This window comes from Streptomyces sp. NPDC093984, from assembly GCF_044764595.1.
In the GTDB taxonomy this organism is placed as follows: Bacteria; Actinomycetota; Actinomycetes; order Streptomycetales; family Streptomycetaceae; genus Streptomyces; species Streptomyces cynarae.
Map to the genome: position 1 here is coordinate 1 of NZ_JBIWIM010000001.1, position 57671 is coordinate 57671.

Genomic DNA, 57671 nt, shown 5'->3' on the forward strand with positions numbered 1-57671 from the left:
ATTGGGGGCGGGCTTGGTGGGGGGTGGGTGCGCGTGGTCTGGGGTGGACACGGGTGGAGGCTGGGCGAGGCGGGTGGGGGGTGGGGGAGTGCGGTGCGGGCGCCGCGGGGTGGGTCGCGTGGGGGGGGGGGGGGGTGGGGGTCTGGGGGGGGGGGGTGGTGTTTTCCCGCCCGTCCGCGCCCGCCCTACTGGTGTCCCGCGGCGGCGCCGGCGTGGCACCAGGATGTGACGCTCAGGGCCCTGTCCGGCTCTCCAGCCGCAGCTCGACGTCGACCTCCTGGTCCCCGGCGACGACGCCGAGCTGGTGGACGGCGTACAGCTCGTCCAGGGCGCGGCGCAGTCGCTCCACCGCCCTGGGCTCGCCCTGCAGCTCGGCCTTGACCGGGCCGGACAGCGGCGGTGGCGGCGACGGGCGCTCGGCCGTCCCGCGCGTGGCCGACGTGTCGAACGTCCCGGTCCACATCGTGGGCCGGGAGGTGTGCGCCTCGTGGGGCGCCTCATCGGCGGCGCGGTCCGAGCCGAAGTGCCGGCACAGTTCGGCGAACAGGTTCCCGGCGTCCGTCGCCGAGCAGTCGCTGACCACTACTTCGACCTGTGGTGTGTGCGTTTCGGACGCGTTCACGGCCGCTCCTCTCCTCGCGATGGCAGACCGATGGGCCGACCGGACGGCCGACGCGGGTACCCCGCCCCAAGGGGCCCATGCACGACGGTACGGCGCGTGCCCCCGGCCCGCCTGTCGGGGAGCAGTCCGCGATATGGGCGGTAAGCCCCCTGGTCAGGGCCGTCCGTGAGCTATGTTGAAGGCCTTGGGACACAACGGAGGAGGTCCGGTGCCATCGCCGCAGCAGGCACGCGCGCAGGCATCTGCGATCACTGCGGGCAAGACGGCCCCGGAAGCGGGTGCCAGCCCGACGTCCCAGCTCAGAGAGTTGTTCGACGGTCCCCGGCTGTCCCCGGGGCACCGCCGGATCGCCCAGTACCTGATCGAGCACATCACCGAGGCCGCGTTCCTGTCGATCACGGATCTGGCCGAGCGGGTGGGTGTGAGCCAGCCTTCGGTGACCCGTTTCGCCGCGGCCGTCGGCTTCAGCGGCTACCCCGCGCTGCGGGAGAAGTTGCAGTCCATCGCCCTGGGCACCCTGGGCACCCCGGGCACTCCGGCGGAACAGCGGGCCAACGAGTTGCAGGCGGCCGTGGACGCCGAGATCGAGAACCTGGAGAACCTGCGCCGGGACTTCGGCGACCCGGACCAGGTGATCCGGGTCGGGCGGGCGCTGTCGGAGTCGACTCCCCTGACCGTGATGGGCCTGAGGATCTCCGCCTCCCTCGCCGAGTACTTCGCCTACGGGGCCCGGCGCATCCACCCCGACGTACGGCTGGTGACGCGCGGCGGGACCGTCGCCTACGACGCGATGTTGCAGTCGCGGGAGGCCGGCGGCACCTGGGTCCTGGCCTTCGGGATGCCCCGGCACGCCCAGGAGAGCCTGACGGCGGTGCGGGTTGCGCGCACCGCGGGACTCAAGGTGGCCCTGATCACGGATCTGGGGCTGGGGCCGCTCGCGGACGAGGCCGACGTCGTGTTCGCCACCGGCACGGGCTCCCGCCTGGTGTTCGACTCCTATGCCGCCCCCGGTCTGATGGCCGCGGCGCTGCTGCAGGCGATGACCGACGCCGACCCGGAGCGGACGCAGGCCCGTCTGGAGGAGTACGAGCAGATCGCCGACCAGCACCAGTTCTTCCTCAAGGACTGACCGGCCCGGGCGCCGGAGCAAGGGCGCGGACCAACGATCCCGTCAAAGGGGATCTCTTGGCCCAAACAGAACATGAATTTTTTCATGTCCTTGCGTATCCGCCGGTATATATAAATACTTCTCGCGGATCGCGGACCGGGACAGCCGGGACGCGCCGTACGGACAGCCGGAGTCGTCCGCTCCTACCCACGGGCTCCGGGTGTCCGGCCGGGCCCCCGCTGCGCGGGCATCCCTGGTGGCGGCTCCGGTCCTCCCCTAGACCGGAGCCGCCCCCAAGCCGCCGCAGCACCCTGAGCCGACGTGACCCGGAAGCGAACATCATGGCCTTGACGACGTACTCGCCGATCAGCTCGGACTGGCCGTGCCAGGTCAAAACCCCCGGCAGCTACGACTGGGAGCGGTCGGCGATCAAGTGGCTGCGGGAACTCGTGCCCGCGCGCTACGCCAGCTATCCGGCCCTGATCCGCCACCCGGTCCTGCTCGCCCGGCACGCCCAGATCCAGGTGCAGAACGAGGTGCGGGTGGCCCGCACCGCGCTGCAGACGGCCCGCGCGGAGCTGCCGGCGCTGGGTCTGCCGGAGTCGGTCATCGAGCACACGATCAGGATGTACGCCGCCGAGGTCATGCAGCTGCAGCACATCGCGCGCAGCGTACGTGCCGTCAGCCAGGCCCTGATGGAGAGCAGCCCGGCACGCCACGGGCACTGACGCACCGTCACGACCGCCTTCCTCCGCCGCCGTCCGGGGCGTCCGGCCCGGCACGCGCACAGTCCGCCGCGAAGCGGGCATCCGTAGGAGAGGACGACTCCTACGGATGCCCGGAGCTGCGCATGGACTCCACGACCTGGGCCGCGCTCGCCGTCGCCGCCGTACTGGCGGCGGCCCTGCTCGGCGTGGCCCTCGCCCTGTTGCGACGGCTGGTCCGCACGCGCCGCGACCTGCGCCGTGCCGGGCTGCCCACCGGCCCGCGCTGGCTGTTCTGGGGCGCGGTCCTGTACCTGGTGCTCCCCGCCGACCTGCTGCCGGATCCCGTGTACCTGGACGACATCGGCGTCCTGCTGCTGGCGCTGAGGTCGATGCGGGCCGCTGTACCGGCACGCGAACCCTGGCGCGACGGCGGCACGTTGCCCGACTGACGGGCGACGGGGTGGCCGCCCGCGCCGTGGCGGCGATACGGACAAGCGGGCGGCGAGATGGGCGAATTGACCCCCGCAGGCGATCCGCCCTCGCGTCTCCTCGCAACGTGGCGCCTCATGTCCTGCTGCTCACAGGTCCAGGACCAGGTCCACCGGAGGCTGAGAGCAGCAGATGAGCGCATTGCCCTCGGCGGGGGCGTCGATCGGTTCAGGCGCGTAGTCGACGCGCCCGGACAGCACAGCGGTCTCGCAGGTATGGCAGACCCCGGTGCGGCAGGACCACCGGGTGGGCACATCGCACGCCTCCGCCAACTCGAGGAGGGTGCCGTACCCAGGGTCCCAGGGCACCGTGATGCCGCTGCGCGCGAACGAGACCGTCGGCCCTGTGCCCGTGCCGGGCGGGTGAGCGGGCAGGTGAGGGGCGCGAGCGGCCCCCGCGACCACACCCGGCCGGACGGCGGACAGAGCGCCGAAGACCTCGGTGTGGATGCGGGCCGGCGCGATGCCCAGCCCTCCCAGCGCCTGGGACAGATCGTCCATGAAGGCGGCCGGTCCGCAGAGGTAGGCGTCGGCGTCAGCGGGGAGGCCGAGTCCGCCTATCCGCTCCGCCGAAAGCCGGCCTGCTGCCGTGTAGTCCACACCGAGTCGGTCATCGGCGCGCGGGCGGCTGTACGAGACGTGGAGGTGAGCGTTGGGCAAGCGTTCCAGCAGCGCGCGAACTTCCCGCGCGAAAGGGTGGCCGGCACCGTCCCGCGCTCCGTGCAGCCACCACACCGGGCGCCGGGAGAAGGCTTCGGCAAGGGCGTGCAGCATGGCGAGGACGGGAGTGGCTCCCACGCCGGCGGAGATCAGCAGGACCGGGTTGTCGCCTTCCGCAAGAACGAAGGTGCCTCGTGGCGCGCCGACGTCGAGGACATCGCCTGCCTTGACGTGGTGGCGCAGGTGCCCGCTGGCGGCCCCGTGCGGTTCCTGCTTGACGCTGATCCGGTACGCGGGCGCGCCCGGCCGGCCGGAGAGCGAGTAGGTGCGGATGAGGGGCGGGCCCTCGGGCGTGGGCTGCAGCCGCAGCGTGATGAACTGCCCGGGCTGTGCCGGCGGCAGGGGATCGCCCTCCGGCGAGGCGAGGACCAGGGAGAAGATGCTGCTGCTCTCCGGCTCGATGCGGGCCACCTTCAAGGGACGGAACCCCGGCCAGGCGGGTGGCGGACTCGTCGCGGCACCGGTGAGGCCGCGATTGCCCGTGGCCGGGCTGTCCGCGCTCTCGAGCAGGTCGTGCAGTGAGGTCTTCCATCCCGGGCTCAGCGCGGGGATGCGCAGTCCGCGCTCGAGCTGCGCGCGCGAGTGGCCCGGCAGGTACAGGAGTGCGTCCATCTCCGCGACGGTCATCTTCTCGGGTCCATCGGCGACCTTCACGATCTCGTCGCCGGCCTCGACCTGCCCCTCGGTGAGGACGCGCATGTAGAAGCCCGGACGGTGATGCGACACGAGCAGGGCCGCCATGCGCGGCTCCGCCATGCGCAGCCCCACGCGGTAGCACGTCACCCGGGGCTGCGTGACCTCGAAGACCGCGCCGCCGATGCGGTACCGGTCGCCGATGCAGACTTCCTGGTCCGACATTCCTTCGACGGTGAAGTTCTCACCGAACTGCCCGTAGGTGAAGTCGTCCCTCTTCAGCTGATCCTGCCAGTACCGGTAGGAGTCGAGTTGATAGACCAGTACGGCACGCTGTTCGCCACCGTGCCCGTTCAGGTCGCCCTGTCCGTCACCGTCCACGTTGAGGCGCCGGACCATTCTGGGTCCGGTGACGGATTCCTTCCACACACCGGTGTGAACGGTGGAGCCCTGCCACGGGACGTCCTTGGGCATTCCGACGTTCACGGAGATCAAAGTGGCCACAGCGCATCTCCCTCGGCGGGTTCCGCTCCCTCCCACGCTAGGCCTGCACCAAAGCCGCGCAATTCGGATTGTGTGCTGCCAAGCGGCACGCCGGCCGGTGATTGCAGTCGGCGGGCGGCGCCTTCATGGCCCGCGCCCGCCGCGTCGAGGTCCCAGAAGGCGGGTTCCTGACGGCGGACCTACCCGAGCGCTCATCACCCTAATATGGGACAAATGCCCCACGGGTGATCGAGGCCAAGGTGTCGGCCAACGACGTAGCAGTGAGTTCGTACCCGTTCGGCGCCGCGACTGTCGGCGAAGCGCCCGAGCGCGAGGACGCGCTGGTTCGCGCGGTCGTCAGGGCCGTGGAGGCCAGCGGCGCACATGCCGCGAGTGTGTTCCTGCTGTCCGGCGACGGTCACTCGCTCGTGCTGACCGCGGTGTGCGGGACACCGCCCTCCCTGCTGGGCGGCTGGCGCCGGATTCCGGTGAACAGCCGTATCCCGGTGGCGGAGGCGTACCGCTCCGGGCGCATGGTCCACCTGGCCGACGCGGAGGCGACCATGCAGCGCTTCCCCCAGTTCGCGGTCGCCGTGCCCTACCCGTTCGGCTCCGCCTCGGTGCCCGTGAAAGCGGGCGGGCGGACCTTCGGGGCGATGGCCGTGGTGTGGGGGCCCAGGCGGGAGGGGACGGGACTGTCCAGGGCGCAGTGCCGGCACCTGCGCTCCACGGCCGACGCTCTGGGCGCCGAGCTCGCCGCGCTCGACGACCGCCGGGCACTCGGCGAGTGCGACGACAGAACCGCTCCGGTGGTGGTTCCGACGCCGTCCGCGCCGGTGATACGGGTGGGCCTGTTCGACTGGGACCTCGACACCGGAGCCCTCACCGCCGACGACGAGCTGTGCGCGATCTTCGGGATCCCACCGCGCTCGTTCGACGGCCGGGCGGCCACCCTGGCCGCCCGGATCGAGCCCGCCGATCTGCCCGGCTTCCGGTCCGCCGCCCGTGCCGCGGTACAGGAGGGCCATGTGCTCGCGCACTGCCTCCGCATCCGGGACCTCGGCCAGGGGCAGCGCACCGTCGAGCTGTGGGGCCGGGTGCCCGAAGGCCCGGAAGGCCCGGAAAGCCCGGAAGGCCCGCGAGCGGCGTCCCGTCTGGTCGGCGCGGTGCTCGACTCCGGCAGCGGCATGGCCGCCGTCGCGGCGATCGAGCGACTCGCGGACGGCTTCTTCGCGCTCTCCCCTGACGGACGTGTCACCTACGCCAACCACAGCCTGGAGGGCCTGCTGCACGTCAGCCAGGAGGAGCTGCTCGGCCGACGCCCCTGGGACGTCCTGCCCTGGCTGGCAGATCCCGTCTACGAGGACCGCTACCGGGCCGCCGCGATCTCCCAGCAACCGGTCTCATTCCTGGTTCGCCGCCCGTCCGAGGAGTGGCTGGTCTTCTCCCTCCACCCGGGTGAGCAGGGCATGACCGGGTGGGCGGCACCCGTGAGGCGGCCGCTGCCCGCCGACGCCGAAGCCGGGACGCCCGTGAGCGAGGACTGCTCTCCGGTCTCCCTGACGTCCGCGCCCGCGGCCCCGCGCCTGGGCGCGCTCTACCGCGTGCTCCAACTGGGCAGCGCCCTCACCGAGGCGGTCACCGCACGAGAGGTGTGCGACGCCGTCGCCGAACAGTTGCTGCCCGCCTTCGGCGGCCGACGGCTGGCCATCTCCGTGGTGGAGGAGCAGCGCCTGCACCTGCTCACCCACCGTGGCTACTCGGAGGGGATCCTGGCCTGCTACGAGGGCGCCCCGCTGCACGCCAGGCTGCCCGTGACCGACGTACTGGCCTCGGGCTCCCCGCTGTTCGTCTCACGGCAGGATCTCCTGGAGGCGTACCCCGGGATCCCGGCCAGTGACTCGGGCTCGTGGGTGTTCCTGCCGCTGATCGCCTCGGGTCGCCCCGTCGGCGTCTGCACCCTCGGCTTCGACGACGCCCGCCGGTTCCCCGACGAGGACCGCGCGGTCCTCACCGCGCTGGGCGGCCTGATCGCTCAGGCCCTCGGGCGTGCCCGGCTCTACGACGCCGAGTTCGCCGTGGCCCGCGGCCTGCAGGACGCGCTGCTGCCGCACCGGCTGCCCGAACTGCCGGGCCTGCACGTCACCGGGCGCTATCTTCCGGGCACCAGGGGCATGGACATCGGCGGCGACTGGTACGACGTCATCCCCAGGGGAAGCGAGGTCGCTCTGATCGTCGGGGACGTCGAGGGGCACAATGTCGCCGCGGCGGCCGCCATGGGCCAGTTGCGCAGCGCCGTGCGGGCCTTCGTCACGGCAGGCCATGAGCCGAGCGACGTCGTCGCCAGCACCAACAGCCTCCTGCTCGACCTGGACAGCACGCTTCTGGCCAGCTGCTGCTACGTCCGCTTCCACCCCCGCTCCGGTGTCCTACGCGTGGTCCGCGCGGGCCACTGCCCGCCGCTGCTGCGGCTGCCGGACGGAGAGGTCGAACTCCTGGACCTGCCTTGCGGCCCGCTGCTCGGGGTCGCGGAAACGGCCGACTATCCCGAGTCGGAGCTCCGAGTCGCACCCGCCTCGGTCCTGGTCCTGTACACGGACGGGCTGGTCGAGACACGGCACTCGGACATCGGCTCGGGCATCGACCGACTCCGGGCCTCGCTCGCCCGAATGGGCGGGCACCAGCTGGAGGAGCTGGCCGATGCCGTGCTGCGGGACGCTTGCCGGTCCTCCGACCGGGTGGACGACATCGCCCTCCTGCTCACCGAGTTCGCCCCCGCCCCCACCTGACTGCGGCTCCGGGGGCCGCGCGCCGGCCTCTGCTTCAGCTGGACTCGCGCACCACCAGCCGGCACGGCACGGTGTGCAGGCCCGGTGCCGGTTGCGCGTCGATGGCCTCCAGCAGGCGCAGGGCGGCGATCCTGCCGATCTCGGCGAGGTTCATGTCGATGGTGGTCAGGGGCGGACGGCTGGCCAAGGCCATGGTGTCCCAGTTGTCGTAGCCCACGACCGCGATGTCACCGGGCACGCTCACCCCGCGTTCGCGCAGCGTGTCGGTGATGCCCCGGGCGATCTGGTCGTTGCCGCAGAAGAACGCGTCCGTGTCCGGTGCCGTGCGCAGGACGGCGTCGGCGGCGCGGCGGCCCCACGCCTCGCTCCACTCGCCGAAGTGGACCCGCCCCGTCGCGAGTCGCAGCGAGGAGCGCTCCAGGTGCTCGATGGTGTGGCGGGCCCGGTCGCGGGCCGCCGCGTGGTGCTCCGGGCCGGTGACGTGCGCGATCCGGGTACGCCCGGTGGCCAGCAGATGATCGACGGCGAGGTGTGCCCCGCCCTGGTCGTCGGAGACCACCGAGGTGTCCGCCGGGTCGGTCGAGGGCGAGAGCGCGTAGACGATGGGGACCGACTCGATGCCGGCCAGCGGGGGGCGGGGGTCCGTGCGGCGGCCGGTGACGATGATGCCGTCGACCCGGCGGTCCATCAGGTTGCGCAGATGGTGCTGCTCCCGGATGGCGTCGCCACGCGTGTCGCACAGCAGCACGGAGATCTTTCCGGCCCCGAGGGCGTCCTCCGCGCCGAGCAGCACCGGGGTGCTGAACCGGCCGATGCCGTCCGTCGTCATCAGCCCGACCGTCCAGCTGCGGCCGGTGTGCAGGCTCTGGGCGTGCTGGTTGGGCCGGAACCCGAGTGCTTCCACCGCGTCCAGCACCCGCTGCCGGGTCTCGGGACGCATCCTGCCGCCGCCGTTCAGCGCCTTCGACGCCGTGCCGACGCTGACACCCGCCAGGGCGGCGACATCGGCGAGCTTGGCCCGGCCGGTGGAGGGGATGCCTGCAGCAGGGGACACGGGCAAACCTTTTCCTCGGGGGTAGCGGTGCGCCCCATCCTGGCAGCAGCGCGGTCCTGCGCGCCAGCCCGTGAGCAAGCGGAAAAAATTCGCGTCATTCCTCTTGACCGCCGCCTGCTTCCGTCCACTACTTTCACCGCAGAAAAACGGTTGCTCAAACATGCACCGCTTCGCTTGTTCGTCTTCTTGTCTCCCTGTCTCTCTGTCTCCCTGTCTCCTCGCAGCCGAAGCGACCGCGTCGGCTGCTCCGGTCCCGCGACGCACCCCGGAGAACCATGCCCCGCACACGCACAACCCCGCCCTCCCCGGGCCCGGTCCGCCCCGGTCCGGGGGCCCACACCGCGCTGCGGCCCGCCGTCGTCGGCATCCGCGAGGGCTTCTGGCACGCCCGGCGCGAGGTCAATGCCCGCACCTCCATCCCGCAGGGCCCCCACCTGCTGGAGTCGGCGGGAAACCTGCACAACCTGCGGGTGGTGGCGGGCACCGCCGAGGGCGAGTTCCAGGGCACGTACCCGTTCCAGGACTCCGACGTCTACAAGTGGCTCGAGGCCGCCTCCTGGCAGCTCGCCCAGCGGACGACGCCCGGGGGCGACGGTGAACTCGCCGACGTGGTGGGCCGGATCGTCGCGCTGGTCGCGGACGCCCAGCAGCCCGACGGCTACCTCAACACCTGGTTCCAGCTCCGCGAGGGCGGTAAGCGCTACGAGGACCTGCGCTGGGGCCACGAGCTGTACTGCGCCGGCCATCTGATCCAGGCCGCGGTCGCCCACCACCGGGCGACGGGAGGGACCGAACTGCTCGATGTGGCCTGCCGTTTCGCCGACCACATCGACTCGGTCTTCGGTCCGCCCGGCAGCGGCAAGCCCATCGACGGCATCGACGGCCACCCCGAGGTCGAGACCGCCCTGGTCGAGCTGTACCGGGAGACCGGCGAACGCCGCTATCTGGACCTGGCCGCCTACTTCGTCGACCGCCACGGTCACGGCCTGCTCGGGGGCGAGGCGTACTGCCAGGACCGCGTACCGCTGCGCGAGGCCACCGACGTCGAGGGGCACGCGGTACGCCAGCTGTACCTGCTGGCCGCCGCTGCCGACCTGGCGACCGAGACCGGGGAGGCCGAACTGCGCGCCGCCGCCGAGCGGTTGTGGCAGGCGATGACCGCCACCAAGACCCATGTGACCGGCGGCCTCGGCGCCCACCACGACAAGGAGGACTTCGGCGACCCGTACGAGCTGCCCAACGAGCGCGCCTACTGCGAGACCTGCGCCGCCGTCGCCTCCGTCCAGTGGAGCTGGCGCATGGCCCTGCTCACCGGCGAGGCCCGCTACTGCGACCTGATCGAGCGCACCCTGTACAACGGCTTCCTCGCCGGCGTCTCCCTGGACGGCGAGCGCTGGCTCTACGTCAACCCGCTGCAGGTGCGCGACGGCCACACCGACACCGGCGGCGACCAGTCGGCCCGCCGCACCCGCTGGTTCCGCTGCGCCTGCTGCCCGCCGAACGTCATGCGGCTGCTGGCCTCCCTGGAGCACTACCTCGCCTCGACGGACGCGGGCGGCCTGCAGATCCACCAGTACGTCACCGGGCGCTACGCGGGCGACCTCGACGGCACCCCGGTCGCCGTGAGCTCCGAGACCGACTACCCCTGGCACGGCACCATCACCCTGACCGTCGAGGAGACCCCCGAGGAGCGGCCCTGGACGCTTTCCCTGCGCGTCCCGCAGTGGTGCCGCGAGTACCGGGTCCGGGTCGGGGACACGGCGTACGACCAGACCGACGCGCCCGTGAGCGACGGCTGGCTGAGGCTGGAGCGCACCTGGGCACCCGGCGACCAGGTCGTCCTCGAACTCGCCCTGGAACCCCGCCTCACCGCGGCCGACCCGCGCGTGGACGCCGTACGCGGCTGTGTGGCGATCGAACGCGGACCGCTCGTGTACTGCCTGGAGCAGGTCGACCACCCCGGCGGCGGTCTGGACGACGTCGTCATCGACACCACCCGCCCGCTCGCCGTGAAGCACCGCCCGGACCTGCTCGGCGGTGTCACCACCGTCGTGGCCGCCGGGCACCGCCGGCACATCCCCGACGCCGGCTGGTGGCCGTACCGGACCGCGGAGGGCGCAGGGGACCCCTCGGCCGGTGAGCCCCTCGAGCTGACCGCGATCCCCTACTACGCCTGGGCCAACCGCCAGGACGGCAGCATGCGCGTCTGGCTGCCGACCTCCTGAGCGCGCTCCCCTCCCCTCCCCCAGCCCCGCAACACCCCAAGACATCGAGGTCACCCGTGAGACACACCCGCCGCGCCCTGCTCGCCGCCGTCGCCGTCATCGGCACCCTCGCTTCCGCCACCGCCTGCGGCGGCGGTTCGGGCTCCTCCTCGTCCTCGTCCGGCAAATCGGGCGCGACCTACACCTTCTGGGACCCGTACCCGCAGTTCGACGCCTCCTCGGCGTGGGGCAGGCTCGTCACCAAGTGCGGTACCGACGCCGGGGTCAAGGTCAAGCGCACCGGCATGGACACCACGGACCTCGGCAACAAGGCGCTGCTGGCCGCGCAGCAGGGCAATGCCCCCGACGTGATGCTGGTGGACAACCCGGTCGTCTCCACGCTGGTGGAGGCGGGCATCCTCAACAAGACCAGTGACCTCGGCCTGGACACGTCCTCGATCCAGAAGAACATCATCGGCGCGGGCACCATCGACGGCTCCGCCTACGGCGTCCCGATCGGCGCCAACACGCTCGCCCTCTACTACAACAAGAAGGTCCTGTCCGCCGCCCAGGTCGACCCCGCCTCCATCAAGGACTGGGCGTCGCTGACGGCGGCCCTGAAGAAGGTCAAGGCGGCCGGCAAGAAGGGCATCACGTTCTCGGCGATCAACACGGAAGAGGGCAGCTTCCAGTTCCTGCCGTGGTTCTGGGGCGCCGGCGGCGACCTCACCAAGCTCGACTCTCCCAAGGGCGTGGCCGCCCTGTCGCTGTGGAAGCAGTGGGTCGACGAGGGCTACGCGCCCAAGGACGTGCTGCAGAACACCCAGACCACCAGCTGGCAGGAGTTCGCCACGGGTGACTACGCGTTCGGCGAGAACGGCACCTGGCAGCTCGGCAACGCGGCGAAGGCCGGGTTCCCGTACGGGGTCATCAGCATCCCGGGGCAGAGCGGCGGTTCGGCACCCGTTCCGACCGGCGGCGAGTTCGTCACCGTCCCGGTGCAGAAGGACAGCTCCCGCTACGACGCCAGCAAGAAGATCGTCACGTGTCTGACCAACTCCGCCAACCTGCTGTCGACCGACAACACCCTGATGTACGTCGCCCCCACCCAGGAGGTCCAGGCCCAGCAGGTGAAGGCGAACCCCCAGCTGAAGCCGTGGGTGGACGCGGTGGCCGCGGCGCGCGGTCGCACCAGCGGCGGTCTGGGCACCAAGTACCCGACGATCTCCCAGCCGATGTGGACCGCCGTGCAGTCCGCCCTGTCCGGCAGCAAGAGCCCGCAGGACGCCCTCGACACCGCGCAGACGGCCGCCGCCAAGGGCAAGAGCTGACATCCGGCACCGCCGCCCCGGACCCGCCACCCGCATCCAGGAGTTCGCATGACCATCGCCCGCGTCGACCGCCGCTCCCAGCGGTCCCCGGCCAGGTCCGGGGCGACCGGCGCCACCCACCGGAAGGACTCGTCGGCACTGCGGCGCCGTCAGCGCCGCAGGAGCCGGCTCACCGCGCTGGCCTTCCTCGCTCCGCTGGTCGTCTACCTCGCCGCCTTCTACCTCTACCCGCTCTACCGCAACCTCGACCTGAGCCTGCGCAACTACACCGTCCGGTCGTTCGTGGCGGGCGACGCGCCGTTCTCCGGCCTTGACAACTTCAGAACCGTTCTCGACGATCCGACGTTCGGCCCGGCGATGCGCCACACCATGATCTTCACCTTCGTGTCGATCGCCTTCCAGTACGCGGCCGGGCTCGCCCTCGCGGTCTTCTTCAACCGGCACTTCCGGCTGGCCGGCACGCTCAGGGCCCTGTTCCTGATTCCGTGGCTGCTGCCGCTGATCGTGTCGGCGTCGACCTGGTCGTGGATGTTCAACAGCGAGTCCGGCGTCATCAACTACGCCCTTCACTTCGCGGGTGTGTCACCGGTCGACTGGCTCAACTCACCCGACTGGGCGCTGACCTCGGTCATCATCGCCAACATCTGGATCGGCATCCCGTTCAACCTGGTCATCCTCTACAGCGGTCTGCAGAACATCCCCGCGGAGCTGTACGAGGCCGCGTCCCTGGACGGGGCGAGCGCCTGGCAGCAGTTCCGGCGCGTCACCTTCCCGCTGCTGCGCCCGGTCTCGGCGATCACGCTGCTGCTCGGCCTGGTCTACACCCTCAAGGTGTTCGACCTGATCTGGATCATGACGAAGGGCGGTCCCGGCGACGCCTCGTCCACCCTGGCGACGTGGTCCTACCAACTCGGCTTCGGCTCGCTGCTGCCGAAGTTCGGCCCCGGGGCCGCGGTCGGCAACATCCTCATCCTCATCGCCCTCGTCTTCGGGCTGCTGTACATCCGCGTCCAGAGGAGGCAGGAAGCATGACCGCCCACCGCGGCTCCGCCCGCCGCTCGCGCCTCTACACCGTCATCGGGGTCCTGCTCACCGCCGTGATGCTGTTCCCGGTGTACTGGATGCTCAACGTGTCCCTCACCCCGCAGCAGGACATGCGCAAGAGCCCACCCGACCTCCTTCCGCTGCACCCCACCTTCGAGGGCTACCGGGCCGTCCTCAACGACCAGATGCCCTACCTCGGCACCAGCCTGCTGATCGGCCTGGGCACCGTCGTCCTCACCCTGGTCCTCGCCGCGCCGGCCGGTTTCGCGCTGGCCAAGCTGCGCCCCTGGGGCGGCGGACTCCTCGGCCTCGCCCTGCTCGTCGCCCAGATGATCCCCGGCATCGTCATGGCGATGGGCTTCTACGGCATCTTCCTCGACCTCGGGCTGCTCAACTCCTGGTGGGGACTGATCATCGCCGACTCCACCATCGCGGTGCCCTTCGGCGTCATGATCTTCACGGCGTTCATGTCGGGCATCCCCGGTGAGCTCATCGCCGCGGCCCGCATCGACGGCGCCGGCACGTGGCGCACCTTCCGGTCCGTCGTGCTCCCGGTGAGCCGCAACGCCGTGGTCACCGTCTCGCTCTTCAGCTTCCTGTGGGCCTGGTCCGACTTCGTCTTCGCCAACACCCTCGACGGCGGCGGCGACATGCGCCCGATCACCCTCGGCATCTACCACTACATCGGCAACAACAACCAGGAGTGGAACGCGATCATGGCCACCGCCGTCGTCGCATCCGTCCCCGCAGCCGTCCTGCTGGTCCTCGCACAGCGCTACGTGGCCGCGGGTGTGACCGCGGGCGCGGTGAAGGACTGAGTCCGTCCTGGACGGGCCAGGACGGACATCCCCCCGATCCCCTCTCCTCAGGAGACAGAATTTCATGAGCCGCACTCGCAGACGCGTCGGTCTGACCGCCGCCGTCGGCACAGCCGTCCTCGCCGCCGGCCTCGCCACCGCCGCCCCCGTCCAGGCGTCCCCGACATCCTCGACCACCCTCGTGGTGAACGCGAACCAGACCCTCCGCCCGGTCACCCACGTCGCCACCGGCAGCCTCTACGGCCTCGCCGACGACACCACCCCCGCCGACAGCCTGGTCACCCCGCTGAAGCCGAACACCTTCGTGCAGATGGCGCCGGGCGGCTCCCAACTCCCCAACGGCGAGCCCAAGCCGGCCGGGGACGCGCTGGTCGTGGCGCCCAAGGCCGCCCGGGCCGGGGCCAAGGTCGTCGTCCGCATGCCGGACTGGTACCCCAACTTCCCGTACAAGTGGGTCAGTTGGAGCGACTGGCTGTCGGCCGTGGACAAGCAGGTCGCGTCCGTGCAGGCGTCGGGTGCCACCGACATCGCCGCGTACGAGTTGTGGAACGAGCCCGACTGGACGTGGGACACCACCAACGCGGGCGCCTTCGACGCCGGCTGGGCGCGCACGTACAAGGAGGTCCGCGGCAAGGACACCAAGACCCCCATCCAGGGCCCGAGTTACTCGGCGTGGAACCAGAGCTGGATGAGTACGTTCCTCACCGACGCCAAGGCCTCCGGCACCGTGCCCGACATCATCGCCTGGCACGAGCTGCAGGGTTCGAAGGACATCGCGGCGCACGTGTCGGCGTACCGCGCCCTGGAGTCGAGCCTCGGCATCAGCCCGCGCCCGATCGCCATCGAGGAGTACGGCACCACCAGCGAGGTCGGCGTGCCCGGTCCTCTGGTCGGCTACATCGCCAAGTTCGAGCGGGCCGGTGTGCACGACGCCGAGCTCGCCTTCTGGAACCACTACGGCACCCTCGGCGACACCCTCACCGACACCGGCGGCTCGCCCAACGGCGCGTACTGGCTCTACAAGTGGTACGGCGACATGTCCGGGAACATGCTCGTCACCACGCCCCCGGCCCAGACCGGCATCGACGGCATCGCCTCCCGCAACAGCTCGGGCAACCAGATCAGCGTCATCGCCGGCGGCTGCACCGGTTCCTGCGCGGTCACCGTGGGCGGCCTCGACTCCCTGTCGTCGTTCGGCAGCACGGTGCACGTGAAGCTGGAGTACACGCCGTCGAAGGGCCGTACGACGGCGGTGTCCGGCCCGCTCACCATCTCCGACACTGACTACACGGTCTCCAACGGCTCGATCACGGTCCCGGTGACGATGAACGCCACCGACGGCTACCACCTGACGATCACCCCCAGCGGCACCTCGACCTCGCTGGCCGGGCGCTACCAGATCACCAACAAGAACAGCGGTCTGGCCCTCGACACCCAGGGCGCGGCCACCGCGCAGGGCACGCCCGTGGTCCAGGCGACATCCACCACCGGCACCGACCAGAACTGGACCCTGGTGTCCGCCGGCTCGGGCCTCTACAAGATCGTCAACCAGAAGAGCGGCCTGCTGCTCGGCATCCAGGCCATGAGCACCTCCGACGGCGGCACGGCCCTGATCTGGGGTGACAACGGCACCGCCGACCACCTCTGGCAGCTGGTCCCGGCCGACGGCGGCTACTACAAGATCGCCAACTACAACAGCGGCCTGCTGCTGGGCGTGGACCAGATGAAGACCACCTCGGGGGCCCAGGTCCTCCAGTGGGACGACAACGGCACCGCCGACCACCTGTGGAAGCTGACCTCGCGCTGAGGTCCGGGCAGTCGCTGCTCACCGCGCCGGACGGCACGGTGAGCAGCGACACATGCGGCCTCAGCTCTCGTTCGCATCCGGGTGGTTCGGGCGCCGGTGCGGTGGCTGGTCCGGTGCGGGGCGGGACTTGAGCGGCGGGATGTCCAGGGTCTGCGGCTTGTCCGCGTCGACCGTGAGCGGCTCGCCGTGGTGGTGGATGGTCAGCGGGTCGCCGTTCTGCAGCGTGTAGGTGGCCGCGCCGCGGCCGATCTCCACCCGCAGTCGGCGGCCCCGCAGCTGCACCGTGAAGGCGAGGCGGCCGAACCTCTCGGGCAGGCGCGGGGCGAACGCGATCCTCTGCCCGTGGTGGCGCATGCCGCCGAAGCCCGCGACGAGCGCCATCCAGGTGCCGGCGAGGGAGGCGATGTGCAGACCGTCTCGCGTGTTGTGCTCCAGGTCGTGCAGGTCCATCAGCGCGGCCTCGTGCAGATAGTCGTAGGCGAGCCGCATATGGCCCGTCTCGGCCGCCATCACCGCCTGGCAGCAGGCGGACAGCGACGAGTCGCGCACGGTGAGGGGTTCGTAGTAGGCGAAGTTGCGCGCCTTGTGCTCGGCGTCGAAGAAGGAGCTGCACGTGTACATCGCCAGCACCAGGTCCGCCTGCTTGATGACCTGCTTGCGGTACAGGTCGAAGTACGGGAAGTGCAGCATCAGCGGATACTGGTCGGCGCCGGTGGAGGCGAAGTCCCAGCGCTGGTAGCGGGTGAACCCGGCGTGCTGCTCGTGGACACCGAGCTCCTGGTTGTACGGGATGTGCATGGCCTCGGCGGCGTCCCGCCAGGCCGCGGCCTCCTCGTCGTCGACGCCCAGCTCCTCGGCGCGGCGCGGATGGCGCTCGACCACGTCGGCGGCGGCCAGCAGGTTCGCGCGGGCCATCAGGTTGGTGTACGTGTTGTCGTCGGCGATGGCACTGTACTCGTCGGGGCCGGTCACCCCGTCGATGTGGAAGGTGCCGTGGTGGTCGTGGTGTCCGAGCGACCGCCACAGCCGGGCCGTCTCCACCAGGAGTTCCACCCCGGTGTCGCGCTCGAAGCGTTCGTCGCCGGTGGCGGCGACGTAGCGGACGACGGCGTCGGCGATGTCCGCGTTGACGTGGAACGCGGCGGTACCGGCCGGCCAGTACGCCGAACCCTCGGAGCCGTCGATGGTCCGCCAGGGGAACGCAGCGCCCCGCAGGCCCAGTTGGACGGCGCGTTCGCGGGCGGCGGGCAGGGTGTTCTGCCGCCAGCGCAGCGCTTCGGCGACGGCTCCGGGTGAGGTGTAGGTGAGCGGGGGCAGCACGAACATCTCGGTGTCCCAGAAGGCGTGCCCGTCATAGCCGGAGCCGGTCAGTCCCTTGGCGGGGATCGCGCGCTGCTCGGCGCGGGCCCCGGCCTGAAGGACGTGGAAGAGTGCGAAGCGGACCGCCTGCTGGATCTGCTCGTCCCCGTCGATCTCGACGTCCGAGCGCGCCCAGAACTCGTCCAGGTATTCCCGCTGTTCGGCGACGAGCCCCGACCAGCCGACGCTGGTGGCGGCGGCGAGCGCCGCGTCCACCTGGTCGCTGATCGCGGGCAGGGACCGGGTGCCGGACCAGCCGTAGGAGACGAACTTCTCCAACCGCAGCGTCTGCCCCGGGGCGAGTGCGGAGGCGACGGTGAGGCGGGCGAGGTCGTCGGTCGCCTCGCTCTCGGTCGTGGTGGGGTCGGGGCCGGTGACGACGTGGTCGGCGGCGGCGCCGACCCTCAGGCCGCTGCGCCGGGTGCGGTGCACCAGCCGCAGCCGGGTGCTCTTCGCGAAGTTCTCCTCGGCCTCCAGCGGCGACTCGAGCACGATCGCGGCGCGCGGATCGCGGTCACGGCCGGGCAGTTGCTCGTTGGCGACCAGCTCGGACTGGACGACGATCCGGGCGGGTTTGCCGACCGGTTCCACCTCGTAGGCGACGGCGGCTATGGCGCGCTGGGTGAAGGAGACCAGGCGGGTGGAGCGGACACGGACCGTGGAGCCCGCCGGTGAGGTCCACTCACAGGTCCGGGTGAGCAGTCCGGTGCGCAGGTCGAGGACGCGTTCGTGGGAGCGCAGGCGGCCGTAGCGCAGGTCGAACGGCTCGTCGTCCACGAGCAGCCGGATGATCTTGCCGTTGGTGACGTTGATGACGGTCTGCCCGGACTCGGGATAGCCGTATCCCGCCTCGGCATAGGGCAGTGGGTGGGTCTCGTGGACACCGTTGAGATAGGTGCCCGGCAGCCCGTGCGGTTCGCCCTCGTCGAGGTTGCCGCGCCAGCCGACATGCCCGTTGGACAGCGCGAACACCGATTCGCTCTGGGGCAGGACGTCCAGGTTCAGGCCGCGTTCACGCAGGGTCCAGGGCTCGACGGTGTACGAGTTGTGCGTGATCACGACCACTCCCCCAGGTTCACCAGGTCCGGTACGACGACGTCGGCGCCGTGGGCGCGCAGCGCGTCCGCCTGGCCGACGCGGTCCAGGCCGACGACATAGCCGAAGTGGCCGGAGCGTCCGGCGTCCATGCCGGCGAGCGCGTCCTCGAAGACGGCGGCGGCCTTGGGCTCCACGCCGAGGTCGTGTGCGGCGGCGAGGAAGGTGTCCGGGTGCGGTTTGCCGGGCAGGTGCCGTTCGGCGGCCACGACCCCGTCGATGCGTACGTCGAAGAGGTGCTCGGCGTTGATCGACCGCAGCACGTCACGGCAGTTGGCGCTGGAGGAGACCACGGCCGTGCGCAGGCCCTCGGCGCGCACGGCGCCGATGTACCGGATGGTGCCGTCGTAGGCCTCGACGCCGCGGGTACGGATCAGCTCCAGCAGCAGCTCGTTCTTGCGGTTGCCGAGGCCGTGCACGGTCTGCCGGTCGGGCGGGTCGTCGGGGGCGCCATCCGGTAGCTGGATACCGCGGGAGGCGAGGAAGGTACGGACGCCGTCGGCGCGGGGGCGTCCGTCGACGTACTCGTCGTAGTCGGTGTCGTCGAAGGGGCGGAAGTCCGCCCCGTCCCGCGCGCGCAGGAAGTCGTCGAACGTCTGTTTCCACGCGGCCGCGTGGACGACGGCGGTCTTGGTGATGACCCCGTCGAGGTCGAAGAGGCAGGCCTGGATACCGTCCGGAAGACCGAGCTTCGTCATAGGAGCCACCTTCCCTCACGAACGTCGGGCAGAGGGTGGCGAGTGCCACATTGCGCCCTGTCGACACTCCGTCGGCGGGCGTGGGGCGGGGCCGCGTCGCCCGACACGGCGTCAGGTCCGGGTGGACCGACCGCCGGTGTGGGCGCGGCCGAGCGCGTGCGGCTAGGGCGTCCACGACCACGGTGCGGTCGTGGCAGGCCGGCCAGTGGCCCGCCTCGGCGCCGACGATGTCGAGTGCCTTGGTCCGCGCGGCCGCCAACGGCACGAGTCTGCGGTCGAGGTGGGCCGAGGCCATGCCGACGCACAGCCCGGAGGGATTCGTCGGCGGTTCGGCGTGGCAGGCACGGCTGCCGGCCGACACCCCGGGCAGGTCGGCCACGGCCAAGGGCTGCGCGATCGTGCGCAGCGCTAGCCCGGGCGTCCGGTACTCCGGTCTCGCGATCCGGCGCGACGTCTGGTGCAATGACGGGACGATGACCTTCGACGACCTCCTGAAGCGGGCCGCGGCCCTGACCCGCCCCGGCCACCGAGCTGTCCTCGGCATCTCCGGCAGCCCGGGGGCCGGCAAGTCGACGCTCGCCGAGCACCTGGTCCGTGAACTGAACGGGGACGGGCCGCCGTGGGTGGCGCACGTCCCCATGGACGGCTTCCACCTGGCCGATGCGGAACTCGACCGGCTGGGCCGCCGCGACCGAAAGGGCGCGCCCGACACGTTCGACGCGGCCGGGTACGCGGCGCTGCTGCGGCGCCTGCACGAGGAGCGGGAGGGCGAGATCGTGTACGCGCCGGGCTTCGAGCGCGTGCTGGAGCAGCCGATCGCGGGGGCGATCCCCGTGCCGCCGTCGGCGCGGCTGGTCGTGACCGAGGGCAATTACCTGCTGCTGGGTACGGGGGCGTGGGCGCGCGTACGGGCGCACCTGGACGAGGTGTGGTTCTGCGAGATCGACGAGCAGGAGCGCATCCGGCGGCTGGTGGCCCGCCACGAGGAGTTCGGCAAGGAGCACGAAGCGGCGGTGGCCTGGGTGCTGGGTACCGACCAGCGCAACGCGGATCTGATCGCGGCGACCCGGGACCGCGCCGACCTGATCGTGCCGGCGACGGCCCTGCCGGCACCGTACGGGCCGCCCCCGGCAGCGCCGGGCCGGGAGCCGTCGACCCGCCCGTGACGCGGCGCGAACGCGCCGGCCCTTGAAGGACCTCTGGAGCCGACCACCAAGTCAACGGCCTTGAGGTCGCACGACATGGTCGGGTCGGCGGGCCCGCAGTGCGACGCTCACCGTCTGCGGGCCGTATCCACCGACGTAGACACGTTCCCCGGTCATCGCATCGGTCCCGCCCAGGAACGTGTAGTCCTGACCCGGGTCGTACCGCAGGATGTCGGTCTGGTCCGGCTCTGCGAGCGGCTCCCCGGCGTGGACGCCGACCTCGACGCGGATCTCACTGTCGCCCGCTCGGTAGGTCATCGGCCCGGCCGTGAGACACCAGTGTCCGTCGCCGATCGGTACGGCACCGTGCAGTTCGCCTCCCGGCCGGAAGGTCAGTTCGAGTGCCCACGGAACCCGGGGGCCGGTCATGTCGATCCGCAGGTCGGCACCGTCTTCTCGAAGGTCCACGTCGATGCCGGTCGTCAGCGCGACCTCGTCCCGCGGCCGGTCCGGGAAGGCCATCGCGGCCGAGAAACGGCCCTCGTCCGCCATCCGGTACGCGCCGTCGGATCGCCGCTCGGCCGGCGGAAGCGGCTGGTAGTAGGCGGCCGTCAGGGTCTCGGTGAGCCGGTACCGGCCGTCGGCGAGGCGTTGCATGCCCGTGGCGCGGAACGGACCCATGTCGAAGAATCCCCGCGAGAGCCGTACCGCGTCGAGGATCGCCTCGCCCGCGAACAGCCGCAGGAAGGTCGGATTGTTGGCGAGGCCCGAGCGAATGCGCCGGTACTCGGGCACGTCGGAGCCGCCGTACACGACGGTGTGCGCGGCAGCGGAGGCGCGTGAGGCAAGGCGCGCCGTGGTGAGGTACCGCTCGCGGGGGAGGGTTTCCGGCGCCGGTGCCGGCAGCGCGCGGCACAGGTCCGGGGTGAGGATGGTCTCGGCGAGCAGGTTGGGGTCGTCGATGCCGCAGGCCGCTGCCAGCCGCGCCGCTCGGGCGAAGTCGCCCCGGCCGGTACGGATCGCGAGCAGCCGGTACTGCGGCAGGTACGGCGCCAGCGAGAACCGCTGGTTCTGGTCCTGTCGCCGCGAGTGGACGGTTTCCACCGTGCCGTCCGGCCTGATGAGGTCCAGGGTCGTGCTGAGATTGCGTTCGACGGCGTCGAGCAGGTCGGTGCGGCCGAGGGTGTCGGCCAGCAGCAGCAGCGACGGATTGGAGACGTGGGCCGCGTAGTTGGCGCTCCGCTCCGAGTACAGGCCCTCCGCATCCATGTCGACGCCCTCGGCGAGCCACGCTTCGATCCGGTCGAGCAGCCGGCCGTCCGGGAACGACCGGTGCAGTCGGGCCAGCGCCGCGCACAGCTCCCATCGGTGGTTCGGGGTGTGCACCCCGCCTGTGCGCAGGCTCTCGGAGGCAGCGTGAGCGATCTCGGCGAGCGCGGCCGTGGCCTCCCGCAGGTCGGGCCCCCCGCCGGCGGCGAGGACCTGCGCGTCGCACACGTCGTTGATGGTGAACGCGGAATCCGGGGGTGACTGCACGTTGTCACCGCCGGCGAAGAGGCCGGAGGGGGTCTGCAGGGCCCGGAGAGCGCGGAGGTGGGTCATCGCGGCGGCGATCGCCTGCCCGCTGCCGTGCAGCGTCGAGTCCGGTGAACGGTACGCCGCGAGCAGTGTCTTCACCCGGTGCGCCAGACCGCGGTGGGCCACACCGGCCGGCTCTTCGTCCGGGTCGGCCGCCAGAGGGACGGCCAGCCGGTCTGCGGCGCGGGCCACCGCGCGGACGAACTCGCGGTCGAGCGTGATCTGCACGGTCAGTCCTTCAGTCCGGCGTTGATGTCGGCGCCCATGACGTAGCGCTGGAAGACCAGGAAGATGACGATCAGAGGGATCATGGAGATGACCGATGCGCCGAGCAGTACCGACCAGTTGATGTTCTGCGCGCCGACGATGCTCTGGATGCCGATCTGCACGGTGAACTTGTTGGGGTCGTTGAGCATCAGCAGCGGCCAGATGTAGTCGTTCCACCGCCACTGGAAGGACAGGATGGCGAGGGTCAGCATGATGGGCCGGGAGAGCGGCACCATGATCCGCGCGAAGATCGCCAGTTCGCGGGCGCCGTCGATGCGTGCGGCTTCCACGAGTTCGTCGGGCACCGTGAGGAAGAACTGGCGGAACATGAAGCATCCGGTCGCGGTGAGCACGGCCGGGAGGATGATGCCGGCGAACGAGTTGAAGAGGCCGAGGTTGCGGACCACCAGGAACTCAGGGGCGAGCATGACCTCGGACGGCAGCATCGTGGTGGCCAGGATGCAGAGGAAGAAGACCTTGAGCCACTTGTTGTCGTACTTGGCCAGCGCGTAGCCCGTGCAGCAGCTGACACCCACCGTGAGGATCGTCGTGATCACGCACACGATGGCCGTGTTGATGAAGTACTGGGAGAAGTTGGCGCTGTCCCACGCCGCCTTGAAACCCGACAGGGTGGGGTGGTGCGGAACCAGCGTCAGCGGATAGGAGAACAGGTCGCTGGCCGGCTTGAGGGAGCTGAGGATGAACCACAGCACCGGCAGCCCGTACAAGCACGCCAGGATCCACAGCAGTGTCGTCGCAGGCACCGCCCTCCGGATCCCACCGCGGACAGCCTTGCGGGGACGCTGCTCGGAAACGGGCTGTTGGGCGTCGGCGTCGAGCGGGCGTGGCATGTCTGTGGTTGTCATCGGTTCTCCACCCGCCGGTTGACGATCAGCTGGATGATCGCGACGGCCATCAGGATGAGCATGAGCACGAACGACGCGGCGCTCGCGTAGCCGATCTGGCCCCGTTTGAAGCCGGTCTCATAGATGTACTGGACGAGCAGGTTGTTCGAGGTTCCGGGTCCGCCGTTGTTGAGGGCGACGAAGACCGGGTATTCCTTCATCGCGTTGATCGTGTTGAGCAGGATGACGATGAACGAGGTGGGCGCGATGCTCGGCAGCGTGATGCTGATGAACTTGCGCCACGGACCGGCGCCGTCGAGCTCGGCCGCCTCGTAGTACGACACCGGGACGTTCTTGAGCGCCGCGATGAACAGCAGCATGGTGAAACCGGTCCACGCCCAAGCTGCCGCCATCACCACCACCAGCAGCGACAGGTCCGCGTTCGACTGCCACGGAACGGCGCCTCCGCCGAGCTTCTCGATGACGTAGTTGACCAGTCCGAAGTTCTCACCGAACAGCCACCGCCACAGGACGCCCACGACGATGGGCGACAGCAGCCACGGGATGAAGAAGATGACGCGGGCGACCGACGAGCCCTTGGCGTGTTTGTTCACCACCAGGTTGGCGGCGAGCAGCGAGAGCGCGAAGTTCAGCGGGACGAAGAGGACGGTGTAGAGCAGGGTCCTTGTCAGCGCGTCATAGAACGTGGAGTCCCCGAAGAGGTTGTGGTAGTTGTCCAGTCCGACCCACTGGAACACCCCCACGCCCGTGTAGTTCGTGAAGGAGTAGAGGAGCCCGATCACCGCGGGCCAGACGAAGAACAGCGCGAAGAGCACGACATTGGCCGCGATGAGGACGAGCGGAGCGACGGTGTAGCTGCTGCGTCTCCTGGGTGGACTCGCGGACACGTCCGAGGCGCGTTTTGTCATCTTCCTGACTCCGTGCTGGTGGGATGGGTTCCTGTGGGCTCACGCCATGAGCCGGCATCGCGTGGGCGCCGTAGGCCGGGCGGCGGTGTCTCGACCCCGCCGCCCGGGCCCGTCGGCCTACGATCAACCGCCGACCTGCTGGTTGTAGCCGGCCACGATGTTGTCCAACGCCTTGTCGACCGGCTGCTGCCCGTTGATCGCCTTGCCGAGTTCCGTCTTGGTCGGGTCCTCGGTGAGGCTCTTGCCCTTCAGCACCCAGTTCGTCTGCGCGGTGTTGAAGTAACCGGAGATCGGGGCGTAGAGCGGGATCTCCTCGTTGTACAGCTTGAACGCCGCCTGCGCCGCCTCGGAGGTGAAGGGGTACTTCGGGTTCAGACCACTCTCGACCGGCAGGAACCCGGAGGCCTCACACAGCTCGCGGTAGTGGTCCGGCTCGTAGATCCAGGACATGAACTTCTGCGCGGCGGTGGCCGCGGCGCCGTTGTTGTTGAACCCCACCATCATGCCGCCGCTGTTGACGTCGCTGGCCTGCACCGGCTGGGCCGGAGTCGGGACGCTCGCCCAGTCGAACTTCTTGATGCTCTCCGCGAAGGCGGGGACCTGCCACACACCGGACCAGTAGGCGACCACGTCACCGCTCTGGAACATGGCCGACGGGTCGGCGCCGCTGGTCCACACCGACTTCGGCATGGTCTTGTCGTCGTTCAGTCCGACGAAGTACTTCACAGCCTTCTTGGTCGCGTCGTCCACCGAGAACTTGCCCGAGGAGTCCGCGTGGACGTACTTCCCGCCCATCTCGTAGACCATGGCGCGGAGCCGGGACGGTGACTGGTCGAACGTCAGTGAGTACTTGGCGCCGGTCTTCTCCCGGACCTTGTTCGCCGCCGCGATGAAGTCGGTCCAGGTCCAGGTCTTCTGGGGTGAGGTCGGGAAGGAGACGCCGGCCTTCTTGAACAGCGTCTCGTTGATGTACAGACCGGACGCGGTGACGTCCGAGGGGATGGACAGCACCTTCCCGGACGAGTCCTTCGCGAGGAAGTTGGGGTTGATGTTGTAGCTCTTGTTGTTGGCGATGGAGCTGAGGTCGATCAGCTTGTTCGACCAGATCGGGTCCAGCGCGGGCACGTCCGCCACGTCGGGCAGAGCGTTCGCCTGAGCGGCGTTGTGCAGCTTCGTCGGGTAGCCGTCGTAGGGGATGTTGACGAGCTTGACGTCGACGCCGGTTTCCTTCTTGTACTGCGCCACCAGCTTCTTCCAGCCCGCATCCTGCCCCGGGACCGTGGAAAGCCAGAACGTCAGCGACTTGGAGTTCCCGCCCGAGCTGGACCCCGACCCCCCGCAGGCGGAGAGCAGAAGGGCACCTGCCGTGGCCACGGCAGCGAGGGGAACCACGCGGCGTATGCCGCCGCGGCCGAGTCGGCGGGAGCGCCGCACACCCACACTGGTCATCTTCGATCCCTTTCCGTCGTAGCGGACGGAGCACGGCGCCGGCCGCTAGTAGCAGGTCCCCGTTTCTTATCACTGTGATTGAATACCCACAAGGGTTGTCGCATCTCTTTGCGTATTTGGGGCCCTTGGCACACGGCGCAGGACTGGTACTCTCCGGTGCAGCCAGGGAAAACCAGCGGACGAGACTTATCCTCAGTCCGATGGCTATTGGGGAGGGTTGTGAAACGACGGGCGCCGCGCACCGCGACAACTCGGCACGTCACCGAGATCAACCGGACCGCGATCCTAGACGTACTCCGCGAGCACGGACCACTGTCTCGCCGCGACATCCAACAGCGCACCGGGCTGGGCTCGGCCACCATCGAGCGGCTGTGCTCGGCGCTCATAGAGGAGGGGGCGGTCGAGCTCGCGGGCCAGGTGCGCCCGTCGGTCGGCCGGCCCTCGACGCTGCTGCGCTTCGCGTCGTCGGCCCGCGCCATCATGGCTGTGGACGTCACCGAGTACACGGCGCGAGGACGCCTGGTCAACCTGGGCGGAACCACACTGTACGAGGAGAGCCACACCTTCGATCTCGACGGCCAGGACGCAGGCGCCGCCCGCATCAACGGGCTGCTCCACCTCGTCGACCGGCTGACCTCCCCGGAGACGGGGGTGACAGCGCCGATCGTCGCCATCGGCATCACGGTTCCCGGCATCGTGCACGCGGGGGTGGTGTCGAAGGCGGTCGAACTCGACTGGCAGGAAGTGCCGCTCGCCGACATCGTCTCGGCACGGTGCGATCTGCCGATCCACATCGAGAACGACGCCAACGCGACGGCCTACGGCGAGTGGACCGGCGGAGCCCTCGCGAACGCACAGAGTGCCGTCGCGCTCGTGCTGGGCGCCAGACTGAGCGCCGGGATAATCAACGAGGGGCACCTCTACCGTGGGCACCGGTCGGCCGCGGGTGAGATCGGCTTCCTGCTGACCTCCAGCGCATCGTTCGCCCGTTACTTCACGGAACAGGGCGACGTCGAGTCGACCCTGGCGGCGCAGGTGCTTCCGTTCGCCGCCCGGGAAGGCCTGCACGGCAAGCGCATCGGTCCCGCGTTCCGCGCGATGATGGCCTGCTGCCGGGAGGGCGACAGCGAGGCCGCGCGGGCCCGCGACGAGTTCTTCGACTCGATCGCCCTCGCCCTCGTCGCCACCTCGGTCGTGCTCTCGCCCCAGGTCATCGTGCTGGCCGGCGCGTTCGCACAGTACAGCGAGGAGTCCGCGGAGCAGCTGACCAAGCGCCTCGTCGGCCGGATCCCCTGGGTGCCGCGGATAGCGGTGAGCGAGCTCGGCTTCGACGCGGCGATCAGCGGCGTGAGCGCGCTGACGATCGAACACGCCCGTTCCGCGACGTACCTCGCATGATGCCGTCGGCCGTGCGACGCCTGGACGTCGCGGGCGGGCGCGCCGCCGGCAGCGTCGCAGTCCTACTTCCTACCACCAGCCGAACCAGGATGGAGCGTGAGTGATGGACGAAATGATACGGATTGCGGTGGTGGGTACCGGCGACGTCGCCATGGACCACGCGGCCGCGCTCACGTCCCCCGGTCCGGTCGCCGCGCAGATCGTGGCCGCGGCGGACACCGACCGGACCCGGCTGGACGCCTTCCTGGCCAAGCACGGGGCGCCGGCCGGCTACGACGACATCGACGAGTTGCTCGCCCGGTCCCGCCCGGACCTGGTGTATCTGTGCACACCGCCCGGACTCCACCGCGACCAGGCACTGGCCTGCCTGCGCTCCGGGGCAAGCGTGCTGGTGGAGAAGCCACCCGCGCTGTCGTTGCGGGAACTCGACGAGATCGCCGCCGCCGTGAGCGACCCGCCGTGGTTCGCGACCGTGTTCCAGCACCGTTTCGGCCGGGGCCAGGCCCGGCTCAAGGCCTTGGTGGACTCGGGACTGCTGGGCCGCCCGCTGCTGGCGGTCTGCCACACGACCTGGTTTCGCGACCAGGCGTACTTCGACGTGCCCTGGCGCGGCCGGTGGGACACCGAGGGCGGCGGGCCGACGATGGGGCTCGGCATCCACCAGATGGACATGATGCTGGACCTGCTCGGCGACTGGACCGAGGTGCGGGCCGTGACCAGGACGCAGGCGCGCCGTACGGAGACCGAGGACGTCTCGATGGCGCATGTGGCGTTCGCCAACGGCGCCGTGGCCTCCGTGGTGAACAGCGCCCTCTCGCCGCGGCAGGAGTCGTACCTGCGTTACGACTTCGAGCACGCCACCGTGGAGGTGACGCACCTGTACGGGTACCGGGACGAGGACTGGCGCGTGACGCCGGCACCCGGGCACGACGACGTGCTCGCGGCGTGGCAGCACGGCCTGACCGCCGCCGGGGACGGGGCGGCCGCGCAGAACTCCCGCAGCGGGCACTGGGCCCAGTTCGCGAAGGTGCTGTCCTCCCTGCGCGACGGCACCCCACCGCCCGTGCCGCTCGAAGAGTCCCGGCGAACTCTCGCGCTGGTGGCCGGTATCTACGCGTCCGCCGCGACCGACCGCCCGGTGAAACCCTCGGACGTCTCTCCCGGTTCGCCCTTCTACGACAGCATGGCCGGCAGCCGTGTCGGCTCGGACTGACGGATCGGCCCCGTTCACGTACAGGACACGTCCCGGTCGACGAACTCTCGCCGACGGGACACGACTCGGCCGTAGATCTTCGCTCGTACGCATCAGTTGACTTGGGTGCCTTCACGAGCCGTCCACGCGTCGCACGCGATCGCACGCCACTTTCCACCCCGGCCGCACGGCCGAAGAAATGAAGAGAGGCTCACGCATGCCGTCACCCGCCGGGCACCACTCGACCGGTCGACTCGCCGTGGACAGGCGAGGCTTCCTCAAGACCTCCTTCGGCGCCTTTGCCGGTGTGCTGGCCGCGCCCACGTTCGCCGGCTGGCTCGCCGCGGCGGACGCCAAGGCCGCCACGAGCCCCGCCGCGTTCGTCGACGACTACCGGACGAACGTGCTCGCCAACCTCACCCCCGAGACGAACGCGGTCGTCCGCGTCCTCGGCGGCATGAGCACGGTGTGGAAGACGGGCGGCGCCTGGAACACCGGCACTGTGCTGATGCCCGAGGTGCTGCGGGCCAACATGCGCTACTGCGCCCGGATCACCGCCGCCCGCACCGACGCGCAGGCGAAGGAGGCCTTCCTCTACGACCGGCAGCACCAGAGCTACGCGATGATCGCGGGCCTCGGCCCGCTGGCCGACCTCTACAAGGCGGGTGCCAAGGCGGTCACGTCGATCACGAGCGCTCCGGACGGCACACCGCCGACCAAGATCGACGACGCTGTGCCGGCCGACGCGCCTGCAGGCTCCGCGCTCGGCGCCGGCTCCCACGACTCCGCGCTCGGCAAGGTGGCCGAGCTGGTCGACACCCTGCGCGGCCCGTACGCCTCCGGCAACCCGGCCAAGTACGCCTACCAGTACCCGCGTCCCTGGCGCATGAACGAGGACAGCGAGGTCGTCGACACCGGGAAGACCGACGCGCTCGGCTACCCGGTCTACGAGTCCGACGTCGTCGTCGCTCCCCAGCTCCTGCGCCAGCGCAGCACGTCCCCGACCGACGACGGCGGGTTCCCCAGCGGCCACACCAACGCCTTCCACCTGGCGGGGCTGGCCTACGCGTACGCGGTCCCGGAGCGCTTCCAGGAACTGGTGACCCGCGCACTGGAGCTGAGCCACACCCGGATCATGGCAGGCATGCACTCCACCGTCGACGTGATCGGCGGGCGCATCATGGCCACCGCCCTGGCCGCCGCCACGCTCGCCGACCCCGCCAACGCCGGCCTCAAGGCAGCCGCACGCGCCCAGGCTCTCGCCTACTTCCAGGAGAAGACCGGCGCGACGGCCGACACGCTCTACGCCCACGCGCATTCGGCGGGCACGGACACCGACCCGTACGCCGACCGGGACGCCAACGCCCGCGCGGTCGGGCCCCGGTTGACCTATGTGCTGACCCGCCAAGGGTGCCACAGCGACCTGACCGTGCCCAAGGGCGCCGAGGTGCTGCTGGAGACGCGGCTGCCGTACCTGGACGCGGCGCAGCGGCGCGAGGTCTTGCGGACGACCGCGCTGCCCTCCGGCTATGTGCTGCTGGACGGCTTCGAGCAGTGGGGGCGGCTCAACCTGTTCGCGGCGGCGGACGGTTACGGCTCCTTCGAGACGGACGTGCGCGTGACGATGAACGCGGCCGACGGCGGGTTCGGCGCGCACGACAGCTGGCGCAACGACATCGACGGCGAGGGCGGCCTGACCAAGCGCGGCACCGGGACCCTGGCCCTGACCGGGAACAACCGGTACACGGGCGGCACCGTGCTCGAGGAAGGCACCCTCGTCGCCGCCTCACGGAGCGCGCTGGGTCACGGTGATGTGCGGGTGGCGGGCGGAACGCTGGTGGTGGCCGGCGCCGTACGGGTGCGCGGCTCCTACACGCAGGCGGCCGGAGCGGCCCTGGACGTCACGCTGCGGGCGGGGCACAAGGCGGCGCTGACGGTCGAGCGGCGCGTGGTGCTCGACCGCGACAGCGTGCTGGCGCTGCACCTGGACGAGGACCGGCCGCCGGCGGTGGGCGCCACCGTCCCGGTGATCGCTGCGAGGTCGTTGCGCGGGCAGTTCGGGCGCGTCACCGTGGCGTCGGACGCCTACCGGGCGGTCCCCGTGTGCACGGCGGACGGGCTGGCCGTACGGCTGCTGAAGCGGTAGCCGGTGGCCGCACGGTGACGGGCGTGTCGCGCCAGGGGAATGCGCGACACGCCAGCACCGCTGGGCGGGCACGGGAGCGTACGGATCGAGGGTGAGCGGCCGCCGTACGCGGACCCGTGCCCGCTGCCGCACCTCGCTAGAGCGTGGTGCGGGACTCGAGGTCGCGGCGGGTGTCGTTGCCGTATACGCCGGTCTCGTCGCCGCGGATGCCGTACCAGAGCTGGAAGCGGGCCACAGCGGCGGCGAGCGTGGCGTCGTAGCGGCCGTCGGTGGACCCGTGCTGATAGACGTCGGGGATGCGCAGCAGGCGTTTTTGCAGTTCGGTCACCTGCGGGCCGCTGTCGCCCTCGCGCAGGGTCCCGGGGCCGTCGGGGTCGGTGCCCGTCCGCTGGGCGGGGGCGCTGGTGGCGGGTGACCGGGGCGGCGGGGCCGCGGCGTGCTGCTCGGTGCCGTCGCCCTGCGGGCCGGGCAGGAGGAGGGCGGCGCCGAAGCCGATGAGGGCGGCAGCGGTCACCCCGACCGTGACCGCCGCGCGGCGCAGGGTGAGTCCGTCGTCGACGGGCCGCTCGCGCCGGCCCCGGGCAGACGGTACGGGGGGCAGTTCCTCCGTCGCGTCCTCGGCGGTCGCCGGCGCCACGTGGACGACGATCGGCTCGTAGCCGGGTTGCGTCGGGCGCCTCTCCCCTTCTTGCAGCTCTCTGACCAGTTCGGCCAGGGCCTCGGTGCGGCGGCGGCGCACGACGTAGGTGGGTTCCAGCACCCGGCGCCGCAGCGGCTGACCCTGCCCGGTCGGTGTCGCCACACTGCTCTCCTTCCGTGCCCGCGGTCTCCCGCCGTCCCCGGGAAGAGATACGTGCGGGGACGCCGACCGGTTCACCGGCACTGCACAGTCACCGCGGCGACGGTGCGTCCGCCCGGCGCCCGGGCATGATGCCCTGAGCGGCCATTGCCCCACAGGAATCGGCAAGCATCGCCTTCACCATTGACGCTCGCTCAGCTCGCCTCTACCTTCTGACCGATTCACCGAACCGCGTTCGAAATCCCGGCCCCCGCACGCCCTTTGGAGAGCGCATGAGCGTCCACCCCCTCCCCGCTTCACGGCCGTCGCGCCGGCTGTTCCTCGGTATGGCCGCGACCGTGCCGCTGGCCCTGTCCGCCGACCTGACCGCCGGCGCCCGGCCCGCGCGCGCCGCGGACTCGGCCTATGTGATGGGCTACTTCACCGAGTCGCCGAACGGCACCGGCACCGACTACGGCCTGCACCTGGCGGTCAGCACGGACTCCCGCCACTGGATGCCGCTCAACCAGAACAACCCCGTGGTCACGCCCACCGAGGGCGCCGGCGGCCTGCGCGACCCGTTCATCCTGCGCAAGCAGGACGGCACCTTCGTCGTCCTCGCCACCGACCTCAAGGGCACCGACTGGAGCTACGTCAGCCAGTACATCCACGTCTGGGACTCCTCCGACCTGCGCACCCTCACCGGCTATCGCCGGCTCAGGCTGCACGACATGAACACCCACAGCTGGGCGCCCGAGGCGTTCTGGGACGCGGGGCGCGGCCGGTACGCGATCATCTACTCCGCCGTCAACGGCAGCGGCCACAACGTGATCATGGTCAACTACACCACCGACTTCCTGACGGTGTCGTCCCCGCAGGTCTTCTTCGACCCCGGCTACGACGTCATCGACGGTGACATGGCGGTGGGCGTCGGCGGCGTCAACTACCTCTACTTCAAGGACAGTTCCAAGCAGGCTCTGGTGGGCGCGCGGTCCGCCTCCCTGGATCCCGGCAGCTTCACCGTCTTCAGCACCCCGGTCGCGCACGGCGGCACCGAGGCACCGATCCTGGTGAAGTCGCAGACGTCCGGCGCCTGGTACCTGTGGGGAGACACCTACACACCCAACGGCGTCTTCTACGCCTGGCAGAGCACCGACCTGGCCACCGGCACCTGGACGGCCCTGGACCAGCGCGACTACACCCAGCCGGTCAACTCCAAGCACGGCACGATCCAGCCGATCACCACGACCGAGTACACGAACCTCGTCGCCAAGTGGGGCGCTCCGGCCTGGCGGCGGCTGAAGTCGTACAACTACCCGGCGCGTTACGTCCGGCATTCGAACTACGTCGGCCGTATCGACGAGTACCCCTTCGACCCGTACACGGACGCGCAGTGGAAGCTCGTGCCCGGTCTCGCCGACAGTTCGGGACTGTCCTTCCAGTCGGTCAACTACCCGACCCGCTATCTGCGCCACTACGACTACCAGCTGCGGCTGGACGTGAACGACGGCACCTCGACGTTCGCAAAGGACGCCACGTTCTACTCCACCGCGGGGCTGGCCGACTCCTCGTGGACGTCCTTCCGCTCGTACAACTACCCGACCCGCTACATCAGGCACTCCGACTACGTGCTGCGCATCGACCCCGTCTCGACGGCCACCGACCGGGCCGACGCCACGTTCTCCGTCGGCTATTAGGCCCTTCCTACACCCGGAAGGGCCCGTCGGCCGTGAAGGCCAGCTTGGCGAAGCGTTCGCCGATGCGGCGGTGCGTGGCGGCGTCCGGGTGGAGTTCGTCGGGCAGCGGCAGCTCGGCGGCATCCGCCTCGCCGTAGAGGTCGCGGCCGTCGAGATGGTGCACGTTCGGGTCGTCGGCCGCCCGCTGCCGTACGATCCGGGCCAGCTCGTCACGGATGACGGCGAGGGTCAGCTTGCCCTGTGCCACCTCCGCCGCATCCCCGGCGGCCCGGAAGCTCAGTCGCCCGGTGGCGAGGGCGGTGAAGTCCGGGGCGCTGGGGCCGGGGGTGTCCTCGTGGATGGGGCACAGCAGGGGCGAGACGACCAGCAGCGGTGCGGTGGGATGGCCTTCGCGGATGGTGTCGAGGAAGCCGTGCACGGCCGGGGTGAAGGCACGCAGACGCATCAGGTCGGTGTTGACCAGATTGATGCCGATCTTGATGCTGATCAGGTCGGCGGGGGTGTCGCGCAGGGCGCGGGCGGTGAACGGGTCGAGCAGGGCGTTGCCGCCCAGACCCAGGTTGATCAGTTCGACGCCGGCGAGGGCGGCGGCGAGCGCGGGCCAGGTGGTGGTGGGGCTCGCGGCGTCGGAGCCGTGGCTGATCGAACTGCCGTGGTGCAGCCACACCTTGCGGCCCCGGTCCGGTACGGGCTCCACGGGCGCGTCGGTGCGCAGGGCGACAAGCTCGGTGGTCTCGTTGTGCGGGAGCCAGATCTCCACGTCCTTGAGACGGTCGGGCAGGTCGGTGAAGCGGAGGGTGCCGGCCTGTCCGGGTCGGTGTTCGGCGGCTCCGGTGGTCATGTCGATCGTGAGGGTGTGGCCGCCCGGCACACTGGCCCGGCCCGCCAGGTGACCGTCGACGAGCAGGTCGTAGACACCGTCCGGGCGGGGCGGGGCGCCCACGTACACCCGCTTGGTCGGCAGCGCGTCCAGTTCCACGGCGGTGGCCCGGGTGCGGAAGGCCAGCCGGACACCTGAGGGCTGGGACTCGGCCAGGGCGAGTTGCGGGTCGGCGCACTGGGCGCGGGCCCGGGCGGGCAGCCGGTGCGGCAGGACGCCGTGCGCCGTGCGCTCCAGGTCGAGGGCGCCGCGCACGAGGTCCGCGGTGACGGGTGTGGTGATCCAGTGGGTGTTCATCGCTTCAACCTGTTGATCGAGATGTCCAACTGTCCGCATTCGCGGGCCAGTTGCGCAGCAGGGCGTCGAGGCGATCCAGGATCCATGTCCAGGACTCCTGTGAGTCGGGAGCGCTGTGACTGAAGCCTCCGGCCGCCTCCAGGCTGACGTAGCCGTGGAAGACGCTGCCCAGCAGCCGGACCGCGTGCGTCTGGTCCGGTTCCGTCAGGTCGTACCCGCGCAGGATCGCGCGGGTCATCTGTGCGTGCCTGCCCCCGGCGCTGACGGCCGCCGTCTCCGGGTCGAGCCGGAACCGCGCCGCCGCGTAGCGGCCGGGGTGCTCGCGGGCGTAGTCGCGGTAGACGTTCGCGAAGGCTGTCAGGGCGTCCCTGCCGGCCCGCCCGGCCAGCGCCTCGGCGGCCCGGTCGGCGAGTTCCTCCAGAGCCAGCAGGGCGATCCGGGTCTTGAGGTCATGGGAGCTCTTCAGGTGCGAGTACAGGCTCGCGACCTTGACATCGAACCGCCTGGCGAGCGCGGAGACGGTGACCTGGTCGAAGCCGACCTCGTCGGCCAGTTCCGCCCCTGCCCGGACCAGCCGTTCGGTTGTCAGCCCTGCGCGCGCCATCGCCTGTCCCTTCGTGAACCTGAAGCGATTATGCACTTGCCTAAACTCATTAGGCAAATGCCATACGCGCACGGGCGGCGCTCGGCGCGTCAGTCGCGCACCATGCAGGGCCGCTTGGCGTCGAACGCCCAGTCCTCGATGAGGTACCGCATGCCGGTGACGTCGTCGCGGTCCGACAGGGCCTTGCTCAGGTAGAGCTCGTGGGCGGCGAGGAGCCGGTCGCGGTCGAGCCGGACGCCGAGGCCGGGGGTGTCCGGTACGGCGACCTCCCCGCCGGTGATCCGCGGCGGCTCGACGGTCAGGCGCTCCAGTCCCTCCTGCCAGATCCAGTGGGTGTCCAGCGCGTTGTACTCGCCGGGGGCGGCGGCTCCGCAGTGGGCCATCATGGCCAGGGAGATGTCGAAGTGGTTGTTGGAGTGGCAGCCCCAGGTCAGCCCCATGGCGTGGCACAACTGGGCGACACGGACCGACCCCTGCATGGTCCAGAAGTGCGGGTCGGCGAGCGGGATGGAGACGGACTGCAGCGCCAGCGCGTGGGTGAGCTGGCGCCAGTCGGTGGCGATCATGTTGGTCGCGGTGGGCAGCCCGGTGGCCCGGCGGAACTCGGCGAGGATCTCCCGCCCGGAGTAGCCGCCCTCGGCTCCGCAGGGGTCCTCGGCGTAAGCGAGGGTGCCGACGAGGGGCCGGCACAGTTCGACGGCTTCGCGCAGCGACCAGCAGCCGTTCGGGTCGAGCGTGATACGGGCGTCCGGGAAGCGCTCCTTCAGTGCGCGCACTGCCGCGACCTCCTCAGGGCCCGGCAGCACACCGCCCTTGAGCTTGAAGTCGCGGAAGCCGTAGAGCGCGTGCGTGGCCTCGGCCTGCCGGACGATCGCCTCGGGGGTGAGGGCCTCCTCGTGGCGGACGCGGTACCAGTCGGAGCTCGCGCCGGGTTCGCGGACGTAGTCCAGGTCGGTCCGGTCGGGATCGCCGACGTAGAAGAGGTAGCCGAGGAAGCGGACGGAGTCGCGCTGTTTGCCGTCGCCCAGCAGGGCGGCGACGGGCACCTCGAGATGCTGCCCGAGCAGGTCGAGGAGCGCGGATTCGACCGCGGTGATCGCGTGCACGGTGGTGCGGAGGTCGAAGGTCTGCTCGCCGCGCCCGCCCGCGTCCCGGTCCGCGAACCGGGTACCCATCGCACGCAGGACGCGCTTGTGGTCACCGACGCGTGCGCCGACCACGAGCGGCTCGGCCTCGCGCAGGGTCCGTGTGATCCGCTCCCCGCCGGGCACCTCACCGAGCCCGGTGCGTCCCTCGGAGTCCTCGATGACGACCACGTTGCGGGTGAAGCAGGGGCCGTGCGCGCCGGAGAGGTTGAGCGCCATGGAGTCCCGGCCGGCGACCGGGTACACGGAGTAGGAGGTGACGGTGGGCTGGCCCATGACAGGACTCCTCGGTCAGGTGCGGAGGTGGTGGGGCGAGAGGGGGACGCGGGTCACACGCCGATGGCGTCCAGGATCGACTCCATGGCCAGGACGCCGCCGAGGCCGAGCATCGCGAGGACCGTCGTGTAGGTGGTGCGTGCCTTGATCGCGTCGAGGACGGAGAGGTTGAAGTACTCCTTGAACATCCAGAAGCCCGGGTCGTTCACGTGGGAGAACGCGATCGACCCGCAGGAGACGGCGAGGACCATGATCTCAGGGTGCACCCCGCTGCCCGCCAGCAGCGGGAGGGCGACGCCCGACGCGGTGACGACGGCGACGGTCGCCGAGCCGAGGGCCACGCGGAGGATGGCCGCGATGAGCCAGGCGAGGATGATCGGCGACAGGGACCAGCCGTCGGTGGCGTTCTTGATGTAGTCGGAGATCCCGCCGTCGACGAGGACCTGCTTGAACGCCCCGCCCGCGCCGATCACCAGCAGGATCATCGCCATCGCCTGGGCTGCCGACCGGCACGAGGCGCTGACCTCCTCCAGGCTGCGGCCGATCCGCGGTCCGAACGCCCAGATCGCGACGCACAGGGTGAGCAGCAGGGCGATGGGCGCGGAGCCGATGAAGGCGACGAAGTGCAGGACGGGGCCGGAGGCGGAGGTGGCCAGGTCGGTCACCGCCGCGCCGGCGATCAGCACCACGGGCAGGAGGGCGACCGACAGCGACCAGCCCATGCCGGGCATCTCCTCCTCGGTGAAGACGCGGTCGCTGACCAGGCCGGTGGGTATGGACGGGTTCATCCTCCGGACGAACGGAAGGCGGGGCCACACCAGGGCGATCAGGGCACCGGCCGGGACGGCGACGAACAGGCCGTAGAACAGGGTCAGTCCGACCGAGGCGTGGAAGGTCGCGGCGACGGCGGTGGGGCCGGGGTGCGGCGGCAGGAAGCTGTGCATGGTGGACAGGGCGATCGACATCGGCAGGCCGACCCACAGCAGGTTGGCCCTCGTGACCCGTACCAGCGTGAACGCGATGGGCACGATGATGACGAACGCGACCTCGTAGAACATGGTGACGCCGATCAGCATGGCGGTCAGCACCATGGCGACCTGGACCCAGCGCGGGCCGCAGACGTCGAGCAGCTTTCCGGCGATCCGCTGGGCGGCGCCGGAGTCCCCCATCACCCGGCCCACCATGGCACCGAGCCCGATGGTGAGCATGGTGTCGCCGATCTGCCCTCCGATGCCGTCGGAGAGGACGTCGGGGATCTTCTCCAGCGGGATGCCCCGGACGAGGGCGACGCCCACGGCCACCAGCAACAGGGCGGCGAAGCCGTTGACTCTGAGCTTCGTCATCAGGAAGAGCAGGACCAGCACGCTGATCGCTACGACAACAAGTGGCATGGGTCAGTTCCCCTTTGAACCGCGCGGTCGCCTACTTGAACGACGTCCGCATATAAGGACGCCGTCTACACATGAGGATGGAGGCTAGGGTTGTGGACGCCGCAGGTCAATGGGTAGGCGGGGATGGAATCTGATGAGGCGACGGAATCCGACTCAGCGTCCGCTCGCCTGACGCCAGAGGGAGAAGGCCAGGCCGAGGCCCGCCAGGGCGATGGCGATCCGCAGCGGGGTCTCGGGCAGGCGCCGTACGATCACCGGGCCCATCCGGCTGCCGACGAGGCAGCCGAGGCCGAGCGCGGTCGCGGCCGTCCAGTCGACCGGGGCCAGGAAGGCGTAGGCGACGGCCGCGGTGACGTTGGCGGCGCCCGTGGCGATGTTCTTCACGGCATTGGTCACGGGCAGGGGCTCGCTCGCGGACAGCGACAGCACGGCCAGCATCAGCACACCCGCCGCGGCGCCGAAGTAGCCGCCGTAGAGCCCCACCACCAGGACCGCGCAGGCCGGCGGCAGCTTGGCGCGGACGCCGTCGCCCCTCGACGGATGTCTCGCCACCAGCCGGCGCAACGGCTCACGGGCCAGGATGAGTACGGACCCCAGGGCGATCAGCCACGGCACGACACGCTCGAACGCCGAGGACGGGGTGCCCAGAAGCAGGGCCGCGCCGGCCGAGCCTCCCGCGGCCGCGAGCAGGGCGAGCCGCACAAGACGTCGGCGCTGTCCGCGCAGTTCCTCCCGGGAGCCGACGGCGGTGCCCACCGTGTTGGAGAACAGCGCCACGGTGTTGGTCACATTGGCGGCCACCGGCGGGAGCCCGGCGGCCAGCAGCGCGGGGTAGCTGAACAGAGAGGCCAGACCGGCGATCGAACCGGCGAGCCCGGAGGCGACCCCCGCCCCGGCGAGCAGCACGACGGCGCCGACGTCCACACGGCCTCCCTCTCGAGATCGACGCGGCCCATACTCCCCTCACCCGGTCTCGTATCCAAGACGGTGTCTACATAGGGAGACAGATGGGCGTAACGGCAGCCCTGGGAAGCGTGCTTCGGATACGGGCGCGCCTGGCCCGTAGCCCTGCTCACGGGGGCGTCACTCGTGCCTGCCGGGCGGGGAGCGGCCCACGCCACGGCCACCACGGAGATTCCCGCGTGAACTTCCCGGCGCTCCACGTGAACTGCCCCGACGGCACGACCCCGGCGCGGCACGGCCTCGAGGTCACCAACGTCACCGTCAGGATCCACGACACGAACGTCTTCGGCGACACGACTGGAGCACGCCGGGCCGTTCTACGCCTGGGCGAGCGTCACCCGGATGCCGACCGTGCCCTTCTCGCCGCGTCGCAGCCGGCTGCCGAGAAGGGTGAGACGGCCGACGAGGCCGTACTTGCGCGCGATCAGTTGCCGGTAGCGGGCGGTGGTGGCCGCGTCGCAGATCTCGGCGGTGGCGGGGATCTGCTCGCCGGTCGGGTTGCCGCGCAGGTCGCAGGGGCCGACGAGGACGTCGGAGCGGGCCCGGATCCGCTTCACCTTCCAGGAGTCCGCGGCGGTCCACACACCGAGCGCGTCACCGTCCCGCACCACCCAGACCGGGGTGGCCACCGGGGTGCCGTTCCGGCGGTAGCTGGTGACCAACAGGTACTTGCCCGTTCCGAGCTGATCCAGGAGCGCGTGCATGAGCGCAGTGTAGGTGCCTCACGCGGGAGGGCGCCGGTACGGCCCTACCGGGGCCCTCTCACGCGGACGAAAGGACCGTCAGGACAACGTGCCGTCGTAGTCGGGCAGCTTGAACGTGCGCTCGGCGTGGCCGCCGACCAGGTCGGAGTCGTTGTTGCCGACGTTGGCGATGATCGTGTAGCCCTGCGCCTCGATCTCGGCGCGCTTGCTCGTCTTGTACGCGCTCACCTCGTCGAACAGGTCCGGCAGATCCCGCACGGAGAGGCCGTCGACCGGGTAGCCCACCGTCTTGAGGTTCCACTTGGTCTCGGCCTCGATGATGCCGGGGCGCGCGGTGACGAAGAAGACAGAGACTCCCCGGGACTTGGCGTACTTCGCGAGCTCCAGGGACGGCTGGACCGCCGGGGTGGGCAGCTGGTACCAGGGGTGGAAGTACGTCTCGAGGGTGGTGTTGTCGATGTCGAAGACGATCGCGAGCTTCCGCCCGGTCGCGGTCGCCGTGCGCTGCCGGACGTACGGCAGCGCCTGGTCGGCGACCGCCTTCACATCCGCCTGCCAGGTGGCGTAGTCGACACCGGCGGCCTGTGCCGCCGCCACGCTCACGGTGGTTGCCGCGGGAGCCGCGGAGGCGGTTCCCGCGGCGGTCACCGTGCCGCCGACGCCCAGCGCCACGACCGCCGACACCGCGCCGATGCGGCGCACCGCACCACGTCTTGTCATGCCCGTCCCTTCCCTCACGTCCACATTCGCGTCCGTGCGGCGACGGCGTCCCCGCCACGGCCGCGCCCGACATGTTCACGTCCCATGATGGACACCAGACCACGCGAGAGTTACTGACGCGTAGACAGTTACTTCCGAGTAGCCGGGGATTGGCGGGAGTTCACCGGCGGCGTGGGACGGTTCGCCGCGCGCCGTGTGCGGGATGATCCTCATGCGGTACGAGGTCAGGGGGCGAGAGGGTGAGCCGGCATCGTGAGAGTACGGTCCGCGCGCGGACGGCGGGACGACTGCTGGAGGTGGCCTGCGACGAGTCGGGATCGGACGGCGAGAACCTCACCGGCGGGAACACCGACGTGTTCGCGCACGCCAGCGTACATCTGCCTCTCCCGTCGGCGACCGCGCACGTCCAGGAGATCCGGGACCGCATCCGCTCGCCCGCGGAGGAGTACAAGGCCACCCACCTGCTGCGCGAGAAGCACCGCGCGGTGCTGGAATGGTTTCTCGGCGCCTCGGGGCCGCTGCACGGCCACGCCCATGTCCTGCTCGTGGAGAAGTCGTTCTTCGTGGTCGACCGTGTGGTGGACCTCCTGCTCGGCGATCCGGCACCCGCCCTCGCCCTCTTCCGCACCGGGCGTGAGCGCTTCGGCGACGAGCGGTGGCGGCGCTTCCTGGAGGCGTCCAACGATCTGATGCGGGCCAGGAGCAACGGGCAGCCGGAGGCTCCCGTCGACTCCTTCTTCCGCGTCGTCGAGGACCTGCTCCGGGCCCGTCCGCGGGGCGACGCGGGCGTCGAGACCCTGGCGCTGCTGGCCGGGGCGCGGGAGAGGGCTCGGGCGTACCGGGCGCGGATCGCCGACGGGCCGGCGGTCGTTCCGGCCCTGAACCCCCTGCTGCCGGCCCTTGTGCGCACCGCGGCGTACTGGGGAGCGGGCGGGCACCAGGTCGCCCTCGTGCACGACGAGCAGAACGTGCTCACCGCGCAGCGCATCGCCTGGCTGAAGGAGACCACCGGGCTCTTCGGGTTCCGGCTCGTCGACTCCCGGCGCGATCCGCGGGTACAGCTCGCCGACTTCCTCGCCGGGATCGCCCGCAAGATCGCCTCCGACGAGCTGAACGGGCGCGGCGACCCGGCGCTGACCGCGCTTCTGCGCCCGTACGTGGACGGGGACTCCTTGTGGGGGGACGAGCGCAGCAGCGTCTCACTGCGACGCTCCTAGGTCCTTTCATCCACTCGCGCCCGACCGGCGGCGCCCGGCCGACGGCGTGACTTCCGCGGCGCTTCGGTGAACACCCGAGCACGAGCGCACGTATGGAGTGAGGGCGCGCGACGACCGGAGTGCCCCGCGGTGGTGACGCCGTGCTGTTCGGGTTCGGGAGCCATGGATGAGGCATGCACGACGACGGATCGTCCGGCGGGGGGCTCGCATCGCGGCCGTCGGCGGACTGCTCCTGGGCGGTCTGATGGTCACCCAGGCCCTGGCGAGCGAACCGTCCGGCGCGCAGACGCCCTTCAGCACGGGCACGTCCGCCATGACCGCCTCACAGACGGGTTCCCAGCTGGTGTCCCGGCTCGGCACCTCCAGGACGGCGGGCAGCTGGCTCGCCTCCGACGGAAAGCCCGTGGTCGCCGTGACGGACGGGGCCGCGGCGGACGCGGTCACGGCGGCCGGGGCCCGGGCCAAGATGGTGCGGCACAGCATGGACCAGCTGAAGTCGGCCACGAAGACGCTGAGCTCCGCCCCCAGGGTGGCGGGAACCGCCTGGTCCGTGGACTACCGGACCAACCAGGTCGTGGTGCGGGCCGACCGCACGGTCTCCGCGTCCGACTGGTCCCGTATGACGAAACTCGCCCACGGCATCGGGGACTTCGTCCGGATGGAGCGCACCCAGGGACGGTTCACGACCCGCGTGGCCGGTGCCCAGCCGATCTTCTCGACCAGCGGCCGCTGTTCCGCGGGCTTCAACGTGACCAACGGGCAGGGCCAGTTCATCCTCACCGCCGGGCACTGCGGCCCGGGCGGCACGCTGTGGTTCTCCGACAACACGGGCCGGACGCAACTGGGCCGGACCGTCACCTCGGAGTTCCCCGGGGACGGCGACTTCTCCCTCATCCGGTACGAGAACGGGCAGGCGACGCCCGGGGAGAACGTCGTGGCCATCGGGGGCGGGCGCGGGGTGCGCATCACGGCGGCCGGGGACCCGGTGGTGGGTGAGAAGGTGTTCCGCAGCGGCAGCACCAGCGGTCTGCACGACGGCGAGGTCACCGCGCTGAACGCGACGGTGAACTACCCGGAGGGCTCGGTCACCGGCCTCATCCAGACCACGGTGTGCGCCGAACCGGGCGACAGCGGCGGACCGTTGTTCTCCGAGGGCATCGCGCTGGGGGTGACCTCGGGCGGCAGCGGGGACTGCCAGGCGGGCGGTACGACGTTCTTCCAGCCGGTGACGAGGGCGATGGCCGCGCTCGGGGTCCAGCTGACGGGGCAGGGGCAGGCGCCGGGCGCTGCGAGCGCCGGGGCCTCCGCCGCTCCCGCGCCGTCCGTCTCGGCGTCTCAGGGTGCGGCGATCGCGCCCGGGTCGGCGGCACCGGGCGCGGTCCAGGCAGTCGGTGCCACCGGGCCGGCGGGCGGATTCCTGTCGCGGCTCACCGACCCCAGGAACGTCGGGCCCGGTCTGCTGGTGATCGCCGGCAGCCTGGTCGCGCTGGTGGCCACGCGCTACATCCGGTCGGAGCAGGAACGGAACGCCTATCGCCGGGCGTACTCGGGGACCTGGGGCTGAGCGGGCGGCTCGCGGTTCTCTCGGGCGTGCTGCGGGTGCCGGAGGAAACCGGTCCTGTCGCGGGTATGCCGAGCCGGCCGCCGTCGGCGGTGGTCACAACGCGGGAGGTGGCCGGGCGGGCGGTCAGGCCGCCTTCGTCGGGCGCGGCGAGGAGGCCGCCGCCCATTCCAGGACGAGCCGCTGGTACTCCCGCCGCTCCTCGAGGCTCAGGATTCCGCCGCTGCGGAACCACAGTGCCCGGATCTCCTCGTTGACCTCGTCGGCGGAACGCTCCGCTACGGGTTCAGGAGTGGTGGACATGCCGTGAAGCATACGGGCCCCTGCGTGAAGGTGATGTGAGCAATCAGGCACCTCCCGGCATTCCGGACCGTGAAGCTGATCACGTCCGGCCGGACGCGTCACCCGTCCACGACACCCAGCACGAGCACCTGGATCGCCAGCACCGCCGCTCCGCGCGCCCAGTCATGGAAGTCGGAGACCTTGGTCTCCAGACCGACCGGAGCAGCCAGCGGGTGACGCTGGGCGCGGATGGTCTCCTCCACCGTCTTCCCGGCCACGTCCATCAGCCCCACCCCCTCCCCGGCCAGCAGGATCTTCTGCGGCATCGCGAAGTTGGAGATCTGGGCGACCAGCGTGCCGAGGGCCCGCGCGGCCTCGTCGACGACGCGGGAGCACATCGGCTCGCCGGCGGCGGCGAGCCCGAGGATCTCCTCGTACGTCTTGTCGCTGCCGGTGGCGGCCCGGATCTGGTAGCGGATGCTGGGGATGGTCAGCAGCGAGACCGCGCTGCCGCGCTCGCCGGACGGGGTGAGCGGCCCGTTGGGGTTGATGATCCAGTGCCGCCCGAAGCCGCGGTCCTCCTCGGCGTAGGGCACCCGCTTGCCGCCCAGGACGAGGCCGTAGCCGATGCCGGCGCCGATGGTGAGGACGGCGAAGCGTTCCAGACCGCGGCCGGCCCCGAACCAGGTCTCGGCCTCGACGAGCGCGGCGACGTCGTTCTCGACGACCACCGGAAGCCCGGTGCGCTCCTCCACCAGCCGGGCCAGCGGTACCTCGCGCCAGTGCAGGAAGGCGGACTCGCCGACCACCGCGCGGTCCTCGACGAGTCCGCCGACGCCGATGCCGATGCCCGCCACCCTCGGGAACTCGGCCGTGAGCGCGCCCGCCATCTCCGCCAGCAGCGCGGCCACATGGACGGGGTCGTGGCTGGTGAGCGGGCGGTCCAGGCGGGCGACGATGTCGCTTCTGAGCGTGGTGACCACGCCGTAGACCATCTCTTCGGTGATCTTGAATCCGAGGAACGTCCTGGACTCGGCGACGACGTCGAGGGGCTGTGAGGGGCGACCCTGGCGGCCCTCGGCCGGACCGCCCCCGTCGGCGACCTCGATCAGCAGACCCGACTCGATGAGCGGCTTGGTGAGCCGGGTGAGGCTGCCGGCCGAGAGGTCGAGGCGTCGCGCGAGGTCGGCGCGCGAGAGCGGCCCGTGGACGAGCACCTCGATCGCCACGGCACGCTCGCCGGGACTCAGCGGCAGCCAGCTGGCGGCGCGTGCGGTCATGCGACCAGACTCCCACAAGATTTCTTTTGCGGTGGAATTAATTACAGGCACTCTACGTCGCCATGTGCCACACCAAAAGAGCTGTGCACGACCCTTGACGCGAGGATTGTTCCGCGCCAAAAGTAAGTGGCCACTGAGGACGAGCCGCCGACGAGGAGGGTCACCGATGACCGTCGCCTCCAGCAGCCCTCCCTCGCGACTGCCGCTGCGCGGCGTCGCGGGGAGGGGGACCGCCACAGGGGTCCGTACCGCCCGAACACGCGAGGGCAGCGGCGACGGGCCGCTCGCCGCCCTCTTCCTGGCCCCGGCCATGCTGGGGTTCCTGGTCTTCCTGCTGTGGCCCACGCTGCGGGGCGTCTATCTGAGCTTCACCCGCTTCAACCTGCTCACCCCGGCCGAGTGGGCCGGCCTGGACAACTACGTCCGCATGGTGCACGACCCGATCTTCTGGGGCTCGCTGAAGGTCACCGTCGAGTACGTGGTGATCAACATCGGGGTGCAGACCGTCTCCGCGCTCGCCATCGCCGTGCTGCTGCAACGGCTGTCGCAGTCGGCGCTGCTGCGTGGGATCGTGCTGACGCCGTATCTGATGTCCAACGTCGTCGCGGGCGTCGTCTGGCTGTGGGTCCTCGACACCCAGCTGGGCATCGGCAACCAGATCATCGGGGCGCTCGGCTTCGACCACATCCCGTTCCTCGCCGACAAGTCGTGGGCCGTCCCCACCATCGCGCTGATCAACGTGTGGCGGCACGTCGGCTACACGGCGCTGCTGCTGTTCGCGGGCCTCCAGGCGATCCCGGGCGACATGTACGAGGCCGCCAGGGTGGACGGCGCCGGCGAGTGGCGGATGTTCTGGCGGATCACGCTGCCGCTGCTGCGACCGGTACTGGCGGTCGTCCTGATCATGACGGTGATCGGCTCGTTCCAGGTCTTCGACACGGTCGCCGTGACCACACAGGGAGGCCCGGCGAACGCCACCAACGTGCTCCAGTACTACATCTACGGCGCCGCCTTCGGCCGCTTCCAGTTCGGCTACGCGTCAGCGATGTCGGTGGCCCTGCTCGTCGTGCTGACCGCGATCACGTTCGTCCAGTACCGGCTCACCCGGGCCGGCCAGACCGACCTCGGCTGACTTCAAGGGAGTGACCGACATGGCTGCCGTGGCCACCACGACGACCGCGATACCCGCGAGGCGCCGGCTCTCCCTCGGCCGGATCGCCGCCTGGGCGGTCATGGGCGCGATCGTGCTCGTGACGCTGCTGCCGTTCTACTGGATCCTCAGGACGGCCCTGTCCACCAACACCGCACTCGCCGCGCACCCCGGCGACCCCCTGCCCACCGGCCTGACGACCGGCGGCTTCGAGCGGGCCCTGGGTCTGCAGTCGGCCAAGGAGGCCATCGCCCAGGGCGGCGCGGGCGGCGGGCTGAAGTTCTGGCGCTATCTGCTCAACTCGGTGATCGTGTCCACCCTGATCACCGTCTGCCAGGTGTTCTTCTCCGCCATGGCCGCCTACGCCTTCGCACGGCTGAGGTGGCGCGGCCGGGACAAGGTGTTCGGGCTGTTCCTGGCGGGGCTGATGGTGCCGGCCATCTTCACCCTGCTGCCGAACTTCGTGCTCATCAAGCAACTCCACCTGGTCGACACCCTGTTGGGCATCGCGCTGCCGACGATGTTCATGACGCCGTTCGCGGTGTTCTTCCTGCGGCAGTTCTTCATGAACGTCCCCCGGGAGGTGGAGGAGGCCGCCCTGCTGGACGGCGCGAGCAAGGTCAGGATCTTCTTCCGGGTGATGCTGCCGATGGCGGCCACCCCGATCCTCACCCTCGGCGTGCTGACGTACATCACCTCGTGGAACGACTACTTCTGGCCGCTGATGGTGTCCTACAGCGACAGCTCCCGTGTGCTCACCGTGGCACTGGCGATCTTCCGGGCGCAGACCCCGCAGACGGGCTACGACTGGTCCGGGCTGATGGCGGCGACCCTCATCGCGGCGCTCCCGATGCTCGTGCTCTTCGGCTGCTTCGCACGCCGCATCGTCGGCTCCATCGGCTTCACCGGGATCAAGTGAGGGGACCGATATGCGAATTCGTACGGTCGTGGCGTTGGCCGGTGCGCTGGCCCTGTCCCTGGTGAGCGGATGCGCCGAGGGCGACGGCACCGGGTCGTCCGGGAACACGGTGACGTACTGGCTGTGGGACGCCAACCAGCTGCCCGCCTACCAGGCCTGCGCCAAGGACTTCGAGAAGGAGAACCCGGGCCTGAAGGTCAGCATCACGCAGATGGGCTGGGGCGACTACTGGACCAAGCTGACCGCGAGCTTCATCGCGGGCACCCAGCCGGATGTGTTCACCGACCACATCCAGAAGTTCGGCCAGTTCGCCGATCTGAAGGTGCTGGAGCCGCTCGACGGCCTCGGCATCGATCCCTCCGACTACCAGAAGGGGCTCGCCGACAACTGGATCGCCCAGGACGGCCACCGCTACGGCGCTCCGAAGGACTGGGACACCGTCGCCCTCTTCTACAACCAGAAGATGGCCACGGCTGCCGGACTCACCCCCGAGCAGATCAACAACCTGAACTGGAACCCGAAGGACGGCGGCACCTTCGAGAAGACCGTCGCCCACCTCACCGTCGACCGGAACGGCAAGCGCGGCGACGAGCCGGGCTTCGACAAGCACCACGTCAAGGTGTACGGGCTCGCCAGTGGCGGCGCCGGCGACGGCGACGGCCAGACGACATGGAGCCCCTTCACCGGCTCCGCCGGCTGGCACTACACCGACAAGCAGCGGTGGAGCACCAAGTACCAGTACGACAGCAGGACCTTCCAGTCGGTCGTCAAGTGGTACTTCGGCCTGGCGAAGAAGGGCTACCTCGCGCCGCAGACGGACTACAGCGAGGGCGCCAACCCGGCCAACGCGCAACTGGCGTCCGGCAAGGCGGCGATGGCCTTCGACGGCGCCTGGATGATCTCGACGTACTACGGCTACAAGAACCTGAGGATCGGCACCGCCTTCACCCCCGCCGGCCCCACCGGCAAGCGGGCGACGATGATGAACGGCCTCGCCGACTCCGTCACCAAGAACGCCCACAACAAGCAGGGCGCCCTGAAGTGGGTGAAGTACCTGTCCTCCGACGCCTGCCAGAAGACGGTGGGCAGCTACGGCATCGTCTTCCCCGCCACACCCGACGGGACCCGGGCCGCCGTCGCGGCCTACAGGAAGAAGGGCATCGACGTCACGGCGTTCACCAAGCCGGTCGCCGACAAGAAGGACTTCACCACCTTCACCTACCCGATCACCGACAACGCGGCGGACGTGTACGCGCTCATGCACCCCGCCATGCAGGACGTCTACAACGGCGCCGCGGTGAGCGGCCTCGACAAGACCAACAGCCAGATCAACCTGATCCTCTCCCAGTGAAGGGCACGCATTTCATGACGTTCTCGCTCGGCATCGTCGGCGCCGGCCAGTTCTCCGGCCAGTTCGCCACGCTGTTCCAGGCCCACCCCGGCGTCAGCGACGTCTACGTCACCGACCTGCGGCCCGAACGGGCCGAGCAGCTCGCCGCCGCCCAGGGCCTCGCCGGCACCTTCCCCTCGTACGAGGCCATGCTGGAGTCCAAGGAGGTCGACGCGGTCGCCGTCTTCACCCAGCGCTGGACGCACGGCCCCCTGGTGGTCCAGGGGCTGAACGCCGGCAAGCACGTGTACTCCGCCGTCCCCATGGCGATCACCACGGAGGAGATCGCGGCGATCATCGACGCGGTCAAGGCGACCGGCCTGACCTACATGATGGGTGAGACCAGTCAGTACAACCCGGCGACCGTGCACGCCCGCAACCAGATCGCCGAGGGCGCCTTCGGGCGGCTGTTCTACGCCGAGGGCGACTACGTGCACGACATGGACCTCGGCTTCTACGAGGCCTACCAGTACAGCGGTGGCGAGAACTGGAAGGCGACCGCCAGCTATCCCCCGCTGCTCTACCCGACCCACTCGGTGGGCGGTGTGCTCGGCGCCTGGCAGACGCACGCGGTGAGCGTGTCCGCGATCGGGGTGCGCGACGAGCGCGGGGACGGGGTCTTCGACAAGGAGATCAGCCAGTTCGACAACGACTTCTCCAACGCCACCGCGCTGTTCGAGGTGGCGGGCGGCGGCTCGTTCCGTACGAACGAGTTCCGTCGGGTCGGCTACCCCTCGCACATCCGGGAGTCGCGTTTCAGGTTCTTCGGCACCGAGGCGAGCATGGAGCAGCTCGCCACGGTGGCCCTGTGGCAGGACAAGAAGGGGGTCAACGACATCACGGAGCTCCTCGAGCCCAAGCCGACCATGTCCCCCGACGACCCCTCGCTCCAGCACATCGCGCCGGAGCTGCGGGCCGCCTTCACCTCCGGGTCGGCACCGGTGCACGACCGCTCGCGGCTGCCGCGGGAGTTCGACAACCTGCACAACGGCCACGAGGGCAGCCACCACTTCCTGGTGGACGACTTCGTGACGGCCGTCAACTCCCGCACCCTGCCGTCCGTGAACGCCTGGGTCGCGGCCCGCTACACCCTGCCCGGGATCATCGCGCACCAGTCGGCGCTGAAGGGCGGTGTCCGCCTGGAGATCCCGGACTTCGGCGACGCTCCGGCGGTGTGACCCTTCGCTGCGGCCGAGCCGGGTGCCTGTCTCAGGTGCCCGGCTTGCGGCCGTAGACGAACACGTCGTCGCCGACCTTCAGCAGCGACCAGTACTTCTTGGCGTCGGCCGTGGTCATGTTGACGCAGCCGTGGGACCCCGGCGGGTTCCACATGCTCAGGTTGACCGAGTGGAAGGCCTGCCCGCCGTCGAAGAACTGGCTGTAGGGCATGGGGACGTTGTAGATGGTCGAGACGTGGTGCAGGTCCCGCCAGTAGATCTTCTTCAGGCCGGTGCGGGTCACATAGCCCTTGCGCCCCGTGCGCACCGGCACCGGTCCGTAGACGAGGCGGCTGCCGTCCTGGATCCAGCTGAGCTGGAGCGTCAGGTTGACGCAGGCGATGCGGCCCTTGTTGACCGGGCACTTGCCGTCCTTGTTGGGGTTCTTGCCGACGGCCCTCTGCTTGTTCATCAGGTCCATCACGCCCCAGGTGACGGGCCCGGCGTAGCCGATGGCGGGTGTGATGCCGTGCTTGTTCTGGAAGGCCTGGACGGCCTTGCAGTCGGCGGACGACTGCCTGCCGTCGACCGGGCGGCCGAGGAACTTCTCCACCTGCTTCTGGTACGGACCGGTCTGCGTCGTGCAGCTCGCCGCCTCGGCGGGAGCGCTGGTGAGCGCGAGGGTGAGCGGCGCCACCAGCCCCGTGATCCCGAGTGCGACGGCCCCCCGTCTGCGTATGTCCCCCATGCCGGCCTTCCTTTCCAGGTTTCTGCGGTCTTTTGCACGCTAGACCGGCGTGGGGGCCAGTCGGTTGTGGCGACGCTCACACTGTGACGAAACGGTGAAGTATCAGGAGCGCGGCGGCGGTACGGCGGGCACCTCGATGGCGTTCGGCGATGTCCGCCTCGGTCATCCGGAACCGCTCGGGGTAGGCGTCACGGCCGGCGTCGCCTGCGGGTTCGGTGGTGCGCCAGGTGTACAGGCAGTTCTTCCGGCTGCGCACGGGCACCACGCCGGGTGTGTTCCGGGCGCGGGCCCTGGGCCGGGACACGGGCCTGAGGCCGGGGGCCGGCCGACCGGTCAGTGGTCGGTCGCCGGGATGCGGACCACGATGCGGGCTCCGGGGGCGTTGTCCTCGATGCCGATGTGGCCGTGGTGGGCGACGACGAGGTCGCGGACGATCGCGAGGCCGAGGCCGCTTCCTCCGGTGTCCCGGGCGCGGGCCCCGTCCAGGCGGGTGAAGCGGTCGAAGACACGGCGGCGGTCGGCCACCGGGATGCCCGGACCGTCGTCGGCGACCACCAGGAGCGCGGCGCGGTCGCGGACGCCCAGGCTGACCTCGATCCGTCGGGCGGCGTACCGGATGGCGTTGTCGAGCAGATTGCGCACGACCCGGGCCAGGGCGTCCCCGTCGCCGTGCACCCGGGCCGCGCTGACGGCGCGCTGGTCGATGACCACCGAAGTGTGCCGGCGGGCGTGGCGGACCTCGTGGAAGACGATCTCGTCCAGGTCCACGGGGCGCATGCGCAGCCGGGGCCGGGCGTCCAGGCGGGCCAGCCGTACCAGGTCGTCGACGAGCCGGGACAGCCGCTCGCTCTCCTCTACGAGGGCGGGTCCGCGGGCGGCCCAGTCGGCCGAGCCGGGGTGCCGGACGGCCACCTCCAGTTGGGTGTGCAGACTGCTCAGCGGGGAGCGCAGCTCGTGCGCGGCGTCCGCGATGAACTGCCGTTGCCGCCGGGTGGCGACGTCCAGCCGGGCCAGCAGGTCGTTGAGGGTCCGCGCGAGCCGGCCCAGGGCGTCCTCGGCCGGGGGCGGGTCGAGGCGGCGGCCCAGGTCGCAGGCGGTGATCTCGGCGGTCTGGGCGCGCAGGGCCTCCACGGGGCGCAGTGCCCGGCCGGTGAGCAGCCAGCAGACGCCGGTGAGCAGGCCGACGGCCGGCGGCACGGCGATGGCGAGGCCCACGGTGAGCTGGGCGAGGTTGTGGTCGACGGCCGCGGTGGGCACCGCGACGTACACGGTGAGCGGGTCGTCGTCCCCGGCCTGGAGGGCGACCGCGCGCCAGGTTCCGTCTTCGCTCAGGGGCAGTCCACGCACCGTGTGGGCCGTGCCCGAGGAGGACGGTCGGAAGGTGAACAGCGCGGGCCGGCCCTCCAGGTTGGCGGAGCTGGACCGGACCACGTGACGGGCGTCGACGACCTGGACGGCGGTGTCGCCGCTGCCGGAGGCCGGCAGGACGCGCGCGAGGCTGTCGGTGTCCACGCTGGCGGCGATGACCTGGGCCCGCTGGAGCGCGGTCTGGTCGAGGCCGGTGAGGAGGCTCATGCGCAGCCAGACGACGAGCAGACAGGCCGCGCCGACCAGGGCCGCAGAGATCATCAGGGCGGCTGCGGCGGTCAGCCTCAGGCGCAGGGAGCGCCGGGCCCACCACGCGGGAACGGGGAGGCGCACGGTCACCTCCCGGTGGCGTGCAGCCGGTAGCCGGCCCCGCGGACCGTCTCGATGGTCCGGCGGCCGAAGGGGGCGTCGATCTTGCGCCGCAGATAGCCGATGTAGACCTCCACGATGTTGGTGTCGCCGTCGAAGTTCTCGTCCCAGACGTGGTCGAGGATGTCCGTCTTGCTGATCACTTCGTCGGGGTGCCGGAGCAGGAATTCCAGCAGCGTGAACTCGCGTGCGGTCAGGGTGATCTCCCGGTCCGCGCGGCGGCAGTGGCGGCGCGCGGGGTCCAGGGCGAGGTCGCCGGCCGCGAGCACGGCGGGCCGGGCGGGCGCCCCGCGCCGCAGCAGGGCCCGCAGCCGGGCGACCAGCACGACGTACGAGAACGGCTTGCTCAGGTAGTCGTCGGCGCCGAGGTCGAGGGCGTCCGCCTCGTCGTACTCGCCGTCCTTCGCGGTGAGGACGAGGACGGGCGTCCACACACGGGCGGCCCGCAGCCGCTTCAGCACTTCGTATCCGGAGATGCCGGGCAGCATGAGGTCGAGCAGGATCGCGTCGTACGGCTCGTGGACGGCCCGCCACAGGCCGTCGATGCCGTCGTGGACGACACGGGTGACGAAGCCCTCCTCGGCGAGCCCGTGAGCGATCGCCGCGGCGAGTCCCCGTACGTCCTCGATCACCAGCACTCGCATGGCCGACCTCCCCTCCACCCTACGGAGGCGTGGTCGTGCTCGCGCGTCGAGCTGCTCTCAGCCTCTTCTCAGGAGGCCCGCCGCAGGCTGGAACAAACCAGGACAAATGAGGGCCTCCGTGCCTGTGAGCAAGGAGAGACACGATGACGAACGTCCGACGCAGGGTCGCACTGGTCGCCGGGACGATGCTGCTGGCCGGCGCGGCAAGCAGTGGGGTCGCGATGGCGAGCACGCCGCCGGTGGTACACCCCTCCGTCCAGACGCACTATTGCGACGACGATGACGACTGGGGCAACTGGGGCGACGACTGCGACCACGGCGGCTACTACGGTGGCCTCGGTGACCACGCCGCCTACGTCGGCCACGGCCACGGCCACGGTGACGACGACGACGATTACGGGGACTACGGAGGGTACTGACAACACCTGACCGACCCGTATGGTGCCGGTTCGCGCCCCTAGGCGCGGACCGGCACCGGCGTCCCGGCCCGGACTCAGCGCTCCAGGAAGTCGAAGAGCTCCTCCCACCGGCGGGTGATCACGTCCGGGGCGAAACGCCGGACGTTCTTCCGCGCCCGCTTCCCCGCGGTTCGGCGGTGTCCGCGAAAGCGTCCCGCGGACGGGGGTGCCCCGGGGCCCAGCCCCGCCGCAGTAGCCCTACCGTCTGTAGGGCCACTGCTGCCGGGGTGGCACCCTGCCGCTCCTCCCCGCCTCTTACGGGGATCCATCCGAACACCTGCTCAATCCGGCCACGGGACGGCCCGGCAGGGCTCTGGTCCGTGATCTGCTCCGCATCAGCGGGCCGGGTAGTCCGGTGTCCACTGGGTCTTCTCGACCGCCTGGCGCACCTCCGCCTCGGTCGCCTTGGGGGCCACCCCGTCCTCGACGGCGGCGAGCGCGGCGGCCACCGCGATCTCCCGGGCGGCCTCCCGCATGCCGCCGAGCGGCGGCAGCAGCGGGGCGGGACCCGGAACTCCGGCGGCCGCCTCGGCGGCCCGGCGGGCGACGGCGCGTGCGGCGGCGACCAGCATCCGGTCGGTGACCCGGGTGGCCCCGCCGGCCGCCACCGCGAGCCCCATGGCGGGGAAGATGTACACGTTGTTGGCCTGCGCCACGGGAATCCGGTGACCGTCCACCTCCAGCGGCGGGAACGGCGACCCGGCGGCGATCAGCGCCCTGCCGTCCGTCCAGCGGGCGAGGTCCGCGGGATCGGCCTCGGCGTGCGAGGTCGGATTGGACAGCGGGAAGATCACCGGCCGTTCGCAGGTGGACGCCATCTGCCGCACGATCTCCTCGGTGAACGCGCCGTGCGCCGTCGACAGCCCGATCAGCGCCGTGGGTTCGGTCCGGCGCACCACCTCGGCGAGCCCGGTGTCACCCCAGCCGGCCGCCTCGTCGTCCGCGCGCGCGTACACCCGCTGCTCGGCGGTGAGATCGTCGCGCGAGTCCACCAGTAGTCCGTCGACGTCGACGAACCAGAAGCGGCCCGCCGCGTCCTTCTCGGAGAGTCCCTCCTCCACGAGGGCGGCGCGGATCATGTCGGCGACACCGACGGCGGCGGAGCCCGCTCCCAGGACGACCAGCCGCTGCTCGGTCAGCGGAGTGCCGGCCACCTGGCAGGCCGTGGACAGGGCGCCGAGCACCACCGCCGCGGTGCCCTGGATGTCGTCGTTGAAGGTGAGCAGCCGGTCGCGGTAGCGGGTGAGGATCGGCCGGGCGTGGACGGTGGCGAAGTCCTCCCACTGCAACAGCGTGCCGGGCAGCTCCGCCTCCACCGCCGAGACGAACGCCTCGATCATCTCGTCGTACTGCGCCCCGGTGAGCCGGTGCTCCCGCCGGCCCAGATAGCGCGGATCGGACAGCAGCTGCTCGTTGTCGGTGCCGACGTCGAGCAGGATCGGCAGGGTGCGCGCCGGGTGGATGCCGCCGATCGCGGTGTAGAGGCTCAGCTTGCCGATCGGGATGCCCATGCCCCCGACGCCCTGGTCGCCGAGGCCGAGAATGCGCTGGCCGTCGGTGACGACGATGACGTCGACGGCGCCCTTGTGCGGTCGGTTGCGCAGGATCTCCCGGAACCGGTCGCGGTCCTCCCAGGACAGGAACAGGCCGCGGGGCCTGCGGTAGATCTCGCTGAAGCGGCGGCACGCCTCCCCGACGGTCGGGGTGTAGACGATCGGCAGCAGTTCCTCGAGGTGTTCCGTGATCAGGCGGTAGAACACCACCTCGTTGGTGTCCTGCAGTTGCCGCAGGTAGATGTGCCGGTTGAGCGGCTTGTCGTAGCCGAGGAACGCCTGGTGGGCGCGGGCGACCTGCTCGTCGAGTGTCTCCACGGCGGGCGGCAGCAGTCCGTCCAGGCCGAATTCTGCACGTTCCTCGCGGGTGAAGGCAGTGCCCTTATTGAGCAACGGGTCGGCGAGCAGGGCGGTGCCACGGGCGGTCGTCTGTCCGGTGAGGTGTGTCATCGTGCGGTCCAACCTGAAGGGATCGAACATTCTCTTCCCGATGCCCCGCTTCCGTACCGTCCACCCGGCCGACAGGACTTGTTCCTTCACTCCTTCACCGCAGCATCGGCTGAGGGGGTCGGATAGGTTCGCGGGTATGGCGATCATCCACAACACCACGATGACCCCCACCAAGCTGGAACTCCTCGCCACCTGGCTCCCCACCCGGCCCTGGTACGTCGGCACGGGCCGCGCGCCGGAGCTGTCCAGGACCGGCGGGTTCCGGCTGGACGACCCGGAGGGCGAGGTCGGGATCGAGTTCCTGGTGGCCACCGACGAGTCCGGACCGGCGCCGGTCTCGTACCACGTACCGCTGAGTTACCGCGGCGCGCCCCTCGAAGGAGCCGAACAGGCGCTCGTCGGCACCTCCGAGCACGGTGTGCTGGGACGGCGATGGATCTACGACGGCACGCACGACCCGGTGCTCGTCGCCCAGTTGCTGGCGCTGCTCCAGGGCCGCGCCGAACCCCAGGCGCAGAGCCGGTCCGACACCCCCGACCCGTCCGTCACCGTCCGGTTCACGGGTACGCCGGTGGCGACCGGGGGCGTCAGGACGACCGTGACCGACGGATCCCACGACACCCTCGTCACTGTGCACGCGACCGGCACCGCGGCCCCCTCGTCGCTGAACCTCCGCGTGAGGCGCGTCCTGGAACCCGGGGCAACCGCACCGGCCGACGCCACGGGCCACGTCACCACGGGCTGGCGCTCGCCGGACGGCGGTGAGCACCGCGGGGTGTTCGCCGCCCTTCACCGCACCGGGTCCTGACCCGTACGGCCGACTTCGTCCGGCCCACGACGTCCGGCCCGTCCGCAGCCGTCGGACGGGCCGGAGGGCCCGTTACCCCTTCCGCCATGCTCCGGTCACCGGCACGCCATCTCCGCGCCGGGCACCGGTCCGAAAGGAGCGGGCTCTTACCAACGTCCTGTACGTCTCATGCAACACGGCCACGGAATGCCTACTTCTTCATAGTCGGATCATCCGGTCGCACGTGCCGCGCAACGGGCCGACGCGACGGTGAGAAGACAGCGGCAGTCCGGGAAGGCCACCTATGCTCAGCGCTCATTCGGAGCAGACCGCAGCGCGCGACGCGGCACCGGCGAGGGGTACGGCGACCGCGACAGCCGCGGCCGGCCCGCACGGCGGAGGGCCGCCTCCCCGGAACCCACGGCCGCCACGGCCGCGCTACGAACCCCCGGTGCTGGCGGCCATAGCGGCGCTCGCGGCGGTTCTCTGCACATGGGGCATCGACCACAGCGTCTACCACACGTTCTACGCCGCCGCCGTGCGCAGCATGACCGACAACCCGGTGGCGTTCTTCTTCGGTTCGTTCGACCCGGGCAACTCCATCACCCTCGACAAGGAGCCCGGCTTCCTGTGGCCGCAGGCGCTGTCGGCCATGGTCTTCGGCTTCCACCCCTGGGCACTGGTGCTGCCCCAGGCGATCGAGGGCGTGGCCTGCGTCCTCCTCCTGCATCTGCTGGTGCGTCGCTGGGCCGGGGTCCCGGCGGGGCTGCTGGCCGCGGCGTTCCTGACGCTCACCCCGGTGGCCGTGGGGCTGGGCCGGTCGATCGTGGAGGACGCGCCGTTCGTCCTGGTGCTGCTCCTGGCCGCCGAGGCCACTTGGCGGGCCGTCGCGCGGGCCCGGCTGCGCCCCCTGCTGGCGGCCGGCGTCTGGGTCGGGGTGGCGTTCCAGTGCAAGATGCTGGAGGCCTGGGCGGTGCTGCCGGCCCTGGCCGTCACCTATCTGGTGGCCGCCCCCACCACCCTGCGGCGCAGGATCGGCCATGTCGCGGTGACCGGCGCGGTCGCCGTGGCGGTGTCGGCCTCCTGGGTGGCCGTGGCGACCGCCGTCCCCGCTCAGTCGCGTCCCTACATAGACGGCACCACGAACAACTCGGCCGTGGGCATGGTCGTGGGCTACAACTTCCTGACCCGGTTCACCTCGCTGGGTGTGGACGCGGCGGACACGGGCAGCGTCGTCGCCGGCGAGACGGGCCCCACCCACGCGGCCACCGACAGCGGCTCGGGCGACGGCAGTTCAACGGGCGAGGCCGGTGGCACCGTTCACACCGCAGGGCGTGCCCACCACAGGGGTCCGGGCATGGGCAACAGCGTCCTGAAGATGTTCAGCCCGGGTCTCGCCACCCAGACGGGCTGGCTGTACCCGCTGGCCGGGTGCGGCCTTGTGTGGGGTCTCGCCGCCGCGCGGCGCCGCCGTGTCCCCCGCACCGATCCGGCGCTCGCCGGGTATCTGCTGTGGGGGGTGTGGCTGGCCACCTTCTTCGCCGCGTTCAGCTTCGGCAGCGTCACCGGCCACACGTACTACATGGGCGTCGTCGCCGTGGCCCTCGCGGCGCTGAGCGGTGCGGGGGTGGTGCGGGCCTGGGGGGCGTACCGGGCCGGCGGCCGCCGTGCCCGGGTCCTTCCGGCGGTGACCGCCGCGAACGTCCTGTGGGCCGCGGCCCTGACGCTGCACTACCGCCACTTCTTCGGATGGCTGGCTCCCTCCGCCGTCGGCCTGTGCGTCCTGTCCCTGGTGCTCACCGGCGCAGGCCGCGCTCTGGTGGCCCACCGGACACGGACAGCCGTGGCTGGCCTGGCTGCCGGACTCGCCGCGGTGCTGCTGATACCGGCCGCATGGTCGGCCTCGGCGCTGTCCCCGCGCTACAACCAGCCCGGCGGCATGGGCAGGGTCGGGCCCGCCAGCCTCTCGGGGGGCGGCGGACCGAACCGGCTCACGCCACCGCGCGCACGGCTCCTGGCCTACCTGACGGCGCACCGCGGCGGGGCGAAGTACCTCGCGGCCATGCCGGACTGGGCGGACGCCGCGCCCTACATCATCGCAGCCAACGCGTCCGTGCTGCCCATGGGCGGCTTCACCGGACAGGTCCCCTACCCCTCCCCCGCCGGACTCGGCCGGCTCGTCGAGTCCGGCGACCTGCACTACGTCGCCCTCCGGGGCACATACGCGGCAGGGCGGCAGCGGAAGGCCGATGAGCACGGAGGAAGCGACCGGTACGAAGCGACGGCGCAGCACACCGGCACCGCCGCGTCGCCCACCACGACCGCGATCACGCGCTGGGTCACCACGCACTGCACGTCGGTGCCGCCGACGGCGTACGGCGGCACGGGCTCCCTCCGGCTCCGGCTCTACCGGTGCGGACAACGCCGGTGAGGGACCGCTCAGTTCGCGGTCGCCACGGCTGACGCGGGCGTGCCGAGGAACTCCGCCCAGCCGCCGAGCGGCGACTGTCCGGGGCGAGGGTGCGCAGCTTCCTGAGGACGGCCGGGTCCTGGGCCTCCAGCCATGCTTCGGCTGGGTGCCGGTGTCGTCGCCCCGCCCGCCGCGGGACGCGCCGCCGCGCCCGCCGCGGAGCGGACAGCGGGGTGGGGGGCGGCAGGGCGGTCAGGCGCCGGTGCCGGGCTGGAAGGGCGTCAGGAAGACCGAGGAGGAGTTGCCCGACACGGGCACCGCGCCGCCCGACCACGTCACCTTCAGGGAGGCCTTCTCGTCGGGTGGGGTGATCAGGAGCGCCGCGGGGGTGGCCGTGCGGGCGCCGCTGATCTCCGGGTTGGAGAAGGTCAGTCCGGCCCAGGCGCTCCTGCCCGGCGCCAGCGCGACCTTCGTGGGGCTGCCCGAGCTGCGCTTGGGGTCCCGGCCCAGTTGCTTGCCGGAGGCGTCCACGAAGGCGGCGCCCGGGTAGCCGTCGATGGTGCA

The 57671-nt window shown here is 70.8% G+C and carries 48 protein-coding genes (1 of these 48 running past the window's edge); 23 read left to right on the forward strand and 25 right to left on the reverse strand.

Annotated features, from left to right (window positions below; genetic code table 11):
- Positions 1-232: 232 nt before the first annotated feature.
- On the reverse strand, positions 233-622 hold the full coding sequence (locus ACIRC0_RS00005; protein WP_403609105.1) for a hypothetical protein: 390 nt from the start codon (positions 620-622) through the stop codon (positions 233-235).
- A 208-nt stretch (positions 623-830) separates the two neighbouring features.
- Here ACIRC0_RS00005 and ACIRC0_RS00010 point away from each other — a divergent pair, with 208 nt between their 5' ends.
- The 3 genes from ACIRC0_RS00010 to ACIRC0_RS00020 all read left to right on the forward strand — a co-directional run bounded on the left by ACIRC0_RS00010 (position 831) and on the right by ACIRC0_RS00020 (position 2886).
- Positions 831-1751 carry a MurR/RpiR family transcriptional regulator gene (locus tag ACIRC0_RS00010; RefSeq protein ID WP_403609108.1) on the forward strand — a complete coding sequence of 307 codons (921 nt, stop codon included), beginning with the start codon at positions 831-833 and terminating at the stop codon, positions 1749-1751.
- A gap of 320 nt (positions 1752-2071) precedes the next feature.
- The gene (locus ACIRC0_RS00015; protein ID WP_403609111.1) at positions 2072-2458 is read left to right on the forward strand and encodes a hypothetical protein; all 387 of its coding nucleotides are present in this window, start codon (positions 2072-2074) and stop codon (positions 2456-2458) included.
- Between the two features lie 122 nt (positions 2459-2580).
- Positions 2581-2886 (forward strand): DUF1232 domain-containing protein, encoded by a 306-nt coding sequence (locus tag ACIRC0_RS00020; RefSeq protein ID WP_103843474.1) that lies wholly within the window; start codon positions 2581-2583, stop codon positions 2884-2886.
- A gap of 129 nt (positions 2887-3015) precedes the next feature.
- Here the strand turns inward: ACIRC0_RS00020 and ACIRC0_RS00025 are convergent, their stop codons facing one another.
- Complete coding sequence (locus ACIRC0_RS00025; protein ID WP_403609115.1) at positions 3016-4782, reverse strand: MOSC domain-containing protein; 1767 nt, start codon at positions 4780-4782, stop codon at positions 3016-3018.
- A gap of 224 nt (positions 4783-5006) precedes the next feature.
- Here ACIRC0_RS00025 and ACIRC0_RS00030 point away from each other — a divergent pair, with 224 nt between their 5' ends.
- The gene (locus tag ACIRC0_RS00030; protein WP_403609118.1) at positions 5007-7550 is read left to right on the forward strand and encodes a SpoIIE family protein phosphatase; all 2544 of its coding nucleotides are present in this window, start codon (positions 5007-5009) and stop codon (positions 7548-7550) included.
- 34 nt (positions 7551-7584) lie between these two features.
- Here ACIRC0_RS00030 and ACIRC0_RS00035 read toward each other — a convergent pair whose 3' ends face one another.
- A complete protein-coding gene (locus ACIRC0_RS00035) occupies positions 7585-8604 on the reverse strand; it encodes a LacI family DNA-binding transcriptional regulator (protein ID WP_403609120.1) in 1020 nt (339 codons plus the stop codon).
- A 275-nt stretch (positions 8605-8879) separates the two neighbouring features.
- Between ACIRC0_RS00035 and ACIRC0_RS00040 the strand changes: the two genes are divergently transcribed.
- From ACIRC0_RS00040 to ACIRC0_RS00060, 5 genes are all read left to right on the forward strand, one after another.
- Complete coding sequence (locus ACIRC0_RS00040) at positions 8880-10829, forward strand: glycoside hydrolase family 127 protein (RefSeq protein ID WP_403609123.1); 1950 nt, start codon at positions 8880-8882, stop codon at positions 10827-10829.
- 56 nt (positions 10830-10885) lie between these two features.
- Complete coding sequence (locus ACIRC0_RS00045) at positions 10886-12139, forward strand: extracellular solute-binding protein (RefSeq protein ID WP_403609126.1); 1254 nt, start codon at positions 10886-10888, stop codon at positions 12137-12139.
- Between the two features lie 48 nt (positions 12140-12187).
- Complete coding sequence (locus tag ACIRC0_RS00050) at positions 12188-13171, forward strand: carbohydrate ABC transporter permease (protein ID WP_403609129.1); 984 nt, start codon at positions 12188-12190, stop codon at positions 13169-13171.
- Positions 13168-14001, forward strand: a complete 834-nt coding sequence (locus ACIRC0_RS00055) for a carbohydrate ABC transporter permease (RefSeq protein WP_403609131.1) — start codon at positions 13168-13170, stop codon at positions 13999-14001. Before ACIRC0_RS00050 ends, ACIRC0_RS00055 begins: the two co-directional genes overlap by 4 nt.
- A gap of 64 nt (positions 14002-14065) precedes the next feature.
- Entirely contained in the window at positions 14066-15808 is a 1743-nt protein-coding gene (locus ACIRC0_RS00060) for an RICIN domain-containing protein (RefSeq protein WP_403609136.1), read from the forward strand.
- A gap of 60 nt (positions 15809-15868) precedes the next feature.
- Here ACIRC0_RS00060 and ACIRC0_RS00065 read toward each other — a convergent pair whose 3' ends face one another.
- Entirely contained in the window at positions 15869-18226 is a 2358-nt protein-coding gene (locus ACIRC0_RS00065) for a glycoside hydrolase family 65 protein (RefSeq protein ID WP_403609140.1), read from the reverse strand.
- Positions 18223-18960: a beta-phosphoglucomutase family hydrolase gene (locus tag ACIRC0_RS00070; protein WP_403609142.1), complete on the reverse strand. Its 738-nt coding sequence runs from the start codon at positions 18958-18960 to the stop codon at positions 18223-18225. Before ACIRC0_RS00070 ends, ACIRC0_RS00065 begins: the two co-directional genes overlap by 4 nt.
- A 473-nt stretch (positions 18961-19433) precedes the next feature.
- Here ACIRC0_RS00070 and ACIRC0_RS00075 point away from each other — a divergent pair, with 473 nt between their 5' ends.
- Complete coding sequence (locus ACIRC0_RS00075; RefSeq protein ID WP_403612599.1) at positions 19434-20126, forward strand: nucleoside/nucleotide kinase family protein; 693 nt, start codon at positions 19434-19436, stop codon at positions 20124-20126.
- 51 nt (positions 20127-20177) lie between these two features.
- Here ACIRC0_RS00075 and ACIRC0_RS00080 read toward each other — a convergent pair whose 3' ends face one another.
- The 4 genes from ACIRC0_RS00080 to ACIRC0_RS00095 form a co-directional block, all read right to left on the reverse strand.
- Complete coding sequence (locus tag ACIRC0_RS00080) at positions 20178-21911, reverse strand: hypothetical protein (protein ID WP_403609145.1); 1734 nt, start codon at positions 21909-21911, stop codon at positions 20178-20180.
- 2 nt (positions 21912-21913) lie between these two features.
- Positions 21914-22816 (reverse strand): carbohydrate ABC transporter permease, encoded by a 903-nt coding sequence (locus ACIRC0_RS00085; protein WP_403609147.1) that lies wholly within the window; start codon positions 22814-22816, stop codon positions 21914-21916.
- Positions 22813-23724 carry a carbohydrate ABC transporter permease gene (locus tag ACIRC0_RS00090; RefSeq protein WP_403609149.1) on the reverse strand — a complete coding sequence of 304 codons (912 nt, stop codon included), beginning with the start codon at positions 23722-23724 and terminating at the stop codon, positions 22813-22815. The genes ACIRC0_RS00085 and ACIRC0_RS00090 overlap by 4 nt, the downstream gene beginning before the upstream one ends.
- Before the next feature lie 123 nt (positions 23725-23847).
- Entirely contained in the window at positions 23848-25173 is a 1326-nt protein-coding gene (locus tag ACIRC0_RS00095; protein ID WP_403609152.1) for an extracellular solute-binding protein, read from the reverse strand.
- Between the two features lie 219 nt (positions 25174-25392).
- On the opposite strand from ACIRC0_RS00095, the gene ACIRC0_RS00100 reads away from it, so the two are divergent.
- The 3 genes from ACIRC0_RS00100 to ACIRC0_RS00110 all read left to right on the forward strand — a co-directional run bounded on the left by ACIRC0_RS00100 (position 25393) and on the right by ACIRC0_RS00110 (position 29909).
- Positions 25393-26571, forward strand: a complete 1179-nt coding sequence (locus ACIRC0_RS00100) for an ROK family protein (protein WP_403609155.1) — start codon at positions 25393-25395, stop codon at positions 26569-26571.
- A 103-nt stretch (positions 26572-26674) separates the two neighbouring features.
- Positions 26675-27784, forward strand: coding sequence for a Gfo/Idh/MocA family protein (locus tag ACIRC0_RS00105; RefSeq protein ID WP_403609157.1), 1110 nt, complete (start codon positions 26675-26677; stop codon positions 27782-27784).
- Positions 27785-27980: 196 nt separating this feature from the next.
- A complete protein-coding gene (locus ACIRC0_RS00110) occupies positions 27981-29909 on the forward strand; it encodes a phosphatase PAP2 family protein (RefSeq protein ID WP_403609159.1) in 1929 nt (642 codons plus the stop codon).
- Positions 29910-30045: 136 nt separating this feature from the next.
- On the opposite strand, the gene ACIRC0_RS00115 is transcribed toward ACIRC0_RS00110, so the two are convergent.
- Positions 30046-30711, reverse strand: a complete 666-nt coding sequence (locus ACIRC0_RS00115; RefSeq protein WP_403609162.1) for a peptidoglycan-binding protein — start codon at positions 30709-30711, stop codon at positions 30046-30048.
- 269 nt (positions 30712-30980) lie between these two features.
- Here ACIRC0_RS00115 and ACIRC0_RS00120 point away from each other — a divergent pair, with 269 nt between their 5' ends.
- Entirely contained in the window at positions 30981-32384 is a 1404-nt protein-coding gene (locus ACIRC0_RS00120) for a glycoside hydrolase family 43 protein (protein WP_403609164.1), read from the forward strand.
- A gap of 7 nt (positions 32385-32391) precedes the next feature.
- On the opposite strand, the gene ACIRC0_RS00125 is transcribed toward ACIRC0_RS00120, so the two are convergent.
- The 7 genes from ACIRC0_RS00125 to ACIRC0_RS00155 form a co-directional block, all read right to left on the reverse strand.
- Complete coding sequence (locus tag ACIRC0_RS00125) at positions 32392-33561, reverse strand: GDSL-type esterase/lipase family protein (RefSeq protein ID WP_403609166.1); 1170 nt, start codon at positions 33559-33561, stop codon at positions 32392-32394.
- Between the two features lie 4 nt (positions 33562-33565).
- A complete protein-coding gene (locus tag ACIRC0_RS00130; protein WP_403609168.1) occupies positions 33566-34165 on the reverse strand; it encodes a TetR/AcrR family transcriptional regulator in 600 nt (199 codons plus the stop codon).
- Positions 34166-34254: 89 nt separating this feature from the next.
- Positions 34255-35586 carry an enolase C-terminal domain-like protein gene (locus ACIRC0_RS00135; protein WP_403609171.1) on the reverse strand — a complete coding sequence of 444 codons (1332 nt, stop codon included), beginning with the start codon at positions 35584-35586 and terminating at the stop codon, positions 34255-34257.
- Between the two features lie 53 nt (positions 35587-35639).
- Entirely contained in the window at positions 35640-36977 is a 1338-nt protein-coding gene (locus tag ACIRC0_RS00140) for a gluconate:H+ symporter (protein WP_403609173.1), read from the reverse strand.
- A gap of 153 nt (positions 36978-37130) precedes the next feature.
- Entirely contained in the window at positions 37131-37901 is a 771-nt protein-coding gene (locus tag ACIRC0_RS00145) for a sulfite exporter TauE/SafE family protein (RefSeq protein WP_403609175.1), read from the reverse strand.
- A 356-nt stretch (positions 37902-38257) separates the two neighbouring features.
- Positions 38258-38644 (reverse strand): PPOX class F420-dependent oxidoreductase, encoded by a 387-nt coding sequence (locus tag ACIRC0_RS00150; RefSeq protein WP_403609177.1) that lies wholly within the window; start codon positions 38642-38644, stop codon positions 38258-38260.
- A 78-nt stretch (positions 38645-38722) separates the two neighbouring features.
- Entirely contained in the window at positions 38723-39364 is a 642-nt protein-coding gene (locus tag ACIRC0_RS00155; protein WP_403609179.1) for an HAD family acid phosphatase, read from the reverse strand.
- Positions 39365-39603: 239 nt separating this feature from the next.
- Between ACIRC0_RS00155 and ACIRC0_RS00160 the strand changes: the two genes are divergently transcribed.
- The gene (locus ACIRC0_RS00160; RefSeq protein ID WP_403609182.1) at positions 39604-40581 is read left to right on the forward strand and encodes a DUF3800 domain-containing protein; all 978 of its coding nucleotides are present in this window, start codon (positions 39604-39606) and stop codon (positions 40579-40581) included.
- 166 nt (positions 40582-40747) lie between these two features.
- A complete protein-coding gene (locus ACIRC0_RS00165; RefSeq protein ID WP_403609185.1) occupies positions 40748-42145 on the forward strand; it encodes a S1 family peptidase in 1398 nt (465 codons plus the stop codon).
- A 123-nt stretch (positions 42146-42268) separates the two neighbouring features.
- Here ACIRC0_RS00165 and ACIRC0_RS00170 read toward each other — a convergent pair whose 3' ends face one another.
- A complete protein-coding gene (locus ACIRC0_RS00170) occupies positions 42269-42457 on the reverse strand; it encodes a hypothetical protein (RefSeq protein ID WP_200419677.1) in 189 nt (62 codons plus the stop codon).
- Between the two features lie 86 nt (positions 42458-42543).
- On the reverse strand, positions 42544-43704 hold the full coding sequence (locus tag ACIRC0_RS00175; RefSeq protein WP_403609188.1) for an ROK family protein: 1161 nt from the start codon (positions 43702-43704) through the stop codon (positions 42544-42546).
- Between the two features lie 166 nt (positions 43705-43870).
- Here ACIRC0_RS00175 and ACIRC0_RS00180 point away from each other — a divergent pair, with 166 nt between their 5' ends.
- The 4 genes from ACIRC0_RS00180 to ACIRC0_RS00195 are packed head-to-tail and all read left to right on the forward strand — an operon-like array spanning position 43871 to position 48341.
- Positions 43871-44836 (forward strand): carbohydrate ABC transporter permease, encoded by a 966-nt coding sequence (locus ACIRC0_RS00180; protein ID WP_403609190.1) that lies wholly within the window; start codon positions 43871-43873, stop codon positions 44834-44836.
- 19 nt (positions 44837-44855) lie between these two features.
- Entirely contained in the window at positions 44856-45773 is a 918-nt protein-coding gene (locus tag ACIRC0_RS00185; protein ID WP_403609192.1) for a carbohydrate ABC transporter permease, read from the forward strand.
- A gap of 10 nt (positions 45774-45783) precedes the next feature.
- Complete coding sequence (locus ACIRC0_RS00190) at positions 45784-47124, forward strand: ABC transporter substrate-binding protein (RefSeq protein ID WP_403609195.1); 1341 nt, start codon at positions 45784-45786, stop codon at positions 47122-47124.
- A 14-nt stretch (positions 47125-47138) separates the two neighbouring features.
- Complete coding sequence (locus tag ACIRC0_RS00195; RefSeq protein ID WP_403612601.1) at positions 47139-48341, forward strand: Gfo/Idh/MocA family protein; 1203 nt, start codon at positions 47139-47141, stop codon at positions 48339-48341.
- A 31-nt stretch (positions 48342-48372) separates the two neighbouring features.
- Here the strand turns inward: ACIRC0_RS00195 and ACIRC0_RS00200 are convergent, their stop codons facing one another.
- The 4 genes from ACIRC0_RS00200 to ACIRC0_RS00215 form a co-directional block, all read right to left on the reverse strand.
- The gene (locus ACIRC0_RS00200) at positions 48373-49068 is read right to left on the reverse strand and encodes a L,D-transpeptidase family protein (RefSeq protein WP_403609197.1); all 696 of its coding nucleotides are present in this window, start codon (positions 49066-49068) and stop codon (positions 48373-48375) included.
- Positions 49069-49144: 76 nt separating this feature from the next.
- On the reverse strand, positions 49145-49330 hold the full coding sequence (locus ACIRC0_RS00205) for a non-oxidative hydroxyarylic acid decarboxylases subunit D (protein WP_403609200.1): 186 nt from the start codon (positions 49328-49330) through the stop codon (positions 49145-49147).
- A gap of 71 nt (positions 49331-49401) precedes the next feature.
- Positions 49402-50769, reverse strand: coding sequence for an ATP-binding protein (locus ACIRC0_RS00210; protein ID WP_403609202.1), 1368 nt, complete (start codon positions 50767-50769; stop codon positions 49402-49404).
- Positions 50770-50771: 2 nt separating this feature from the next.
- Positions 50772-51449: a response regulator transcription factor gene (locus tag ACIRC0_RS00215; RefSeq protein WP_403609204.1), complete on the reverse strand. Its 678-nt coding sequence runs from the start codon at positions 51447-51449 to the stop codon at positions 50772-50774.
- Between the two features lie 143 nt (positions 51450-51592).
- Here ACIRC0_RS00215 and ACIRC0_RS00220 point away from each other — a divergent pair, with 143 nt between their 5' ends.
- Positions 51593-51868 (forward strand): hypothetical protein, encoded by a 276-nt coding sequence (locus ACIRC0_RS00220; RefSeq protein WP_403609206.1) that lies wholly within the window; start codon positions 51593-51595, stop codon positions 51866-51868.
- 374 nt (positions 51869-52242) lie between these two features.
- Here ACIRC0_RS00220 and ACIRC0_RS00225 read toward each other — a convergent pair whose 3' ends face one another.
- Positions 52243-53910: an NAD-dependent malic enzyme gene (locus ACIRC0_RS00225; protein ID WP_403609209.1), complete on the reverse strand. Its 1668-nt coding sequence runs from the start codon at positions 53908-53910 to the stop codon at positions 52243-52245.
- Positions 53911-54046: 136 nt separating this feature from the next.
- On the opposite strand from ACIRC0_RS00225, the gene ACIRC0_RS00230 reads away from it, so the two are divergent.
- Together ACIRC0_RS00230 and ACIRC0_RS00235 are read left to right on the forward strand one after the other, a co-directional pair.
- Positions 54047-54718 carry a 1,4-alpha-glucan branching protein gene (locus tag ACIRC0_RS00230; RefSeq protein WP_403609211.1) on the forward strand — a complete coding sequence of 224 codons (672 nt, stop codon included), beginning with the start codon at positions 54047-54049 and terminating at the stop codon, positions 54716-54718.
- A 430-nt stretch (positions 54719-55148) separates the two neighbouring features.
- Positions 55149-57128, forward strand: coding sequence for a glycosyltransferase family 39 protein (locus tag ACIRC0_RS00235; protein WP_403609214.1), 1980 nt, complete (start codon positions 55149-55151; stop codon positions 57126-57128).
- Positions 57129-57359: 231 nt separating this feature from the next.
- On the opposite strand, the gene ACIRC0_RS00240 is transcribed toward ACIRC0_RS00235, so the two are convergent.
- Positions 57360-57671, reverse strand: the 3' end of a protein-coding gene (locus ACIRC0_RS00240; RefSeq protein WP_403612603.1) for a DUF4232 domain-containing protein. 417 nt of this gene lie beyond the right edge of the window; the window shows 312 of its 729 coding nt (coding positions 418-729); its start codon lies off the right edge, out of view — the gene reads right to left on this strand; the stop codon is at positions 57360-57362.

What these genes read in the sequence shown, in the direction of transcription:
- ACIRC0_RS00015 (WP_403609111.1), top strand. Translation starts at nt 2,072, where the DNA reads ATGGCCTTGACGACGTACTCGCCGATCAGCTCGGACTGGCCGTGCCAG.
- ACIRC0_RS00020 (WP_103843474.1), top strand. Translation starts at nt 2,581, where the DNA reads ATGGACTCCACGACCTGGGCCGCGCTCGCCGTCGCCGCCGTACTGGCG.
- ACIRC0_RS00040 (WP_403609123.1), top strand. Translation starts at nt 8,880, where the DNA reads ATGCCCCGCACACGCACAACCCCGCCCTCCCCGGGCCCGGTCCGCCCC.
- ACIRC0_RS00050 (WP_403609129.1), top strand. Translation starts at nt 12,188, where the DNA reads ATGACCATCGCCCGCGTCGACCGCCGCTCCCAGCGGTCCCCGGCCAGG.
- ACIRC0_RS00055 (WP_403609131.1), top strand. Translation starts at nt 13,168, where the DNA reads ATGACCGCCCACCGCGGCTCCGCCCGCCGCTCGCGCCTCTACACCGTC.
- ACIRC0_RS00060 (WP_403609136.1), top strand. Translation starts at nt 14,066, where the DNA reads ATGAGCCGCACTCGCAGACGCGTCGGTCTGACCGCCGCCGTCGGCACA.
- ACIRC0_RS00070 (WP_403609142.1), bottom strand. Translation starts at nt 18,960, where the DNA reads ATGACGAAGCTCGGTCTTCCGGACGGTATCCAGGCCTGCCTCTTCGAC.
- ACIRC0_RS00075 (WP_403612599.1), top strand. Translation starts at nt 19,434, where the DNA reads ATGACCTTCGACGACCTCCTGAAGCGGGCCGCGGCCCTGACCCGCCCC.
- ACIRC0_RS00085 (WP_403609147.1), bottom strand. Translation starts at nt 22,816, where the DNA reads ATGACAACCACAGACATGCCACGCCCGCTCGACGCCGACGCCCAACAG.
- ACIRC0_RS00090 (WP_403609149.1), bottom strand. Translation starts at nt 23,724, where the DNA reads ATGACAAAACGCGCCTCGGACGTGTCCGCGAGTCCACCCAGGAGACGC.
- ACIRC0_RS00095 (WP_403609152.1), bottom strand. Translation starts at nt 25,173, where the DNA reads ATGACCAGTGTGGGTGTGCGGCGCTCCCGCCGACTCGGCCGCGGCGGC.
- ACIRC0_RS00105 (WP_403609157.1), top strand. Translation starts at nt 26,675, where the DNA reads ATGGACGAAATGATACGGATTGCGGTGGTGGGTACCGGCGACGTCGCC.
- ACIRC0_RS00110 (WP_403609159.1), top strand. Translation starts at nt 27,981, where the DNA reads ATGCCGTCACCCGCCGGGCACCACTCGACCGGTCGACTCGCCGTGGAC.
- ACIRC0_RS00120 (WP_403609164.1), top strand. Translation starts at nt 30,981, where the DNA reads ATGAGCGTCCACCCCCTCCCCGCTTCACGGCCGTCGCGCCGGCTGTTC.
- ACIRC0_RS00125 (WP_403609166.1), bottom strand. Translation starts at nt 33,561, where the DNA reads ATGAACACCCACTGGATCACCACACCCGTCACCGCGGACCTCGTGCGC.
- ACIRC0_RS00130 (WP_403609168.1), bottom strand. Translation starts at nt 34,165, where the DNA reads ATGGCGCGCGCAGGGCTGACAACCGAACGGCTGGTCCGGGCAGGGGCG.
- ACIRC0_RS00135 (WP_403609171.1), bottom strand. Translation starts at nt 35,586, where the DNA reads ATGGGCCAGCCCACCGTCACCTCCTACTCCGTGTACCCGGTCGCCGGC.
- ACIRC0_RS00140 (WP_403609173.1), bottom strand. Translation starts at nt 36,977, where the DNA reads ATGCCACTTGTTGTCGTAGCGATCAGCGTGCTGGTCCTGCTCTTCCTG.
- ACIRC0_RS00150 (WP_403609177.1), bottom strand. Translation starts at nt 38,644, where the DNA reads ATGCACGCGCTCCTGGATCAGCTCGGAACGGGCAAGTACCTGTTGGTC.
- ACIRC0_RS00155 (WP_403609179.1), bottom strand. Translation starts at nt 39,364, where the DNA reads ATGACAAGACGTGGTGCGGTGCGCCGCATCGGCGCGGTGTCGGCGGTC.
- ACIRC0_RS00165 (WP_403609185.1), top strand. Translation starts at nt 40,748, where the DNA reads ATGAGGCATGCACGACGACGGATCGTCCGGCGGGGGGCTCGCATCGCG.
- ACIRC0_RS00170 (WP_200419677.1), bottom strand. Translation starts at nt 42,457, where the DNA reads ATGCTTCACGGCATGTCCACCACTCCTGAACCCGTAGCGGAGCGTTCC.
- ACIRC0_RS00175 (WP_403609188.1), bottom strand. Translation starts at nt 43,704, where the DNA reads ATGACCGCACGCGCCGCCAGCTGGCTGCCGCTGAGTCCCGGCGAGCGT.
- ACIRC0_RS00180 (WP_403609190.1), top strand. Translation starts at nt 43,871, where the DNA reads ATGACCGTCGCCTCCAGCAGCCCTCCCTCGCGACTGCCGCTGCGCGGC.
- ACIRC0_RS00185 (WP_403609192.1), top strand. Translation starts at nt 44,856, where the DNA reads ATGGCTGCCGTGGCCACCACGACGACCGCGATACCCGCGAGGCGCCGG.
- ACIRC0_RS00190 (WP_403609195.1), top strand. Translation starts at nt 45,784, where the DNA reads ATGCGAATTCGTACGGTCGTGGCGTTGGCCGGTGCGCTGGCCCTGTCC.
- ACIRC0_RS00195 (WP_403612601.1), top strand. Translation starts at nt 47,139, where the DNA reads ATGACGTTCTCGCTCGGCATCGTCGGCGCCGGCCAGTTCTCCGGCCAG.
- ACIRC0_RS00200 (WP_403609197.1), bottom strand. Translation starts at nt 49,068, where the DNA reads ATGGGGGACATACGCAGACGGGGGGCCGTCGCACTCGGGATCACGGGG.
- ACIRC0_RS00215 (WP_403609204.1), bottom strand. Translation starts at nt 51,449, where the DNA reads ATGCGAGTGCTGGTGATCGAGGACGTACGGGGACTCGCCGCGGCGATC.
- ACIRC0_RS00220 (WP_403609206.1), top strand. Translation starts at nt 51,593, where the DNA reads ATGACGAACGTCCGACGCAGGGTCGCACTGGTCGCCGGGACGATGCTG.
- ACIRC0_RS00225 (WP_403609209.1), bottom strand. Translation starts at nt 53,910, where the DNA reads ATGACACACCTCACCGGACAGACGACCGCCCGTGGCACCGCCCTGCTC.
- ACIRC0_RS00230 (WP_403609211.1), top strand. Translation starts at nt 54,047, where the DNA reads ATGGCGATCATCCACAACACCACGATGACCCCCACCAAGCTGGAACTC.